At 69.3% G+C, this 54,748-nt stretch carries 61 protein-coding genes and 1 pseudogene (1 of these 62 cut by a window edge); 34 read left to right on the top strand and 28 right to left on the bottom strand.

Going from position 1 to position 54,748, the window contains the following annotated elements; all coding sequences use genetic code 11:
- Positions 1-148: the final stretch of a tRNA (guanosine(37)-N1)-methyltransferase TrmD gene (gene trmD, locus A5697_RS06335; RefSeq protein ID WP_068008900.1), read on the top strand. Its footprint begins 548 nt before the window's first position; 148 of the gene's 696 nt are visible here — the last part of the coding sequence; the start codon falls outside the window, past its left edge; its stop codon occupies positions 146-148.
- Here the strand turns inward: trmD and A5697_RS06330 are convergent.
- Positions 145-1,113, bottom strand: coding sequence for a hypothetical protein (locus tag A5697_RS06330; RefSeq protein WP_068008897.1), 969 nt, complete (start codon positions 1,111-1,113; stop codon positions 145-147). The genes trmD and A5697_RS06330 overlap by 4 nt on opposite strands.
- A 352-nt stretch (positions 1,114-1,465) precedes the next feature.
- Here A5697_RS06330 and rplS point away from each other — a divergent pair, with 352 nt between their 5' ends.
- From rplS to A5697_RS06310, 4 genes are all read left to right on the top strand, one after another.
- The gene (rplS, locus tag A5697_RS06325) at positions 1,466-1,807 is read left to right on the top strand and encodes a 50S ribosomal protein L19 (protein ID WP_007171386.1); all 342 of its coding nucleotides are present in this window, start codon (positions 1,466-1,468) and stop codon (positions 1,805-1,807) included.
- Between the two features lie 69 nt (positions 1,808-1,876).
- On the top strand, positions 1,877-2,755 hold the full coding sequence (gene lepB / locus A5697_RS06320; RefSeq protein WP_068008894.1) for a signal peptidase I: 879 nt from the start codon (positions 1,877-1,879) through the stop codon (positions 2,753-2,755).
- Between the two features lie 2 nt (positions 2,756-2,757).
- Positions 2,758-3,561 (top strand): ribonuclease HII, encoded by an 804-nt coding sequence (locus A5697_RS06315; RefSeq protein ID WP_068008891.1) that lies wholly within the window; start codon positions 2,758-2,760, stop codon positions 3,559-3,561.
- On the top strand, positions 3,558-3,863 hold the full coding sequence (locus A5697_RS06310; protein WP_046184425.1) for a DUF2469 domain-containing protein: 306 nt from the start codon (positions 3,558-3,560) through the stop codon (positions 3,861-3,863). The genes A5697_RS06315 and A5697_RS06310 overlap by 4 nt, the downstream gene beginning before the upstream one ends.
- 6 nt (positions 3,864-3,869) lie before the next feature.
- On the opposite strand, the gene A5697_RS06305 is transcribed toward A5697_RS06310, so the two are convergent.
- The gene (locus tag A5697_RS06305) at positions 3,870-4,622 is read right to left on the bottom strand and encodes a GAF and ANTAR domain-containing protein (protein WP_156673175.1); all 753 of its coding nucleotides are present in this window, start codon (positions 4,620-4,622) and stop codon (positions 3,870-3,872) included.
- A 259-nt stretch (positions 4,623-4,881) separates the two neighbouring features.
- Here A5697_RS06305 and A5697_RS06300 point away from each other — a divergent pair, with 259 nt between their 5' ends.
- The 4 genes from A5697_RS06300 to A5697_RS06285 all read left to right on the top strand — a co-directional run bounded on the left by A5697_RS06300 (position 4,882) and on the right by A5697_RS06285 (position 8,760).
- On the top strand, positions 4,882-5,862 hold the full coding sequence (locus A5697_RS06300) for an SDR family oxidoreductase (protein ID WP_068008885.1): 981 nt from the start codon (positions 4,882-4,884) through the stop codon (positions 5,860-5,862).
- A gap of 74 nt (positions 5,863-5,936) precedes the next feature.
- Entirely contained in the window at positions 5,937-6,755 is an 819-nt protein-coding gene (gene fdhD, locus A5697_RS06295; RefSeq protein WP_068008883.1) for a formate dehydrogenase accessory sulfurtransferase FdhD, read from the top strand.
- Positions 6,756-6,871: 116 nt separating this feature from the next.
- The gene (locus A5697_RS06290) at positions 6,872-7,249 is read left to right on the top strand and encodes a YraN family protein (RefSeq protein WP_067944818.1); all 378 of its coding nucleotides are present in this window, start codon (positions 6,872-6,874) and stop codon (positions 7,247-7,249) included.
- Positions 7,249-8,760, top strand: a complete 1,512-nt coding sequence (locus tag A5697_RS06285) for a YifB family Mg chelatase-like AAA ATPase (protein WP_068008881.1) — start codon at positions 7,249-7,251, stop codon at positions 8,758-8,760. The genes A5697_RS06290 and A5697_RS06285 overlap by 1 nt, the downstream gene beginning before the upstream one ends.
- 14 nt (positions 8,761-8,774) lie before the next feature.
- Here the strand turns inward: A5697_RS06285 and A5697_RS06280 are convergent, their stop codons facing one another.
- On the bottom strand, positions 8,775-9,050 hold the full coding sequence (locus A5697_RS06280; RefSeq protein WP_068008878.1) for a DUF4190 domain-containing protein: 276 nt from the start codon (positions 9,048-9,050) through the stop codon (positions 8,775-8,777).
- A 110-nt stretch (positions 9,051-9,160) separates the two neighbouring features.
- Between A5697_RS06280 and dprA the strand changes: the two genes are divergently transcribed.
- From dprA to A5697_RS06260, 4 genes are read left to right on the top strand one after another with little or no spacing between them, the layout of a single operon-like run.
- Positions 9,161-10,327: a DNA-processing protein DprA gene (dprA, locus tag A5697_RS06275; protein ID WP_068008876.1), complete on the top strand. Its 1,167-nt coding sequence runs from the start codon at positions 9,161-9,163 to the stop codon at positions 10,325-10,327.
- Between the two features lie 32 nt (positions 10,328-10,359).
- Complete coding sequence (locus tag A5697_RS06270) at positions 10,360-11,211, top strand: siderophore-interacting protein (RefSeq protein ID WP_067944822.1); 852 nt, start codon at positions 10,360-10,362, stop codon at positions 11,209-11,211.
- A gap of 42 nt (positions 11,212-11,253) precedes the next feature.
- Positions 11,254-12,417 (top strand): lactate 2-monooxygenase, encoded by a 1,164-nt coding sequence (locus A5697_RS06265; RefSeq protein ID WP_068008874.1) that lies wholly within the window; start codon positions 11,254-11,256, stop codon positions 12,415-12,417.
- A 33-nt stretch (positions 12,418-12,450) separates the two neighbouring features.
- Positions 12,451-13,356 carry a tyrosine recombinase XerC gene (locus tag A5697_RS06260; RefSeq protein ID WP_067944824.1) on the top strand — a complete coding sequence of 302 codons (906 nt, stop codon included), beginning with the start codon at positions 12,451-12,453 and terminating at the stop codon, positions 13,354-13,356.
- A gap of 80 nt (positions 13,357-13,436) precedes the next feature.
- Here the strand turns inward: A5697_RS06260 and A5697_RS06255 are convergent.
- Positions 13,437-13,922: pseudogene (locus A5697_RS06255) on the bottom strand (M23 family metallopeptidase); the annotation flags it as partial.
- Between the two features lie 261 nt (positions 13,923-14,183).
- On the opposite strand from A5697_RS06255, the gene rpsB reads away from it, so the two are divergent.
- Genes rpsB through A5697_RS06240 form a run of 3 tightly spaced genes read left to right on the top strand, consistent with a single transcriptional unit; the run spans position 14,184 to position 17,279 of the window.
- Positions 14,184-15,020 carry a 30S ribosomal protein S2 gene (rpsB, locus tag A5697_RS06250; RefSeq protein ID WP_067944826.1) on the top strand — a complete coding sequence of 279 codons (837 nt, stop codon included), beginning with the start codon at positions 14,184-14,186 and terminating at the stop codon, positions 15,018-15,020.
- 13 nt (positions 15,021-15,033) lie between these two features.
- Positions 15,034-15,849: a translation elongation factor Ts gene (gene tsf / locus A5697_RS06245; RefSeq protein WP_067944827.1), complete on the top strand. Its 816-nt coding sequence runs from the start codon at positions 15,034-15,036 to the stop codon at positions 15,847-15,849.
- 32 nt (positions 15,850-15,881) lie between these two features.
- Positions 15,882-17,279, top strand: coding sequence for an amidase (locus tag A5697_RS06240; RefSeq protein WP_067944828.1), 1,398 nt, complete (start codon positions 15,882-15,884; stop codon positions 17,277-17,279).
- Between the two features lie 5 nt (positions 17,280-17,284).
- On the opposite strand, the gene A5697_RS06235 is transcribed toward A5697_RS06240, so the two are convergent.
- Positions 17,285-17,704 carry a MarR family winged helix-turn-helix transcriptional regulator gene (locus tag A5697_RS06235; RefSeq protein ID WP_066952628.1) on the bottom strand — a complete coding sequence of 140 codons (420 nt, stop codon included), beginning with the start codon at positions 17,702-17,704 and terminating at the stop codon, positions 17,285-17,287.
- 120 nt (positions 17,705-17,824) lie between these two features.
- Here A5697_RS06235 and A5697_RS06230 point away from each other — a divergent pair, with 120 nt between their 5' ends.
- Together A5697_RS06230 and A5697_RS06225 are read left to right on the top strand one after the other, a co-directional pair.
- On the top strand, positions 17,825-18,238 hold the full coding sequence (locus A5697_RS06230; RefSeq protein ID WP_067944829.1) for a ChaB family protein: 414 nt from the start codon (positions 17,825-17,827) through the stop codon (positions 18,236-18,238).
- 88 nt (positions 18,239-18,326) lie between these two features.
- Positions 18,327-18,656: a DUF2795 domain-containing protein gene (locus A5697_RS06225; RefSeq protein WP_068008869.1), complete on the top strand. Its 330-nt coding sequence runs from the start codon at positions 18,327-18,329 to the stop codon at positions 18,654-18,656.
- Positions 18,657-18,686: 30 nt separating this feature from the next.
- Here the strand turns inward: A5697_RS06225 and A5697_RS06220 are convergent, their stop codons facing one another.
- Both A5697_RS06220 and A5697_RS28000 read right to left on the bottom strand, forming a co-directional pair.
- Positions 18,687-19,526, bottom strand: a complete 840-nt coding sequence (locus A5697_RS06220) for a glucose 1-dehydrogenase (protein ID WP_068008866.1) — start codon at positions 19,524-19,526, stop codon at positions 18,687-18,689.
- Between the two features lie 32 nt (positions 19,527-19,558).
- A complete protein-coding gene (locus A5697_RS28000; protein WP_197500934.1) occupies positions 19,559-19,735 on the bottom strand; it encodes a hypothetical protein in 177 nt (58 codons plus the stop codon).
- Positions 19,736-20,032: 297 nt separating this feature from the next.
- On the opposite strand from A5697_RS28000, the gene A5697_RS06215 reads away from it, so the two are divergent.
- Positions 20,033-20,587 (top strand): MPT63 family protein, encoded by a 555-nt coding sequence (locus A5697_RS06215; protein ID WP_067944832.1) that lies wholly within the window; start codon positions 20,033-20,035, stop codon positions 20,585-20,587.
- 72 nt (positions 20,588-20,659) lie between these two features.
- Entirely contained in the window at positions 20,660-21,625 is a 966-nt protein-coding gene (locus A5697_RS06210) for a lysophospholipid acyltransferase family protein (RefSeq protein WP_068008864.1), read from the top strand.
- A gap of 47 nt (positions 21,626-21,672) precedes the next feature.
- Here A5697_RS06210 and A5697_RS06205 read toward each other — a convergent pair whose 3' ends face one another.
- Positions 21,673-22,410, bottom strand: a complete 738-nt coding sequence (locus tag A5697_RS06205; protein WP_067944834.1) for a response regulator transcription factor — start codon at positions 22,408-22,410, stop codon at positions 21,673-21,675.
- A gap of 221 nt (positions 22,411-22,631) precedes the next feature.
- Positions 22,632-22,868: a CsbD family protein gene (locus A5697_RS06200; protein ID WP_067212426.1), complete on the bottom strand. Its 237-nt coding sequence runs from the start codon at positions 22,866-22,868 to the stop codon at positions 22,632-22,634.
- 354 nt (positions 22,869-23,222) lie between these two features.
- Between A5697_RS06200 and pyrH the strand changes: the two genes are divergently transcribed.
- From pyrH to rlmN, 4 genes are all read left to right on the top strand, one after another.
- Positions 23,223-24,014: a UMP kinase gene (pyrH, locus tag A5697_RS06195; RefSeq protein ID WP_067944835.1), complete on the top strand. Its 792-nt coding sequence runs from the start codon at positions 23,223-23,225 to the stop codon at positions 24,012-24,014.
- 15 nt (positions 24,015-24,029) lie between these two features.
- Positions 24,030-24,587: a ribosome recycling factor gene (frr, locus tag A5697_RS06190; protein ID WP_046186785.1), complete on the top strand. Its 558-nt coding sequence runs from the start codon at positions 24,030-24,032 to the stop codon at positions 24,585-24,587.
- A gap of 92 nt (positions 24,588-24,679) precedes the next feature.
- Positions 24,680-25,543: a phosphatidate cytidylyltransferase gene (locus A5697_RS06185; protein ID WP_068008919.1), complete on the top strand. Its 864-nt coding sequence runs from the start codon at positions 24,680-24,682 to the stop codon at positions 25,541-25,543.
- A gap of 23 nt (positions 25,544-25,566) precedes the next feature.
- Complete coding sequence (rlmN, locus tag A5697_RS06180; RefSeq protein ID WP_068008861.1) at positions 25,567-26,661, top strand: 23S rRNA (adenine(2503)-C(2))-methyltransferase RlmN; 1,095 nt, start codon at positions 25,567-25,569, stop codon at positions 26,659-26,661.
- A gap of 61 nt (positions 26,662-26,722) precedes the next feature.
- Here the strand turns inward: rlmN and A5697_RS06175 are convergent, their stop codons facing one another.
- Positions 26,723-26,977 (bottom strand): DUF2631 domain-containing protein, encoded by a 255-nt coding sequence (locus tag A5697_RS06175; protein ID WP_067943185.1) that lies wholly within the window; start codon positions 26,975-26,977, stop codon positions 26,723-26,725.
- A 96-nt stretch (positions 26,978-27,073) separates the two neighbouring features.
- Here A5697_RS06175 and dxr point away from each other — a divergent pair, with 96 nt between their 5' ends.
- From dxr to A5697_RS06125, 10 genes are all read left to right on the top strand, one after another.
- The gene (dxr, locus tag A5697_RS06170; protein ID WP_068008860.1) at positions 27,074-28,270 is read left to right on the top strand and encodes a 1-deoxy-D-xylulose-5-phosphate reductoisomerase; all 1,197 of its coding nucleotides are present in this window, start codon (positions 27,074-27,076) and stop codon (positions 28,268-28,270) included.
- 19 nt (positions 28,271-28,289) lie between these two features.
- Positions 28,290-29,504 carry an RIP metalloprotease gene (locus A5697_RS06165; protein ID WP_067943174.1) on the top strand — a complete coding sequence of 405 codons (1,215 nt, stop codon included), beginning with the start codon at positions 28,290-28,292 and terminating at the stop codon, positions 29,502-29,504.
- A 22-nt stretch (positions 29,505-29,526) separates the two neighbouring features.
- Entirely contained in the window at positions 29,527-30,693 is a 1,167-nt protein-coding gene (gene ispG / locus A5697_RS06160) for a flavodoxin-dependent (E)-4-hydroxy-3-methylbut-2-enyl-diphosphate synthase (RefSeq protein WP_068008858.1), read from the top strand.
- 56 nt (positions 30,694-30,749) lie between these two features.
- A complete protein-coding gene (locus A5697_RS06155; protein WP_067943170.1) occupies positions 30,750-31,604 on the top strand; it encodes a GNAT family N-acetyltransferase in 855 nt (284 codons plus the stop codon).
- Positions 31,605-31,721: 117 nt separating this feature from the next.
- Positions 31,722-33,536: a penicillin-binding transpeptidase domain-containing protein gene (locus A5697_RS06150; RefSeq protein ID WP_067943168.1), complete on the top strand. Its 1,815-nt coding sequence runs from the start codon at positions 31,722-31,724 to the stop codon at positions 33,534-33,536.
- A gap of 66 nt (positions 33,537-33,602) precedes the next feature.
- The gene (locus A5697_RS06145; RefSeq protein ID WP_067943165.1) at positions 33,603-34,211 is read left to right on the top strand and encodes a DUF1707 domain-containing protein; all 609 of its coding nucleotides are present in this window, start codon (positions 33,603-33,605) and stop codon (positions 34,209-34,211) included.
- A gap of 10 nt (positions 34,212-34,221) precedes the next feature.
- Positions 34,222-35,079, top strand: coding sequence for a type I methionyl aminopeptidase (gene map, locus A5697_RS06140; protein WP_068008916.1), 858 nt, complete (start codon positions 34,222-34,224; stop codon positions 35,077-35,079).
- Positions 35,080-35,091: 12 nt separating this feature from the next.
- Positions 35,092-36,603, top strand: coding sequence for a cobyric acid synthase (locus tag A5697_RS06135; RefSeq protein WP_068008855.1), 1,512 nt, complete (start codon positions 35,092-35,094; stop codon positions 36,601-36,603).
- A 144-nt stretch (positions 36,604-36,747) separates the two neighbouring features.
- A complete protein-coding gene (locus tag A5697_RS06130) occupies positions 36,748-37,308 on the top strand; it encodes an alpha/beta hydrolase (protein WP_197500933.1) in 561 nt (186 codons plus the stop codon).
- Positions 37,309-37,366: 58 nt separating this feature from the next.
- A complete protein-coding gene (locus A5697_RS06125; RefSeq protein WP_231971986.1) occupies positions 37,367-38,134 on the top strand; it encodes a gamma-glutamyl-gamma-aminobutyrate hydrolase family protein in 768 nt (255 codons plus the stop codon).
- 8 nt (positions 38,135-38,142) lie between these two features.
- On the opposite strand, the gene A5697_RS06120 is transcribed toward A5697_RS06125, so the two are convergent.
- From A5697_RS06120 to A5697_RS06030, 18 genes are all read right to left on the bottom strand, one after another.
- The gene (locus A5697_RS06120; protein ID WP_231971985.1) at positions 38,143-39,021 is read right to left on the bottom strand and encodes a PPE family protein; all 879 of its coding nucleotides are present in this window, start codon (positions 39,019-39,021) and stop codon (positions 38,143-38,145) included.
- Positions 39,022-39,592: 571 nt separating this feature from the next.
- Positions 39,593-40,492, bottom strand: a complete 900-nt coding sequence (locus tag A5697_RS06110) for a PPE family protein (RefSeq protein ID WP_231971984.1) — start codon at positions 40,490-40,492, stop codon at positions 39,593-39,595.
- A gap of 188 nt (positions 40,493-40,680) precedes the next feature.
- Entirely contained in the window at positions 40,681-41,064 is a 384-nt protein-coding gene (locus tag A5697_RS06105) for a hypothetical protein (protein WP_156673173.1), read from the bottom strand.
- A gap of 185 nt (positions 41,065-41,249) precedes the next feature.
- Entirely contained in the window at positions 41,250-42,389 is a 1,140-nt protein-coding gene (locus A5697_RS06100; protein WP_068008844.1) for an alkaline phosphatase family protein, read from the bottom strand.
- Between the two features lie 83 nt (positions 42,390-42,472).
- Positions 42,473-43,258: a DUF6390 family protein gene (locus tag A5697_RS06095; RefSeq protein ID WP_255394672.1), complete on the bottom strand. Its 786-nt coding sequence runs from the start codon at positions 43,256-43,258 to the stop codon at positions 42,473-42,475.
- On the bottom strand, positions 43,255-44,385 hold the full coding sequence (gene hypD, locus A5697_RS06090; protein WP_067943143.1) for a hydrogenase formation protein HypD: 1,131 nt from the start codon (positions 44,383-44,385) through the stop codon (positions 43,255-43,257). The genes A5697_RS06095 and hypD overlap by 4 nt, the downstream gene beginning before the upstream one ends.
- Before the next feature lie 12 nt (positions 44,386-44,397).
- Positions 44,398-44,670, bottom strand: a complete 273-nt coding sequence (locus A5697_RS06085; RefSeq protein ID WP_067943180.1) for a HypC/HybG/HupF family hydrogenase formation chaperone — start codon at positions 44,668-44,670, stop codon at positions 44,398-44,400.
- 11 nt (positions 44,671-44,681) lie between these two features.
- Positions 44,682-45,794, bottom strand: coding sequence for a hydrogenase expression/formation protein HypE (gene hypE / locus A5697_RS06080; RefSeq protein ID WP_068008843.1), 1,113 nt, complete (start codon positions 45,792-45,794; stop codon positions 44,682-44,684).
- On the bottom strand, positions 45,791-46,459 hold the full coding sequence (locus A5697_RS06075) for an SIS domain-containing protein (RefSeq protein WP_067943139.1): 669 nt from the start codon (positions 46,457-46,459) through the stop codon (positions 45,791-45,793). Before A5697_RS06075 ends, hypE begins: the two co-directional genes overlap by 4 nt.
- On the bottom strand, positions 46,452-47,174 hold the full coding sequence (locus A5697_RS06070; protein ID WP_067943137.1) for a HypC/HybG/HupF family hydrogenase formation chaperone: 723 nt from the start codon (positions 47,172-47,174) through the stop codon (positions 46,452-46,454). The genes A5697_RS06075 and A5697_RS06070 overlap by 8 nt, the downstream gene beginning before the upstream one ends.
- A gap of 3 nt (positions 47,175-47,177) precedes the next feature.
- Entirely contained in the window at positions 47,178-49,532 is a 2,355-nt protein-coding gene (gene hypF, locus A5697_RS06065; RefSeq protein ID WP_068008841.1) for a carbamoyltransferase HypF, read from the bottom strand.
- A 1-nt stretch (position 49,533) separates the two neighbouring features.
- A complete protein-coding gene (locus tag A5697_RS06060; RefSeq protein WP_067943133.1) occupies positions 49,534-49,791 on the bottom strand; it encodes a HypC/HybG/HupF family hydrogenase formation chaperone in 258 nt (85 codons plus the stop codon).
- Positions 49,782-50,291, bottom strand: a complete 510-nt coding sequence (locus tag A5697_RS06055; protein WP_068008837.1) for a hydrogenase maturation protease — start codon at positions 50,289-50,291, stop codon at positions 49,782-49,784. Before A5697_RS06055 ends, A5697_RS06060 begins: the two co-directional genes overlap by 10 nt.
- A 144-nt stretch (positions 50,292-50,435) precedes the next feature.
- Entirely contained in the window at positions 50,436-51,761 is a 1,326-nt protein-coding gene (locus A5697_RS06050) for a hypothetical protein (protein WP_067943129.1), read from the bottom strand.
- Positions 51,758-52,405, bottom strand: a complete 648-nt coding sequence (locus A5697_RS06045) for a DUF6084 family protein (RefSeq protein WP_068008835.1) — start codon at positions 52,403-52,405, stop codon at positions 51,758-51,760. Before A5697_RS06045 ends, A5697_RS06050 begins: the two co-directional genes overlap by 4 nt.
- A complete protein-coding gene (locus A5697_RS06040) occupies positions 52,402-53,028 on the bottom strand; it encodes a DUF5947 family protein (protein WP_068008832.1) in 627 nt (208 codons plus the stop codon). The genes A5697_RS06045 and A5697_RS06040 overlap by 4 nt, the downstream gene beginning before the upstream one ends.
- Positions 53,025-53,927: a NifU family protein gene (locus A5697_RS06035; RefSeq protein WP_068008830.1), complete on the bottom strand. Its 903-nt coding sequence runs from the start codon at positions 53,925-53,927 to the stop codon at positions 53,025-53,027. Before A5697_RS06035 ends, A5697_RS06040 begins: the two co-directional genes overlap by 4 nt.
- Before the next feature lie 4 nt (positions 53,928-53,931).
- Positions 53,932-54,748, bottom strand: an 817-nt coding sequence (locus A5697_RS06030; RefSeq protein ID WP_197500932.1) for a nickel-dependent hydrogenase large subunit, incomplete at its 5' end; no start/stop codon positions are given.

The raw sequence follows: 54,748 nt of genomic DNA, 5'->3' as shown, positions 1-54,748 counted from the left end.
CTACACCCGGCCGCCGAGCTGGCGCGGGCTCGACGTTCCCGAGGTGTTGCTATCCGGCGACCACGCGCGCGTCGCCGCCTGGCGCCGGGAGGTCTCGCTGCAACGCACCCGCGAGCGCCGGCCCGAGCTGCTGGACCCGCGAGATTAGAGCCCGCGCCCCAGCGGGTCGATCCGGCCCTCGGGAAATATCGTCCTCACCGCCCGGGTGATGGTCTCGCGGGCGGTGGCGTCGTCGGAGGGCTGCAGGGACTGCACCACCATGATGTAGCGACGATCCGCGCCGATCACCCCGGTCGACAGGTGCATCCAGTCGGCGCCGATGCAGCACATCCAGCCCTGCTTGACCGCCACGGGCTCGGCGTACAGCCCATCCGGGATGCCGAAGCGCTGGGGGTAGCCGTCGAGCCCGTTCGGGGTGGACTGGGCCAGGTCGTCCACGATGACCTTCGCCTTGTCGGCGGGCAGCCCGCCCGACCCGTCCAGCAGCATCTCGTAGTAGCGGATCAGGTCGGTCGTGGTGCTCATCGTGTTCCACCAGCGCCCGTCGCTGGGCGGGGTGGTCGACGTGAGCCCGTAGCGGGCCGCGACCGCTGTGATGATGGCGTTCTCGCCGTCCTGGCCCCAGAACTTCTCGGCCGCGCCGTCGTCGGATGACTGCAACATGATGTCCAACGCCTGGCGGTCGTCCGCGCTCAGCGCGGCCTTGCCCTCCGATGCGTGCAGCAGCAGGTCGTCGGCGATGAACAGCTTGGCCACCGACGCGGTGCCGATGACCTGGCTGTTGCCGGTGGTGACCAGCTGGTGGGTCTTGCGATCGAGGATCGCCACCGAGAGGGCGGCTCCGCCGGCGGCGGCTTCGTCGGTCGCCTGCTGCACCCGCGCCTGCAGGCCGACGGGCCCCGGGCTCGTCAGCTGCCGTTCGGGCTGGGGTGGCTTGACCGCCTCGAGCATGAGCTCGGCCGATTGTGGGGGCGGCTGGCGCAGACCTCGGTCGGGTGTGACGTAGACCGGAAGGCTGTAGACCTTGGCCTGTACCTTCGCCTCGCATCCGGCGGCCACGATCAACGCCACCGCCGCTGTGGCGGTGAACAGAATCAGCGGCCGAACGCGCATTCCTCTCCTCCGACGTGCTCCGGCGCACCCAAGTGCACGGGTGCCGGGCCGGATCGCGCCACCTGCCCCGGCCTACGCAAGGTCCGGTAGCGCCTTCTGGCCCCAGTCATATGTACCATTCACCAGCGTTTTCGGCTCGTTGCGAACCGCCTCCGGAGCTGTGATTTTCGTGGCAAGCCTCCTGTCTGGCACAATTGACCAGTTGTCTCCAGCGGTGGCCGGCCGGCCGGGCCGCTTCGTGCCTGCTGCGAGATACGCCCAAGTTGCCCCAGACCATCGGCTTGGCGACTGCCTCACACCCAGGTGAGCGCTGTTGCCGCAGGCCGCGAGCGCAAGGAAGTGTCTTCTTACGATGAACCGCCTGGACTTCGTCGACCAAGCGTCGCTGCGCGACGACATCCCGGTTTTCGGCCCGGGCGACACCATCAACGTGCACGTCAAGGTCATCGAGGGCGCCAAGGAGCGTATCCAGGTGTTCAAGGGCGCGGTGATCCGTCGGCAGGGCGGTGGCATCCGCGAGACCTTCACCGTCCGCAAGGAGAGCTACGGCGTCGGCGTCGAGCGGACCTTTCCCGTGCATTCGCCGAACATCGACCACATCGAGGTGGTGACCCGTGGCGATGTCCGCCGCGCCAAGCTGTACTACCTGCGTGAGCTTCGCGGCAAGAAGGCCAAGATCAAGGAAAAGCGCTGAGCCGGGACGGCCGGGCGGCGGTCGCGGTCGGTTTAGCGCGCCACAATCTGCGCTGGCTACTCTGATCTCGTGACCGATCCCACGGACTCATCTGAGCCCCAGTCCGCCCAGTCAGAGCCGAAGGTCTCCACCCGCATCCCGGACACGCCCGAAGGCGAGTCGCCGGAGGTTCCCGAACCGGGAGAGGCGCCCGACGAGGGCGCGCCGGAGCGCACCAAGCGATCCGCGCTGAGGGAATTCGCGCTGCTGGCGGTGATCGCGGTGGCCCTCTATTACGTCATGTTGACGTTCGTGGCACGGCCCTACCTCATTCCGTCGGAATCGATGGAGCCGACGCTGCACGGGTGCACCGGGTGTGTCGGCGACCGGATCATGGTCGACAAGGTCAGCTATCGCTTCGAGTCGCCCCGTCCCGGGGACGTCATCGTCTTCAAGGGACCGCCCTCCTGGAACCTGGGGTACAAGTCGATCCGGTCGAACAACACCGTGCTGCGGTGGGCGCAGGATGCGCTGTCCTTCATCGGCTTCGTGCCTCCCGACGAAAACGACTTGGTCAAGCGGGTCATCGCGGTTGGGGGGCAGACCGTGCAGTGCCGGGCCGACACCGGTCTGACGGTCGACGGCAAGCCGCTCAAGGAGCCCTACCTGGATACGAACACCATGATGGCCGACCCGGCGAAGTACCCGTGCCTGGGCAGCGAGTTCGGGCCGGTCACGGTTCCGCAGGGGCGGCTGTGGGTGATGGGCGACAACCGGACGCACTCGGCGGATTCCCGCGCCCACTGCAACAGTGTCCCGACCGAGGCGCTCAAGGGAGTGTTGTGCACCGGCGATCCCGCGTCGGGGACCGTGCCGGTGTCCAACGTGATCGGCAAGGCGAGGTTCATCGTGTGGCCGCCCGGGCGATGGGGTGGCGTCTCTTCGGTGAACCCGCAGCAGCATCAGTAGCCATGGCCACGACGTGGCCGCCGCGGACGGTGATCCGCAAGTCGTCGGGGTTGCGGACCCTGGAGTCTGCGCTGTACCGCAGCGGCCTGGGGCCGGTGGCCGGCGTGGACGAAGTCGGCCGCGGCGCCTGCGCGGGCCCACTGGTGGTGGCGGCCTGCGTGCTTGGCCCGGGACGCCTGGAAAGCCTTGCCACGCTTGACGATTCGAAAAAGCTCACCGAGAGTGCCCGGGAAAGGCTGTTCCCGCTGATCCGCCGTTACGCGCTGGCTTATCACGTGGTGTTCATCCCGCCGGCCGAAGTGGACCGGCGCGGCGTGCATGTCGCCAACATCGAAGGAATGCGCCGCGCCGTGGCGGGCCTGGCGCTGCGGCCCGGTTACGTGCTCAGCGACGGATTCCGGGTGCCCGGCCTGGCGGTGCCGTCCCTTCCGGTCATCGGCGGCGACGCGGTGGCGGCGTGCATCGCCGCCGCCAGCGTGCTGGCGAAGGTAAGCCGGGACCGGCTGATGGTCGCCATGGACGCCGACCACCCGGGTTATGGCTTCGCCGAGCACAAGGGCTACAGCACACCGGCGCACAGCAGGGCGCTGACGCGGCTGGGTCCCTGCCCCGAACACCGCCGTTCGTTCATCAACGTCCGGCGCGTGGCCATAGGGTCGGCAGGGTCGGGCGGCCGCGTCGTGGCCGAATGCCGACCGGACCCTCGCCCGCGCGCGGCGGATATCGGTGAGGAAAGATGGGGCCAGGATTCCCCGGGCGGAACGCCGGGGGAAGTGTTTCTCCGAGAAGGACGTCTGAACAGATGAGTGCCGAGGATCTCGAAAAGTACGAAACCGAGATGGAGCTCTCGCTGTACCGCGAATATAAGGACATCGTCGGCCAGTTCAGCTTCGTCGTGGAAACCGAGCGGCGCTTCTACCTGGCCAACAGCGTGGAGATGGTGCCCCGCAACGCCGACGGCGAGGTGTACTTCGAGCTGCGACTGTCCGACGCCTGGGTGTGGGACATGTACCGCCCGGCGCGGTTCGTCAAGCAGGTGCGGGTGGTGACGTTCAAGGACGTCAACATCGAAGAGGTGGAAAAGCCCGAGCTGCGGCTGCCGGAGTAGCCGAGGCTAGCCGTTCTCCTTGTCTTCCGCGGATGGCAGCTCTCCCCGTCTGTCGATGACCTCCCGCGCCACATCGGCCAGCTTGATGTTCAGCGCCTGGGAATGGCGTCGCAGTAGGTCGAACGCCTGCGTCTCGGTCATGTCGTGGAGCAGCATCAACATGCCGACCGCCTTGCCGATCTCGCGGTTGCTCAACAATCCCCGCCGCAGGCTGGTGGCGTCCTCGCCCTTGGCGACCGCGTTGATGGCCACGCTGGCGAACGCGGCCAGCACCGCCGCGCGCCCGGCCGACTCGGCGTCGAACACGTTGGGAGTGTCGCTGAACAGGTTGAGCGCGGCGGCTTTGCGTTTGTCCACCAGCAGCCGAAAGCCCATCGCCCCGCGCACCGGCGTTTCCGCCACCAGGACCTTCGCCAGCTGCGGCCACAGCGACGGCGTCGTCAGGTCCGGGTCGATCTGCGGGGTCTCCTCCTCGATGGCGTCGATGCAGGGGCCGTCGCCCGATCGCCGCTCCAGCTCGTCGATATCGCGCGCCAGCTGGTCACTCGCGCCCACGGTGACGTAGCGGTCTCCGTCACGCAACAACAGGCTGGCGTGGTCGCATCCGCGGACGACCAGGGTGGCGGCGATGCAGATGGCGGCATACATCTGGCCTGCGTCCGAGCCCTGGTAGATGATCTCGGCCAGCGCGGCGAACACCGTCCCGGGGTCGGCCTTCTCCCCGCCCGGTGTCGGACCGGCCGTCGATTCGTCCCCCATGTTGTGCCTCATTCCCTGCGCTCGGGCAGTCTGACCCCGCGTTTCAATCGCCGTAGATTATCGGCCCTGGGACCGGCCCCCACACGCTGTTCGGTGCGATTGCGACGAAACCCACGCACCTCGACCGCGGGCGAAGGCCCGCTGACACTACGGGTACCCGCGCGTCCGGCGCTCACGAATCGGCGCACCCGCGGTTGCGGGCGTGGTGACATTTGCCACCTGTGGTTTCGGCGGGCGCCCGGCGGGAAAAAGCCTTCAAGTGGGAATTACCGTCGCGGTGACCGGGCCAACCGGCGAGATCGGTATGTCCGCGGTGACGGCGCTGGAGCGTGAACCCGCCGTGGACGCCATCGTCGGCATGGCGCGCCGGCCGTTCGACCCGTCTTCGCGCGGCTGGCAGAAGACCACCTACCAGCAGGGCGACATCCTGGACCGCGAGGCCGTCGACGCCCTGGTGGCGCAGGCCGACGTGGTCATCCACCTGGCTTTCATCATCATGGGGTCGCGGGAAGAGAGCGCCCGCATCAACCTGCAGGGCACCCGCAACGTGTTCGAGGCGACCGTCGCCAGCGAGCGGACACGTCGCCTGGTCTACACCTCGTCGGTGGCGGCCTACGGGTATCACGGCGACAACCCCGACCCGCTGACCGAGGACGTTCCGGCACGAGGGTCCGACGAGCACTACTACTCGGCACAGAAGGCGGCGTGCGAGGCGCTGCTCGGCGAGATCACCAAGGACTCGCCCCTCGAGGTGTTCGTACTGCGGCCATGCATCGTCGCCGGGCCCAACGCCAAAGTTCTGGCCGATGCCATGCCGTGGAACCAACTACCCGGCCCGATGCGGGCCGTGGTCAAGGCGGTGCCGATACTCAAGCCCGTCGTTCCGGATCCGGGCATCCCGCTGCAGCTGGTACACCACGACGACGTCGCGAGCGCGATCGCGCTGGCGGCGACCACCCCGGCACCGCCCGGGGCGTACAACATCGCCGGCGACGGCGTCGTGACGGTGGGCGACGTGGCCAGGGCCCTGGGCGGCCGCCCCGTGCGGGTGCCGGCCGCTGCGGCCTCGGCGGCGTCGGCCGCGCTTTCGCGGGTGCCGCTCGTCCCGTCCATGCTCGAATGGCTGCACACCGCGCGCACGACGATGGTCATGGACACCACCAAAGCGCGCACCCAACTCGGCTGGCGGCCGGTGCACTCCTCGGCGGAAACCCTGAGGGCGCTGGCTTCGGCGGTGTGACGCCGACCAGGGTAGTTTGGCTGCGTGAGGTCCCAGCGTTTCGCCGCGATCCCGGCTGACGGTGAATTCGCCTAGTGCGGCACGTAACTGCGCGCCGGCGGGTGAAGCATCTCACCGCCGGGAAAGTCGTCAGCCGGCCGGAGACGCTGGTCGTCGAAGAGCCGCTGGAGATCCGGGTGAACGGCGCGGCGGTCACCGTGACGATGCGCACCCCGGGTGCGGATTTCGAACTCGCGCAAGGCTTTCTGCTCACCGAGGGGATCATCACCGGCCGCGACGACGTGCTGACGATCCGGTATTGCGGCGGCGCCGTCGAGGGCGCGAACACCTATAACGTGCTCGACGTGACACTCGCCGACGGCGTCACGGTGCCGGCCCTCGACGTGACCCGCAACTTCTACACCACCTCGTCGTGCGGGGTCTGCGGCAAGGCGTCACTGGACGCAGTGCGGCTGATCGGCCGCTTCTCACCCGGCGCGGACCCCGCCACCGTCACGGCGGCCGCGCTCGAGGCGATGCCCGCCCAACTGCGTTCGGCGCAAAAGGTTTTCGATAGCACCGGTGGTCTGCACGCCGCGGCGCTGTTCGCCGCCGACGGCACCATGCTGGCGGTCCGGGAGGACGTCGGCAGGCACAACGCGGTCGACAAGGTCATCGGCTGGGCGCTGGAACAGCGGCGGGTGCCGCTGGTCGGCTCGGTGCTGTTGGTCAGTGGGCGGGCCTCCTTCGAGTTGACGCAAAAAGCGGTGCTGGCCGGGATTCCGGTGCTGGCCGCCGTGTCCGCGCCGTCGTCACTGGCGGTCTCGTTGGCCGAGGAGTCGGGCATCACGCTGGTGGCGTTCCTGCGGGAGGACTCGATGAACATCTACACCAGGGCGGACCGAATCGGCTAGTCGGTTGCGGCCCGGTTGTGGATGTAGACGGCACTGGGGATAACCGGTCGACGCGGACGGGTCGCGGGCGTCGCTGCGGGCCCGCCGCGTCAGGGTCGTCGGACACATTGGCTCCCATGACGACCGAAACGACTTTGACTCGGGTCCAACTCGGGGCGCTGGGTGAGGCGCTCGCCGTGGACCACCTGACGAGGATGGGATTGCGTATCCTGCAACGTAATTGGCGCTGCCGCTACGGCGAACTCGACGTGATCGCCTGCGACGAGGCCACCCGCACGGTGGTGTTCGTCGAGGTGAAGGCCCGTACCGGGGACGGCTACGGCGGGCTGGCATACGCGGTCACCGAGCGCAAGGTTCGCCGGCTGCGCCGACTCGCCGGCCTGTGGCTGGCCGGCCAGGACAAGGGCTGGGCGGCGCTGCGGATCGACGTGATCCGGGTGCGGATCGGGCGCCGGCGCACACCCGAAATCACTCACCTGCAAGGGATCGGCTGATGGCGCTGGGTCGCGCGTTCTCGGTCGCCGTCCGCGGGGTGGACGGCCAAATCGTGGAGATCGAAGCCGACATCACCTCCGGACTGCCGGGCGTGCATCTGGTCGGTCTGCCCGACGCCGCCCTGCAGGAGTCCCGTGACCGGGTCAGGGCGGCGGTCGCCAACACCGGCAACAGCTGGCCGATGGCGCGGCTCACGCTCGCGCTGTCCCCGGCGACGCTGCCCAAGATGGGCTCCGTCTACGACATCGCCCTGGCCGCGGCCGTCCTGTCGGCGCAACGGAAGAACCCGTGGGACCGCCTGGAGAAGACGGTGCTGCTGGGTGAGCTGTCGCTGGACGGCCGGGTCCGTCCGGTGCGCGGCGTACTGCCGGCGGTGCTGGCCGCCAAACGCGACGGCTGGCCGACCGTCGTGGTCCCGGTGGACAACCTGGCCGAGGCCAGCCTGGTCGACGGGATCGACGTCTGGGGCGTGCGCACGTTGGGGCAGCTGCAGAAGTGGCTCAGCGGGTCCGCCGCCCTGGACCACAGGATCACCGCGACGGCCACCGCACCCGAGGCCTCGGCGGATCTCTCCGATGTGGTGGGGCAGACCCAGGCGCGCTTCGCGGTGGAGGTCGCCGCGGCCGGGTCACATCACCTCATGCTCACCGGGCCGCCGGGCGTCGGCAAAACGATGCTGGCGCAACGGCTTCCGGGCCTGTTGCCGCCGCTGTCGGAGAGCGAGTCGCTGGAAGTCACCGCGATCCATTCCGTGGCCGGGCTGCTCTCGGGGGACACGCCGCTGATCACCACGCCGCCGTTCGTGGCGCCACACCACAGCTCCAGCGTGGCGGCGCTCGTCGGCGGCGGTTCGGGCATGGCTCGCCCGGGGGCGGTCAGCCGCGCGCACCGCGGGGTGCTCTTCCTCGACGAATGCGCCGAAATCAGCGTCAGGGCACTGGAGGCATTGCGAACCCCCTTGGAGGACGGGGAGATTCGGCTCGCTCGACGCGATGGGGTGGCCTGTTACCCGGCCCGGTTCCAGCTGGTGTTGGCCGCCAACCTGTGCCCGTGCGCGCCCGCCGATCCGCAGGACTGCATTTGCGCGGCGGCGGTCAAGCGTCGCTACCTGGGCAAGCTGTCCGGGCCCCTGCTCGACCGGGTGGACCTGCGGGTGGAAATGCATTCGGTGCGCGCGGGTGCCTTCTCGGGCGCCGAAGCCGAATCGACGGCACAGGTTCGCCAACGGGTGGCGCAGGCCCGCGCGGCCGCGGCCGAGCGGTGGCTGCCGCACGGATTCCGCACCAACGCCGAGGTCAGCGGGGTCCTGTTGCGCCGCAAGTTCCGGCCCGGCAACGCCGCGATGTCGCCGCTACAGCAAGCCCTCGACCGGGGGCTGCTCAGCATCCGGGGGCTGGACCGCACCCTGCGGGTCGCGTGGAGCCTGACCGACCTGGCCGGCGGCGTATCGCCCGGGCCCGCGGAGGTCGCGGCCGCGCTCAGCTTCCGCCAACCGGGTGCCCAGCGATGAGCACCGGACCCGGGTCACCAGTACGCCCTCGTCAGCAAGTCGTTGTGCCCGCCCCGAACCACGATCGCGACGGTCACCAGGATGGCGAACGCCCTGGCGAACTGCGCCATCGCGCGGCCGCCTTCACCGCGTTGTTCCAAGTCGCGCAGTGCTACGGAAGCGAGGGCGCCGCTCAGGATCGGAATGGGCAAGCCGCACCAGCTGACCAGGCTCAGGGCGAACGCCGCGATAGCCCACGGGTTCACGGGACGGGCGGGCGCGGCGAGCCGGGTCGGCAGGCAGATGGTCATTGTTGGGTCCTTTTCTTGCCGGCTAGATGGCGAATGAGGGGCCACGACAACACATTCGCGTACGGGTCTATACGGATCCTTGGCGAACTCTTGGAGCCGGGAGCGCGGCGATGCTGACCGCGGTCGACGATCCCGCGCTGCGCGCCTGGGCGTACCTGTCCCGGGTGGCCGAGCCGCCCTGCGCCGAGCTCGCCACCCTCGTGCGATGTGTTGGTCCGGTCGAGGCCGCCGACCGGGTCCGTCGCGGATTGGTGGACGACGGCCTGGCGCGACACACCGAAGCGCGACGCGAAATCGACTGCGCCGCCGCCGACCTCGAGCTACTCGCCCGCCGGGGCGGACGGTTGATCACCCCCGATGACGACGAGTGGCCGCTGCTGGCGTTCGCCGCGTTCGGGAATGCCCCGGCGAAAGCTCGCGGCGGGGCGCCGATGGTGTTGTGGGCGCAGGGCCCGATCCGGCTCGACGAGGTGACGCACCGCGCGGCCGCCGTGGTGGGCACTCGGGCGGCGACGGCGTATGGCGAGCAGGTGGCCGAGGACCTGGCGGCGGGGCTGGCGCAACGTGAGGTCGCGGTCGTCTCCGGCGGCGCCTACGGCATCGACGGCGCGGCGCACCGGGCTGTGTTGAATGCGGACGGAATCACCGTGGCCGTTCTCGCCGGCGGGCTCGACATTCCCTATCCGAGCGGCCACACGGCTTTGCTGCATCGCGTGGGGCAACACGGGCTGCTCTTCACCGAGTACCCGCCCGGTGTCCGGCCGGCCCGCCACCGATTCCTGACCCGCAATCGCCTGGTGGCCGCCGCCGCGGGGGCCGCGGTGGTGGTGGAAGCCGGCCTGCGCAGCGGCGCCGCGAACACCGCCGCCTGGGCGAGGGCGCTGGGCCGGGTGGTGGCCGCCGTGCCGGGGCCGGTGACGTCGTCCGCGTCGGCCGGGTGCCATGCGTTGCTGCGCAACGGCGCCGAGCTGGTGACCCGGGCCGACCACGTCGTCGAGCTGATCGGCCGCATCGGGGAGCTGGCAGCCGAGGAGCCGCGCCCGGCGACGGCGCTCGACGGGCTCAGCGACGACGAGCGCCGGGTGTACGAGGCGCTGCCCGGCCGCGGCGCCGCCACCGTCGAGCAACTCGCCGTCGCGTCGGGGCTGGCGCCCGAGCGGGTGTTGGGGCCGCTGGCGATCCTCGAGCTGGCCGGGTTGGTGCAGCGTCAAGACGGGCGGTGGCGACTTCTCCGGGCCGCGAGCGGCCAAGCTGCATCGACGACGCGGCTCGTATAGTCGACGGGGGTCGGGCGGGGACAGGAGGACAAGTGGCGGGTCGACCTCTGCAACGCTTCGAGGTTGTCGATACCAAGGAACTCACACCGCACATGGTCGGCGTGGTGTTGAGGAGCAAGGACTTCGACGCCTTCGTACCAAGCAAATTCACCGACTCCTATGTGAAGTTGGCGTTCGTCGCGGACGACGTCGACGTCGCGGACCTGCCCCAGCCGCTGACCCTGGACAGCTTCGCCGGCCTGCCCCCCGAGAAGAGGCCGTCGGTCCGGACCATGACCGTCCGGCACGTGGATGCGGCGGCCGGCGAGATCACGCTGAACATCGTCGTGCACGGCGAGCACGGGGTCGCGGGCCAATGGGCCGCGGCGGCCCAGCCCGGCCAGCGCATCTTCCTGATGGGGCCCGGTGGTGCCTACACCCCCGACCCGGCGGCCGACTGGCATCTGCTGGCCGGCGACGAGTCGGCGCTTCCGGCCATCGCCGCGGCGCTGGAGGCGCTGCCCCCCAACGCCGTTGGCAAGGCGTTCATCGAGGTGGCGGGCCAGGAAGACGAGATTCCGCTGACCGCGCCGGAAGGCGTCGAGGTGCATTGGGTCTATCGCGGCGGGCGGGCCGATTTGGTCCCCGAGGACCGCGCGGGCGACCACGCCCCGCTCATCGAGGCGGTCACCACCACGCCGTGGCTGCCCGGTCAGGTGCACGTCTTCATTCACGGCGAGGCGCAAAGCGTGATGCACAATCTGCGGCCCTACATCCGCAAGGAGCGCGGCGTGGACGCCAAGTGGGCGTCGTCCATCTCGGGTTATTGGCGCCGCGGCCGCACCGAAGAGACGTTCCGGCAATGGAAGAAGGAATTGGCCGAGGCGGAGGCCGGGGCTTCCTAGCGGATTCGTCGGCCTGACCGCCGGCTGGCATCCTCTACTCCCATGGCGCATTACGGCGATTACCAGAACGAGATCTACTTCAAGGGTCTGGGCGGGATCGCGCCCGCGCTGCCGATGTCCTTCGCGGAGCTGGAGGCCCGGGCCGAGCGGGCGATGTCGCCGTCGGTGTGGTCCTACGTCACCGGTGGCGCCGGGGACGAGCGCACCCAACGGGCCAATCGCGAGGCGTTCGACCGCTGGGGCCTGATGCCCCGCATGTTCGTCGGCGCCGCCGAGCGGGACCTGTCGGTTGAGGTGTTCGGTCTCACGCTGCCGTCACCGTTGTTCATGGCCCCGATCGGCGTCATCGGCATCTGCGCCCAAGACGGCCACGGCGACCTGGCCACCGCGCGCGCCGCCGCGGCCACCGGTGTCCCAATGGTCGTTTCCACGCTGACCGCCGATCCGCTGGAAGACGTCGCCGCCCAGTTCGGCGACACCCCCGGCTTTTTCCAGCTGTACACGCCGAAGAATCGCGAACTCGCCGCCAGCCTCGTGCAACGCGCCGAGGCCGCCGGCTACAGGGGCATCATCGTCACCCTGGACACCTGGATTCCCGGATGGCGTCCGCGGGACCTCAGCACGGCGAACTTTCCGCAATTGCGGGGCCTGTGCCTGAGCAACTACACCAGCGACCCGGTCTTTCGCGCCGGCCTGCCGCGCCCGCCCGAGGAGGACCCGCAGGCCACTGTGCTGCAGTGGATCACGACGTTCGGCAATCCGTTGACGTGGGACGACCTTCCGTGGTTGCGATCGCTGACCGAGCTACCGCTCATCATCAAGGGCGTCTGCCATCCCGACGACGCCCGGCGCGCCAAGGACGGCGGCGTCGACGGCATCTACTGCTCGACGCACGGCGGCCGCCAGGCCAACGGCGGCCTGCCCGCGCTGGACTGCCTGCCGGGTGTGGTCGAGGCGGCCGACGGCCTGCCGGTGCTGTTCGATTCGGGCATCCGCAACGGGGCCGACATCGTCAAAGCGCTGGCGCTGGGCGCGACCGCGGTGGGCGTCGGCCGGCCGTACGCGTACGGCCTGGCGCTCGGTGGGGTCGACGGCATCGTGCACGTGCTGCGTTCGCTGCTGGCCGAAGCGGACCTGATCATGGCCGTCGACGGCTATCCGACACTGAAAGATCTCACCCCGGACACGCTTCGGCGCGTCGACTGACAACGGCTCGCCCATGTCTGCGAGCGTGGGGGAGTGCCGCACAGCGAACCGATCCTCGAGGAGTTCGACGAATACCTGTCGCTGCAATGCGGCCGGTCGGCCCACACCCGTCGAGCCTATCTCGGCGACGTGCGCTCGCTGCTGACCTTTCTCGACGACCGCGGCGCCGGACTGGACGGACTGAACCTGCCCCTCTTGCGGTCCTGGTTGTCGGCCTCGGGGGCCGCCGGTGCCGCCCGCACCACGCTGGCCCGTCGCACCTCGGCGGTCAAGGCGTTCACCGCGTGGGCCGTCCGGCGCGGGCTGCTGGCCGCGGACCCGGCGGCCCGGCTTCAGGTGCCCAAGGCGCACCGCACCCTGCCGGCGGTGCTGCGCCAAGACCAGGCCCTCGACGCGATGGCCGCCGCGAAATCCGGTGCCCAACAAGGGGATCCGATGGCATTGCGGGACCGGTTGATCGTCGAGATGCTGTATGCCACCGGGATCCGGGTGAGCGAATTGTGCGGCCTGGACGTCGACGATGTGGACGCCGGGCACCGGCTGATCCGGGTGCTCGGTAAGGGCAACAAGCAGCGCACCGTGCCGTTCGGGACGCCGGCCGCCGAGGCGCTGCGCGCCTGGCTGGACGAGGGGCGTCCCGCGCTGGTGACCGCCGAGTCGGGGCCGGCGCTGCTGCTGGGTGCGCGTGGTCGGCGGCTCGATGTGCGCCAGGCCCGCACCGTCGTGCACGAGACGGTGTCCGCGGTGGACGGCGCGCCCGACATGGGGCCGCACGGCCTGCGGCACAGCGCGGCCACGCATCTGCTGGAAGGCGGGGCCGACCTGCGTGTCGTGCAGGAACTGCTCGGCCATTCGAGCCTGGCGACCACGCAGCTCTACACCCATGTCGCCGTCTCGCGGTTGCGGGCGGTGCACGATCAGGCCCATCCGCGGGCGTGAGCGTGCGCTCAGGGCGTTGAGTGTGCGGCCTGGGCGGCGACACGCCGCGCGGGACCGCCATAGGCGCACACTCAACCCCGCAGCGGCTTGAGCCGGATCGGCGTCGACTTCACCAAACCCAGCGGATCGACATAGTGCGCGCCCGAGGCCGGACCCCACATCGCGCCCCAGTGCAGGCACGCGGCGGCCCGGCAGCCGGGATGCCCGGCCTCCAACGAGCCGATCACGGTCTGGGCGGTAACCGGCTGACCCACCCGCACCGCCGCCCGGACCGGCTCGTAGCTGGTGCGCAGCCCGCCCGGGTGGGCCAGCGACACCACCGGCCGCCCCGCCAGCCGCCCGGCGAACACCACGGTGGCGGTGCCCGCCGCGTACACCGGCTGACCTGCGGCCCCGGCCAGGTCCACGCCCCGATGCCCGGGCTTCCAGTCCGGTGACGGGGCGTCGAATCCGCGGGTGACAGCCGGCGGCGGGCGCAACGGCCAATCCAGGCGGGCGTCGTCCGCAACCGCCGGCCCCGCGCCGAGCACCGCCAGGCACAGCATCAGCGGCAAAACCCGTCGCATCGGCTCAGTTCATCGCCCCGCCTGCGCCGGCACCACTCAGGCCGGGGCGGTGCTGTGCAAAACCACCAGCTGAGTCGGTGTAAACTCCTGGTCGCAGCTCGTTCGCGGGCTGACTTCGCGCGTCCGCCCCGCGTCTCCCGTTTTATTAGGAGTTCGCACCGCATGCCGGGCGGTCCCTTAACAGGGTCCGGCATCGCAGCAGGCGCCAGGGCCCGGCTTCACCCGATGCCGGGCGACAACCGACACAAGTAAGGCACGAGCATGGCCGTCGTAACCATGAAACAGCTGCTGGACAGCGGCACTCACTTCGGGCACCAGACCCGTCGTTGGAATCCCAAGATGAAGCGGTTCATCTTCACCGACCGCAACGGCATCTACATCATCGACCTGCAGCAGACGCTGACCTACATCGACAAGGCATACGAGTTCGTCAAGGAGACCGTCGCCCACGGCGGCAGCATCATGTTCGTCGGCACCAAGAAGCAGGCGCAGGAATCCGTCGCGGCCGAGGCGACCCGCGTCGGCATGCCCTACGTGAACCAGCGCTGGCTGGGCGGCATGCTGACCAACTTCTCCACGGTGCACAAGCGGCTGCAGCGCCTCAAGGAGCTCGAGGCGATGGAGCAGACCGGCGGCTTCGAGGGTCGCACCAAGAAAGAGATCCTGATGCTGACCCGGGAGAAGAACAAGCTGGAGCGCAGCCTGGGCGGTATCCGCGACATGGCCAAGGTGCCGTCGGCGATCTGGGTGGTCGACACCAACAAAGAGCACATCGCCGTCGGCGAGGCCCGCAAGCTGGGCATCCCGGTCATCGCGATCCTGGACACCAACTGCGACCCCGACGAGGTCGACTACCCGATTCCCGGGAACGACGACGCGATCCGCTCGGCGGCCCTGCTGACCAAGGTGATCGCCTCCGCGGTTGCCGAGGGCCTGCAGGCCCGCGCCGGGGTCGGCCGCACCGACGGCAAGCCCGAGGCCGAAGCCGCCGAGCCGCTGCCCGAGTGGGAGCAGGAACTGCTGGCCTCCGCCGCTGCAACCGCCGCCCCCACCGAAGCCGCTGCGGGCGCGACCGAATCAACCACCGAACCCTCCTAAGGAAGGCTGAGCATTGGCCAACTTCACCGCCGCCGACGTCAAGAAGCTGCGGGAGCTCACCGGCGCCGGGATGCTCGACTGCAAGAACGCGCTGGCCGAGAGTGACGGCGACTTCGACAAGGCCGTCGAGGCGTTGCGCATCAAGGGCGCCAAGGACGTAGGCAAGCGCGCCGAGCGTGCCACGGCCGAAGGCCTGGTCGCGGCCAAGGGCGGCGCGCTGATCGAGCTGAACTCCGAGACCGACTTCGTCGCCAAGAACGCCGAGTTCCAGAAGCTCGCCGACGACATCGTCGCCGCGGCGGCCGAATCCAAGGCCACCGACGTCGAGGCGCTCAAGGCTGCCACCACGGGCGGTAAGACGGTCGAGCAGGCCATCGCCGACCTGTCGGCCAAGATCGGCGAGAAGCTCGAGCTGCGCCGTGTGGCGTACTTCGACGGCACCGTCGAGGCCTACCTGCACAAGCGGGCCGCGGACCTGCCGCCCGCCGTCGGTGTCTTGGTGGAATACAGCGGCTCCGACGTCGAGGCCGCGCACTCCGTCGCGCTGCAGATCGCGGCGCTCAAGGCGCGCTTCCTGTCCCGCGACGACGTCCCCGAGGACGTCGTGGCCAGCGAGCGCCGCATCGCCGAGGAAACGGCGAAGGCCGAGGGCAAGCCGGAGCAGGCGCTGCCCAAGATCGTCGAAGGCCGGCTGAACGGTTTCTTCAAGGACTCCGTGCTGCTGGAGCAGCCCTCGGTGTCCGACAGCAAGAAGACGGTCAAGGCCCTGCTCGACGAGGCCGGCGTGACGGTTACGCGGTTCGTGCGCTTCGAGGTGGGCCAGGCCTAAGCCCCGCGCGGGCGCGGGCTAGCGTCGGTTACATGCGACACGTGCATGCGTTCGGCGACGACGCCCTCGGTGATCTGGACGCGGTCGGCCTCGCCCACGCGCTACAGGCCGGCTGGGTCAGTAGGGCGGAGGTGGTCGAGGCCGCCATCGCCCGCACCGAGGCCGTCGACCCGGTCCTCAACGGCCTGGCCTATGCGGCTTTTCAGCAGGCGCGAACCGCCCCGGCGGCGAACGGCTTCTTTGACGGCGTCCCGACGTTCCTCAAGGACAACGTGGACATCGCCGGCCAGCCGACGATGCACGGCACCGACGCGTGGACGCCGTGGAACGCCACCTCCGACGGCGAATTCACCCGGCTGTTCCTTGGCACCGGGCTGGCTCCCGTCGGCAAGACGCAGTTGTCGGAATTCGGTTTCAGCGCGTCGGCCGAACATCCACGGCTGGGGCCGGTCCGCAACCCGTGGAACACCGACTACAGCGCCGGCGCATCCTCGTCGGGCTCGGGTGCGTTCGTTGCCGCAGGCGTGGTGCCGATCGCCCACGCCAACGACGGCGGCGGCTCCATCCGCATCCCTGCCGCCTGCAACGGGCTCGTCGGGCTGAAGCCGTCGCGCGGGCGGCTGCCGCTGGACGCCCACCTGCGCCGGATGCCGGTGGGCATCGTCGCCAACGGTGTGGTGACCCGTTCGGTGCGTGACACCGCGGCGTTCTACCGGGAGGCCGAACGCATCTGGCGTAACCCGAAACTGGCGCCGGTCGGGGACGTCATCGGGCCCGGCAGGCAGCGGCTGCGGATCGCCGTGCTGACCCGTTCCGTGCAACGCGACTGCAGCCCCCAGGTGCGCGAGCTGACGCTGAAGTCCGCCGGTCTTCTCGAGGAGCTCGGGCACCGCGTCGAATACCTCGACGAGCCCCCGGTGCCGGCCAGTTTCGTCGACGATTTCGTCCTTTACTGGGGATTCCTCGCGCTGGCCCAGGTGCGCAGCGGGCGGCACATGTTCGGCAAGACGTTCGACCGCAGCCGGCTGGACAGTCTGACGCTCGGGCTGGAGCGACACACCACCCGCAACATCCACCGCCTGCCCCTGGCGATCATGCGCCTGCGCCGAATCCGTAGGCGGACCGCACAATTCTTCGGCACCTACGACGTCGTGCTGACCCCGACGCTCGCCGACGAGACGCCCCGCATCGGCTATCTGGCACCCACCGACTACCACCAGGTCATCGAGCGACTGATCGACTGGGTCTCGTTCACCCCGCTGCAGAACGTCACCGGCGAGCCGGCGATCTCACTTCCGTTGGCGCAGTCCGACGAAGGCATGCCGGTGGGCATGATGTTCTCGACCAACCTCGGGCAGGAGGCGCTACTGCTCGAGCTGGCCTACGAACTCGAAGAGGCCCGACCATGGGCCCGGATCCAAGCCGCGTAGGCGGCTCAGTCGGACCCGAGCTTGTCGAGCATGCGCTTGAAGTCGCGCTGCTGAGTTTCGGTCAGCTTGGCCAGGATGCGCGCATCGGCGGTCCGCACCGCGCCCTCTGCGCGCTTCAGCAGGGCGCGGCCCTGACCGGTCAGCGTGGCGGGCAGCGCGCGGCCGCTGGACACCGACGTCGGACGGGCCACGGCGCCAATGTCTTCCAGCTTGCGCAGCACCGTGTTCATCGCCTGCGGTGTGACGCCGGCCTGCCGGGACAGCTCGGCGCTCGACATCCCCGGAACCAGGGAAAGCATGCGCAGGCAGACGAATTCGGGCAGCGTCAGTCCGAGCGGGCCCAACACCGCGGAAACCTCGGGTCGCAGCAGGCTGGCCACCCGGTACAGCAGGTAACCAAGCGGGGCGTCTTCGGCCTGAACCATGTCAATGATATTGACATATTTTCGGGCGCTGGACGTGGGCTTCGCGGCGCGACGTGGTGATTGCCCGCCCGTCAATGGGGTAACCGAAATGTCACCCGCACCGCGCATCAGGAGGTTTTCATGCCGAAGACGACCAAAGGCGGCAAGCCGAAGAAGGACGAACTGCCGAGCACTTTGCGGCGTTCCAACGCCAAAGCGCAACGCACGTTCGCCAAAACGCATGACGCGGCGGCCGACGAATACGGCAGCGAAGAGCGCGCCCACCGGGTCGCGTATTCCGCGCTCAAGCACAGCTTCGAAAAGGTCGGCGATCATTGGGAGCCAAAAGAAGAGAAGGGGCCGTCCGACGAGCGCGCCAAGAGCGGCGGACCGCGTGCCTCCGGCCCGACCGCCGAAGGCGTGGACGCCAACGCGAGCAAGAAGCACCTGCTCGACGTGGCCCGGCGGCTCGACGTGCACGGCCGGTCGACGATGAGCAAGTCGGAGTTGGTCGACGCGATCAAGAAGCACAACCGCCGGGTCCGCGGTCGCTGAGACGGGCGCCCCACGGCCGCACCGATGTGACCGAGACGTCACCCGGGGGCCGGGTTTAGCGCCATGGCCACCGGGCACCCGGAAAGCCATGGTTGCGTCCACTACTCCCAGTCAACTGCGTCAGTGCTTCACCGATGTGGACTTTCCGGCGAACAAGCAGGACCTGCTTGACGCCGCCGGCCGCAATGGCTGCGACGATGACACGATCCGCGCCCTGCGGAGCATTGCGCCCGAGACCTACAACAACGCCGCCCAGGTGGCCGCGTCGGTCAGCATCGTCGACGATCGCGACGTCAGCCACGCCGACAAGGCGGCGGCTCGTCGCTCCCACACCAAGCCCGGGCTGGCCGAAAACGCAAAAGACATCCCCGCTCCGAGCCCGATCGTCGACGAGCTGGGCGAAAACCGGGGCTCCTGAACCGCCGGCAAGAGCAAACGTCCTGTGGCGTTAGAGAATTGGCCGGCCCCCGGTGACGGCCACCCGTGCGCCGGAGATGTAACTCGCGTCGTCGGAGGCCAACAGCACGTAGATGGGTGCGAGTTCGGCGGGCTGGCCCGCACGCCCGAGCGGCGTGTTGTCGCCGAATGACTCCACGCTGTCCGGGGGCATGGTCGAGGGGATCAGCGGCGTCCAGATCGGGCCGGGCGCGACGCTGTTCACCCGAATCCCCTTCTCTCCCAGCAACTGAGCAAGGCTGGCCGAGAAATTGGCGATCGCGGCTTTGGTGGCGGCGTAGGGCGCCAGCGTCGGATTGGGCGTGTCGGAGTTGACCGACGAACTGCCGATGATCGACGACCCCGCGTTCATGTGCGGCACGGCCGCCTTGGTCAGATAAAAGTAAGCGCCGACATTGAGCCTGAACGTGTAATCCCATTCCTCGTCGCTGATTTCGTCGAGGCTCTTGTGCATCATCTGGTATGCGGCATTGTTGACGAGGATGTCGATGCCGCCGAATTCCTCGACGGCGCGGTCGACGACGGCGCGGCAATGGGCAGCGTCGGAAAGGTCGCCGGATACCAGCACGCATTTGCGCCCGGCGTCTTCCACGTAGCGTGCGACGCCTCGGGCGTCGTCGTCCTCATTGAGGTAGGAGATCAGCACGTCGGCGCCTTCGCGGGCGAAAGCGATAGCGACCGCGCGGCCGATGCCGCTATCACCCCCGGTGACGATCGCCCTTTTCCCGGTGAGCTTTCCCGAGCCCTGGTAAGTGTTTTCGCCGCAGTCGGGCGCCGGGTCCATCCGGCCCTGGACGCCCGGGGCGGTTTGTTGCTGAGGCGCAAAGCCCATGAGATTCCTCAATTCGTGGTCGAAAGGCCGACTTATGGTTCGCGTGTCTCCGGACGGGCCGTGGGGACGTCGGGGTCGTCGTCGGCCGGCGGTTCGGGATCGCGCCATTCCTCGGCGCGACTGGACCGGTTACCGCGCAGCGTGCCGTCCAATTCGTGCTTGAGTTCGTCGTCCTCGCGCGGGCTGTGCTTAGAGCTTCCGCGTTCCATCGACGGCCCCTCTCGTATCGTCGGATTCTCCCGCTCCGACTACCCGCCACGGCCGGGGCTAATCCGGCCTCCCACAGCGTCGGCGTCCGAGTCATTCGACGTGAATAGCGATACGGATGTTAAGAAGTGTTGCGAAAGTTGCTGTCCGGCAAAACAACAACGTTTCGCCAGGTAGTGGATTGAAAATTGCGAATAAAACGGGCGCACATGTTTAAAGCGGACAGCGAGGGGCTATTTGCGGCCTATGTGCGTATTGCCCTTCCGGGGGGCGATTGTTCGACACGAAAGGAATGAGCAATGAAGGTCACCAGGACCGCCATAAAGACAGCTGCGGCTGCCGGGGGGATTGCGGCGAGCATTTTCGCGGCGGCGCCCGCTTTCGCCTCGCCGCCGCCCAACATTCAGGGCTTCGGCACCAGCGAAAAACTGGTCGATGGGCCGCTGGTCACCGATTACACGGTGAGCAACCTGCAGCCGAGTAACGTCACGATCCCCGGCTACACGCCCAAGGGAACGCTCTATCAGGCGGACGTCACCGCCCGCTCGGACGGCGGGGTCGTGACCCCGATGGTCAACGACTTCATCGCGCGTGGGCCCAACGGCCAGAACTACCGGGTGATCGACAAGGTGGGGGCCCCCAATGGCCTCAACCCCGCGCCGATCCCGCAGGGTAGCGAGTCGACCGGAACGCTGTACTTCGACGTGACGGGCGCGCCGCCCAACGGCGTGGTCTACAACGACGGAATGCAAGACGTCCTGATGTGGACGTCGAACGTGCCGAGCAGCGCGGCGCCGGGCGCGCCGAGCCCGAGCCCGGCACCGGGTGCACCGCCGGCCCCGGCCCACACCTAATCCGGCTTGCGGGTATCTCCCCGTGTCGCATGCGACGCGGGGAGTTCCGCTTTTGCGGCCGGGTGTTGCGTCATGCGGGAACGAATCGGGTACACCGTACCCATGAGTAACCCGGATCACAGGCCAGCCGAAGTACGCGAACAGGCGCAACGGAACGCCGAGCGGGCGCGGGCGGCGATGGAGGATAGGCGCAGCGGCCAGGGCGGCGGATTGAGCGGCTGGGTCGCCGAGCGCGCCGGCAGGTGGGACCTCAGCGGCCAGGACGAGACCACCCTACAGCGGCAGAAGTATCTGTGGAATGTGCTGGTGGACTACTGGTTTCGCATGGAGATCGATGGCTGGGAAAACATTCCGGAGCCGCCGGTTCTGCTGGTGGGGATCCACTCCGGCGCTCCCTTCGTCTGGGATGCCTGGACGGTCGGTCTGCAATGGTGGCGGCGTTTCGGGCAGGAACGTCCACTGCACGGCACGGCCCATGACGCGTTGATGGCGATTCCGGTGATCGGCCGGTACTTCCGGTCGATGGGTGTGCTTCCGGCCGCCCCGGACGCCATCGCCACCGCGCTGGCCGAAGGGCGCGACGTCGCGCTGTGGCCGGGTGGGGAAGTGGACTCCCTGCGCCCGTGGATCGAGCGCGACCAGGCCAACCTGGCGGGCCGAAAGGGCTTCGTGAAGATGGCGATTCGGGCCGGCGTGCCCGTCGTGCCGATGGCGACGGTGGGCGGTGCCGACGCCATGCCCGTACTGATCCGGGGTGACAAGCTGTCGAAGGCCTTGCGGCTGGACCGCGTGCTGCGGCTCAAAGTGTTCCCCTTGGCGATCTCGCTGCCGTGGGGGATCGCACCGGCGGCGCTTCCGCAGCTGCCGCTACCGGCCAAGATCAGAACCCGGTTCATGCCCGCCGTGGAGCTTGACCACGATCCGGCCCGGGCGGAGGACGAAGCGTACGTCGACCGCAAGTACAGCGAGATCCAGGACGCCATCCAGGACGGCATGGACGCGCTCGCGCGCAAGCGCGCCTTCCCGCTCTTCGGCTGACCTATCCCTGAAGTCCTTCTCGGACAGGGCGATTCGGGCTCACTGTCTCACTGCGCGACCGGATCCCAGGCGGAGTCCGTCGGCGCGAGTGTCAGCGTCGGCTCGCTGACGATCCATTCCGGCTGGGGTGGGGTCTTGGCCATATAGCCGACGCCTCGGACGGTGTTCACCATCGATTGATGTCGGGGCCCGAGCTTGGCGCGCAGCCGGCGGACGTGGACGTCCACCGAACGGACCCGGCCGTTGCTGTCATAGCCCCACGCCTCGTGCATCAGGCGGGTCCGGGTGAATGGCCGACCGGCGTGCTGCACAAGGAAACTCAGCAGTTTGAACTCGGTCAGCGTCAGACCCAGGTCCTTGCCTTCCAGCGACCCGGTGAGACTGGTCGGATGTAAGAGCAGGGCGCCGAACCGCAAACAGCCGTTGATTGCGCTGCGCCGCAACGCAATCGCCCGCCGCAGCCGCTCCTGCAGCTCGTCGGGGTCGGTTCCCGGGGGCATGACATCGTCGACGTTCCAGTCCACGTCTGGCGGTACATCGTCGGCCGGCGCCGCGAGCGCCACCACCGCGGTGGCGGGGGCATCAGCGGTCAGGCGCCGGCAGGCCGCCGCCGCCGCCGCGAGGTTGCCGCGAGCGTCGACGATGGCGACGTCGCCGACATCGGCCGGCCCTTGGCCGTCACTCGTAAGGGGCGCGCGCCGCATGATTCGCGCGAACGAAGTCAGGGGTGGCAGGGCGCGCTCGAAGTCGTCCGCGTCGGTGAGCAGTAAAACGTCCAACGACATCTCCCGAAAAGGTGGGTCCGCTGTTATCCCCGGCCCGTCGGCATCTCCTGGCGAGATGTCAGCCAGCGCAGCGGTGAGTACCCACTCGCGGCAAAACTATGCAACCGATTGTGTGGCGCCCGCGGGCCGCGTCGGCCCGGCTAGCCGGGCGCGAGCGCCTGACCCAGAAAAGTCGATGGGCCCGGTCCGTTTTCACAGACCGGACCCATCCTCCCAGCGAGCTACTGATTGGCCTTTTGGCGCTGCTCAGCGGCCTCGGCGCCGCCGCGGGCCGCCTCGGCCTCGGCTTCCTTCTTCGCCGCGTCGCGCTGTGCCTCCGCCTTGTCCTGCTGGGCCTGGCCCTCGCGGGTGAGGTCGTCTTGACCCGTCACCGCACCAACGGCCTCCTTCGCCTTGCCCTTGACGTCCTCGACGACGCCCTTGACGGCTTCAGCAGGTCCCGAGTTGTTGTCCGCCATGGATCAGTTCCTCCTTGTAGGCGTACCTGAGCGATTCGCGCTCAACACCGATCGCCGACGCGATCGGTCCGGTCATACGGCGAGGTGAGTCCTTGTTTCTCAAGACCGTGAATTCCCGCCGCGATGGTCCGGATTCCCCACGACGGTCATCGCTCAAACATCCGTGGCGATAACCCGCCGACGCGCGGCGCCGCCCGCGCGTCACCTGGGCCGATCGCGGCGAAATGTCGTCCGCTTCGCCAACTCTGCGCATAACGCACCCCACCGGGGCCGGCTTGTGCTGCGATGAGGCAGGATGTGAAATGCCGTTCCGGAGGAGTTAACCCGGGATGGCACTCTCATGCGAGGAGCCTGATGACGGAGTCCAGGGAGCCCCAAGCCGCCGGCGCGGCGGCCCCGAAGCCGGAAAATGGATCAGCTGCCGGGCAGCCGCGGACGCGGCCCAAGTACTCCAGGGTGTTGCTCAAGCTTGGCGGCGAGATGTTCGGCGGTGGCCAGGTCGGGCTGGACCCCGATGTCGTGGCGCGGGTCGCCCGCCAGATCGCCGAGGTGGTTCGCGACGGTGTCCAAGTCGCGGTCGTGATCGGTGGCGGCAACTTCTTCCGCGGCGCGCAATTGCAGCAGCGCGGCATGGAACGCACCCGCTCGGACTACATGGGCATGCTCGGCACGGTGATGAACAGCCTGGCGCTGCAAGACTTCCTGGAAAAGGAAGGCATCGTCACGCGCGTCCAAACGGCGATCACCATGGGGCAGGTCGCCGAGCCGTATCTGCCGTTGCGCGCCGTCCGTCACCTCGAGAAGGGCCGGGTGGTGATCTTCGGGGCCGGCATGGGGTTGCCCTACTTCTCCACTGACACCACGGCCGCGCAGCGGGCACTGGAGATCGGGGCGGAAGTGGTCTTGATGGCCAAGGCGGTCGACGGGGTGTTCTCAGCGGACCCGCGGCAGAATCCGCACGCCGAGCTGATCGCCGCGATCAGCCATCGCGAGGTCATCGACCGGGGGCTTCGAGTGGCCGACGCCACGGCGTTCAGCCTGTGCATGGACAATGGCATGCCGATCCTGGTGTTCAACCTGCTGACCAATGGGAATATCGCCCGCGCGGTCGCCGGTGAGAAAATCGGGACACTGGTCACCACCTGAGGGGAAGAGCGAACGATGATTGACGAGGCTCTCTTCGACGCCGAAGAGAAAATGGAGAAGGCCGTAGCGGTGGCCCGCGACGACTTGTCAACCATCCGGACCGGCCGCGCCAACCCCGGCATGTTCTCCCGGATTGTCATCGACTACTACGGCGCCACCACCCCGATCACGCAATTGGCCAGCATCAACGTGCCCGAGGCGCGGCTCGTCGTGATCAAGCCGTACGAGACCGGTCAGCTCGGCGCGATCGAGACGGCGATCCGCAACTCCGATCTGGGCGTCAACCCGACCAACGACGGCACCCTCATCCGGGTGGCGGTGCCGCAACTCACCGAGGAGCGGCGTCGGGAGCTGGTCAAACAGGCCAAGGGCAAAGGGGAAGACGCCAAGGTGTCGGTGCGCAACATCCGCCGCAAGGCGATGGAAGAGCTACACCGCATCCGCAAGGACGGCGAGGCCGGTGAGGACGAGGTCGGGCGGGCGGAAAAAGACCTCGACAAGACCACGCACCAGTACATCACCCAGATCGAAGACCTGGTCAAGCACAAAGAAGGCGAGCTGCTGGAGGTCTAGCGGCCGCTCAGCAGCTAAGTTCACCCAGGTCCGTGGCAACCACCGGCGCAGCCAGCCCGCCCGACGAGCCGGGGCATGAGGGCAAGAAGGTCATGCCGCAGCCGGCCAAGAAGACGTCCCGCGCGGGACGCGACCTGCGCGCCGCCATCGCGGTGGGCGCCGGCATCGGCGGCGTGCTCATCGTGACGCTGATCTTCGCGCCCCGCTTCTGGGTCCCCATCGTCGCGCTGGCGATCATGGTCGCGACCCATGAGGTGGTGCGACGGCTGCGCGAGGCCGGGTACGTCATCCCGCTCATCCCGCTGCTGATCGGCGGTCAGGTGACGGTCTGGCTGACGTGGCCGTTTCACGCCGCCGGCGCCCTGGCCGGCTTCGGCGGCACCGTGGTGGTGTGCAACGTCTGGCGGCTGTTCATGCAGGACAACAGCAAGCGGCCCGAGCCGTTCGCCGGGTCTCCGTCGGCCAACTACCTGCGTGACGCGTCGGCGACGGTGTTCCTGGCCGCTTGGGTGCCCCTGTTCGCGTCCTTCGGCGCCCTGCTGGTGTACCCGAAGGACGGCGCGGGCCGGGTGTTCTGCCTGATGGTCACCGTGGTCGCCTCCGACGTGGGCGGCTACGCGGTCGGCGTGCTGCTCGGCAAGCACCCGATGGTTCCGGCCATCAGCCCGAAGAAGTCGTGGGAGGGGTTCGCCGGTTCGCTCTTCTTCGGGATCACCGCGGCCGTCCTGACGGCGACGTTCCTGGCCGGCAAACCGCCCTGGATCGGGGCGCTGCTGGGGGTGATCCTGGTGCTCACGTGCACGCTCGGCGATCTGGTCGAGTCTCAGATCAAGCGCGACCTCGGCATCAAAGACATGGGCCGGTTGCTGCCGGGCCACGGCGGTCTGATGGACCGGCTCGACGGCGTGTTGCCGTCGGCGGTCGCCGCGTGGACGGTGCTGACGCTCGTCCCCTGAGAAGGGCCGATACTGGACTGGTCATGGTCCAAGAACTGGTTTTCACCGAGCCCCGCCCGAGCAAGCCGCCGCGGCACCTGGCCGACCTCGACGCGGAAGCCCGCGCCGCGGCCGTCGCGGAGCTGGGTCTGCCGGCGTTCCGGGCCAAGCAACTCGCCCAGCAGTACTACGGCCGCCTGATCGCCGATCCGCGCGAGATGACCGACCTGCCGGCCGCAGTGCGGGACCGGATCGCCGAGGCCTTGTTCCCGCACCTGCTCACCGCGGCCGCCGAAGTCACCTGCGACTCCGGGCAGACCCGAAAGACGTTGTGGCGCGGCACCGATGGGACGACCTTCGAGTCGGTGCTGATGCGCTACCCACAGCGCAACACCGTGTGCATCTCGTCGCAGGCCGGTTGCGGCATGGCCTGCCCCTTCTGTGCGACCGGGCAGGGCGGTCTCACCCGAAACCTGTCGACCGCGGAGATCACAGAACAAGTCCGGTCCGCCGCCGTCGCCCTGCGCGACGATTTCGGCGATCGGCTCTCCAACGTCGTGTTCATGGGCATGGGGGAGCCGCTGGCCAACTACGCCAGGGTCGTGGCCGCGGTGCGGCGCATCACCGAGCCGCCCCCGCACGGCTTCGGCATATCGGCCCGCTCGGTGACGGTCTCGACGGTCGGCCTGGCTCCCGCAATCCGCAAACTCGCCGACGAACGGCTCGGGGTGACGCTGGCGCTGTCTTTGCACGCGCCCGACGACGAACTGCGCGACACGCTGGTGCCGGTCAATAACCGCTGGAAGATCGCCGAGGCGCTGGACGCCGCCCGCTACTACGCCGACGTCACCGGACGGCGGGTATCGGTGGAGTACGCGTTGATCCGCGACGTCAACGACCAGCCGTGGCGGGCGGATCTGTTGGGCAAACGCCTGCACCGGGCGCTCGGCCCGCTGGTGCACGTGAACCTCATCCCGCTCAACCCGACGCCGGGCAGCGAATGGGATGCCAGCCCGAAGGCGGTGGAGCGGGAGTTCGTCCGGCGGGTCCGGGCGCAGGGGGTTTCCTGCACGGTCCGGGACACCCGCGGCCGGGAGATCAGTGCCGCCTGCGGACAGCTGGCCGCCGAGGGCGGGTAGCTGGAGCGCGGGCGAATCGCCAGGAGCCTGCGGGCAGCTGGCCTTCGAAAAGAAGTAGCGGCTACCTGATCCAGCCGCGCCGGCGGCCCCACAGGTCGCGGACCAGCGCGAAGAGCACCAGGGCGGCGAACCCGATCAGGAACCAGTTCTCGATGTGGCCGACGTGATTGCCGCGCAGCATCGCCAGCAGGAACACGATGATGACCAGGCCGGTGATGTGCCAGGTGCGGTGATTGATCCTGCTCCAACCCCAGGCCGCGGACGGCACCTCAACGGTGTCGACGCCGCTGAAGTGTTCCACCTCGGTACTGGCCACGGTGAATCCCTTTCGTCGGTCCTGCAGCGATTCTGGCATACCCGCGGCGAGGTCCCGCAGCCCTCGCGTCGTCACCGGGCGGGGCACAATGAGTGAGTGACGATCGCGACACCCGAGGGCCGCCTGCGCGTGCTGGTGCTGGGCAGCACCGGCTCGATCGGCACCCAAGCCCTGGAGGTGATCGCGGCCCATCCGGACCGCTTCGAGGTGGTCGGCCTGGCCGCGGGCGGCGCCAACTTGGACACCCTGCTGCGTCAGCGTGCCGAGACCGGCGTCACCAACATCGCCGTCGCCGACGAACGCGCGGCGCAGGCCGCCGACGTGCCCTACCGCGGCCCCGACGCAGTGACCCGCCTGGTCGAGGACACCGAAGCCGACGTCGTCCTCAACGCGCTGGTGGGGGCGCTGGGCCTGCGCCCGACGCTGGCCGCCCTGGAGTCGGGCGCCCGGCTGGCGCTGGCCAACAAGGAGTCCCTGGTCGCCGGCGGTCCGTTGGTCTTGCGGGCGGCGCGGCCGGGTCAGATCGTGCCCGTCGACTCCGAACACTCCGCGCTGGCCCAGTGCCTGCGCGGGGGCTCCCCCGAGGAAGTCGCCAAGCTGGTGCTGACCGCCTCCGGCGGGCCGTTTCGCGGCTGGACCGCCGCCCAGCTCGAGGGCGTCACCCCGGAACAGGCCGGCGCCCATCCGACCTGGTCGATGGGCCCGATGAACACACTGAACTCGGCGTCGCTGGTCAACAAGGGCCTCGAACTCATCGAGACACACCTGCTGTTCGGCGTCCCGTACGACCGCATCGAGGTCGTCGTGCACCCGCAGTCGATTGTTCATTCGATGGTCACGTTCGTGGACGGCTCGACCATCGCCCAGGCGAGCCCCCCGGACATGAAGCTGCCGATTTCCTTGGCGCTGGGCTGGCCGGACCGGGTTCCCGGGGTGGCCGCGCCCTGCGACTTCAGCACCGCCTCTAGCTGGGATTTCGAACCGCTGGACGGCGAGGTTTTCCCCGCCGTGGAACTGGCCCGGTATGCCGGGCAGACCGGCGGTTGCATGACGGCGGTCTACAACGCGGTCAACGAAGAAGCCGCGGCGGCGTTCCTGGCGGGCAGGGTGGGATTCCCCGTCATCGTGAAAACCATCGCCGACGTGCTGCACGCCGCAGACCAATGGACGGTTTCACCCGCTAACGTGGATGAGGTACTAGACGCGCAGCGCTGGGCGCGGGAGCGAGCGCGACGCGCCGTCGCACACGCACGGCCCAACGAGGCCTCCGTCAACGCCTCCGGAATGGTGTGAGAAAGGTCCTGCAGCGGAGATGATGTTCGTTATCGGCATTGTGCTGTTCGCCTTTGCCATCCTGATCTCGGTGGCCTTGCACGAGTGCGGCCACATGTGGGTAGCCCGCGCCACCGGCATGAAGGTCCGTCGCTACTTCGTCGGGTTCGGTCCGACGCTGTGGTCGACGCGGCGCGGCGAGACCGAGTACGGCCTCAAGGCGGTGCCGCTGGGCGGCTTCTGCGACATCGCCGGAATGACCTCGGTCGAGGAGCTGGCCCCCGACGAAACCGACCGGGCGATGTTCAAGCAGGCGGCCTGGAAACGGGTGGCCGTGCTGTTCGCGGGTCCCGGCATGAATTTCGTCATCTGCCTGGTGCTGATCTATGGCATCGCGCTGGTCTCGGGTCTGCCGAATCTGCACCCGGACACCCGGGCCGTCGTCGGCGAAACCGCTTGCGTCGCACCGGAAGTGGCCCCCGGAAAGATCGCGGACTGCACCGGGCCGGGCCCGGCCGCGATGGCGGGCATCCACGCCGGGGACGTCGTCGTCAAGGTGGGGGACACCAAGGTGTCCACCTTCGAGGAGATGGCCGCCGCGGTGCGCAAGCTGCACGGCACCGTCCCGGTGGTGGTCGAGCGCAACGGCACGCCGGTCACCGCCTACGTCGACGTCACGCCCACGCAGCGTTACCTGTCCAAGGGCCAGGGCGGCAAGCCCGAGGCGGCCACCGTCGGTGCGATGGGCGTTGGCGCTCAGCGGTTCCCGCCCACGCACTACAACGTGCTGACCGCGGTGCCGGCGACGTTCGCGTTCACCGGGGACCTCACCGTCGAGGTGGGCAAGGCCCTGGTCACGATCCCGACGAAGGTCGGCGCGCTGGTGCACGCCATCGGCGGCGGTCAGCGCGACCCGCAGACGCCGATGAGCGTGGTCGGCGCCAGCATCATCGGCGGTGAAACCGTTGACCACGGGCTGTGGGTGGCGTTCTGGTTCTTCCTCGCCCAGCTCAACCTGATCCTGGGCGCGATCAACCTGGTGCCGCTCTTGCCGTTCGACGGCGGCCACATCGCCGTCGCGGTCTACGAGAAGATCCGCAACACGATCCGGTCGGCCCGCGGCAAGGTCGCGGCCGCACCGGTGAATTACCTCAAGCTGATGCCCGCCACCTACGTGGTGCTCGTCTTCGTGGTCGGCTACATGCTGCTGACCGTGACCGCGGATCTGGTCAACCCCATCAGCCTTTTCCAGTAAACCGACCGAAGGAACCAGAACAGTGACCATTGGCCTGGGCATGCCGGACGCTCCGGCGCCCACGCTCGCCCCCCGGCGCACGACGCGCCAACTGATGGTCCGCGACGTCGGGGTGGGTAGCGAGCATCCGATTTCGGTGCAGTCGATGTGCACCACCAAGACCCACGACGTGAACACGACGTTGCAGCAGATCGCGGAACTGACCGCGGCGGGGTGCGACATCGTGCGGGTGGCCTGCCCGCGTCAGGAGGATGCCGACGCGCTGGCCGAGATCGCCCGGCACAGCCAGATCCCGGTGATCGCCGACATCCACTTCCAGCCGAAGTACATCTTCGCCGCCATCGACGCCGGATGCGCCGCGGTGCGGGTAAACCCCGGCAACATCAAGGAATTCGACGGCCGCGTCGGCGAGGTGGCCAAGGCGGCCGCCGCGGCGGGCATCCCCATCCGCATCGGCGTCAACGCCGGCTCGCTGGACAAGCGCTTCATGGAGAAGTACGGCAAGGCCACCCCCGAGGCGCTGGTCGAGTCCGCGCTGTGGGAGGCGTCGCTGTTCGAGGAGCACGGCTTCGGCGACATCAAGATCAGCGTCAAGCACAACGACCCCGTCGTGATGGTCGCGGCCTACGAGCAGCTGGCCGCCCAATGCGACTACCCGCTGCACCTCGGCGTCACCGAGGCCGGTCCGGCCTTCCAGGGCACCATCAAGTCCGCGGTGGCCTTCGGCGCGCTGCTGTCGCGGGGGATCGGCGACACCATTCGGGTGTCGCTGTCGGCGCCGCCGGTCGAAGAGGTCAAGGTCGGCATCCAAATTCTCGAGTCGCTGAACCTGCGGCCGCGCGGGCTGGAGATCGTGTCCTGCCCCTCCTGCGGCCGCGCGCAGGTCGACGTCTACACCCTGGCCAACGAGGTCACCGCCGGCTTGGACGGCCTGGACGTCCCGCTGCGGGTCGCCGTGATGGGGTGCGTGGTGAACGGTCCGGGTGAGGCGCGCGAGGCCGACCTGGGCGTCGCGTCGGGAAACGGCAAGGGGCAGATCTTCGTTCGGGGCGAAGTGATCAAGACCGTGCCGGAAGCCCAGATCGTCGAGACGCTCATCGAGGAGGCCATGCGCCTCGCCTCGGAGATGGGCACCGATCACGGTCCTGACACAACATCAAGCGGTTCGCCGATCGTGACCGTAAGCTGATGGGGGCCGTTTCCCTCGCGCAAGTCCGTTAATTCGCATCACAGAGAGTTCGCCACATGTCGGCTCCGCCCCTCTTCCGCCTTGTCGGTGAGCGACGGGTGTCCGTGGTGCGCGACGCCGCCGCCGTCTGGCGGGTTTTCGACGAGGATCCGGTCGGATCGTGCATGGTCGCGGCCCGGGTGGCCGACCACGGCATCGACCCCAATTCCATCGGCGGGGAACTGTGGACGCTGCGCGGCGCGGACCAGTCGCTGTGCTTCGCCGGTGCGAACCTGATTCCGCTGCGGGGCGCACCGGAGGACATGGACGCCTTCGCCGACGAGGCGATGAGTGGGACGCGCCGCTGTTCGTCGCTGGTCGGCCGGTCCGACCTGGTGATGCGGATGTGGGAACGGCTCGAGTCGGCGTGGGGCCCGGCCCGGGACGTGCGCGACCACCAGCCGCTGCTGGCGCTGTCCAGGCACCCCAACTGCGACATCGACCCCGGGGTGCGCCAGGTGCGTCCGGACGAGCTGGACGCCTACCTGGTAGCCGCCGTGGACATGTTCATCGGCGAGGTGGGCGTCGACCCGCGGGTCGGCGACGGCGGTCGGGGTTACCGGCGGCGGGTGGCCAGCCTCATCGCGGCCGGTCGCGCCTGGGCCCGGTTCGAGCACGGCCAGGTGGTCTTCAAGGCCGAGGTCGGCTCGCAATCGCCGGGCGTCGGCCAGATCCAAGGAGTGTGGGTGCATCCGGAGTGGCGTGGGCTGGGCCTCGGCACCGCCGGCACCGCGACCGTGGCCGCCGTCATCGTCGGCAGCGGGCGCACCGCCAGCCTGTACGTGAACAGCTTCAACACCGTCGCGCGCGCCGCATACGCCCGAGTCGGCTTCGCCGAGGTGGGCAACTTCGCGACGGTCTTGCTGGACTAGCGGTCCGCCGCCGCACGCCCGGCTGGCCGGGCGCCGGGCGATTGCCGCGTTACATCACGATCCGATCTCGGTGTGTCGGCGCCGGTGTTGTAGCCCGGCTTCATAACATCTGTACCAATGGTCACAAAATCCCCACTGGTAATCGTGGCGGCCGGATTGCTGCTTGCGGCCGCCGCGATGTCCGGGTGCACACCGCGGCCCGCCGGCCCCGGCCCCGCGGCCGAAAAGTTCTTCGGCGCCCTGGCGATCGGCGACACCGCCACGGCCGCCCAGCTCAGCGACAGCCCCAACGAGGCCCGCGAAGCGCTGAACGCGGCGTGGGCGGGCCTGCAGGCGACCCACCTCGACACGCAGATCCTCAACGCCAAGTACGCCGAGGACACCGGCACGGTCGGCTATCGCTTCACCTGGCATCTGCCCAAGAACCGGACCTGGACCTACGACGGCCAGCTGAAGATGGCGCGCGACGAGGGGCGCTGGGAGGTCCGGTGGACCCCGACCGACCTGCATCCCAAGCTGGGCGAGCACCAGACGTTCGCGTTGCGGGCCGACCGGCCGCGGCGCGCCTCGGTGAACGAACTCGGCGGCACCGACGTGCTGGTGCCGGGCTACCTGTACCACTACACGCTGGACGCCACCCAGGCCGGATCCGGATCCGCCCTGGCCGCGACGGCGCACGCGATCGTGGACGTCCTGCACCCCTTCAACGGCGGGCTGAACGACCCGCAGCTGCTCGCCGAGCAGGCCAGCTCGGCGACCCAGCCGGTGGACCTGGTGACGCTGCATCCCGACGACAACGACAAGGTCTACCCGGCGATCGGCCGGCTGCCCGGCGTCGTGGTCACGCCGCAGCCGGAGATCCTGCCGACGGATCCGCATTTCGCCCCGGCGGTCATGGCCGAGGTGAAGAAGGCGGTGGTCGACCAACTCGACGGCGAGGCGGGCTGGCGCGTGGTCAGCGTCAACCAGAACGGTGTCGAAGTCGAAGTCCTGCAGGAGGTGCAGGGGTCACCGGCGCCGTCGATCTCGATCACGCTCGACCGGGTCGTGCAGAACGCCGCCCAGCGCGCGGTCGACAACAAGGGCGGCAAGGCGATGATCGTTGTGATCAAGCCGTCGACCGGGGAGATCCTGGCGATCGCGCAGAACGCGGGCGCCGACGCCGACGGCCTGCTGGCCACCACCGGACTGTTCCCCCCGGGGTCGACGTTCAAGATGGTGACCGCAGGCGCGGCCGTCGACCGCGACATGGCCACCCCAAACTCGATGCTGGGCTGCCCGGGCCATCTGGACATCGGGCACCGCACGATCCCCAACTACGGTGGCTTCGATCTTGGCGTGGTCTCGATGTCGCGGGCGTTCGCCAGTTCCTGCAACACGACGTTCGCGGAGTTGAGCAGCCGGATGCCGCCGCGCGGCCTGACCCAGACGGCCGCCCAATACGGGATCGGGGTCGACTACGCGGTGGACGGGATCACCACCGTGACCGGCTCGGTGCCGCCGACCGTGGATCTGGCCGAGCGCACCGAGGACGGCTTCGGCCAGGGCAAGGTGCTGGCCAGCCCGTTCGGCATGGCCCTGGTCGCCGCCACGGTCGCCGCAGGCAGGACCCCGGTGCCGCAGCTCATCGCGGGCCGGCCGACCGCGGTGCAGGGCGACACGACGCCGATCAGCCCGAAGATGATCGACGCGCTGCGGCCCATGATGCGGCTGGTGGTGACCAACGGGACCGCCAAGGAGATCGCCGGCTGCGGCGCGGTCTACGGGAAGACGGGTGAGGCCGAATTCCCTGGCGGATCGCACTCCTGGTTCGCCGGATACCGCGGTGATCTGGCGTTCGCCTCGCTGATCGTCGGGGGCGGCAGCTCCGAGTGGGCGGTTCGGATGACGAAATTCATGTTCGAATCGCTGCCGCCGGACTTCCTGGCCTGACACCGGCGGCCCGCCCCAGCGGTAAGTTGCGAGGGTAGGCCGAGGGTTCAAGCGTCAGGAAAGGCCATGACTGAGACCGGTGGAGAGATGGTGGCGTTACGGGTCTCGGACGCCGACCGCAACGGCACGATGCGGAGACTGCACAACGCCGTCGCGCTCGGGCTGATCGATATCGACGAGTTCGAACAGCGTTCGTCGCAGGTGTCCTACGCGCGCACCCGGGGAGAGCTGGACGGGCTGGTCGGCGACCTGCCCGGTCCGGGCGCGATCGTCACGTCCGCCGCCGACCGGGTCGAGCTGCGCGGCTGGGCCGGCTCGCTCAAGCGCCAGGGCGAATGGACGGTGCCCACGCGGCTGGCGTTGGTCCGCCGGCTGGGCTCCATCGAGCTCGACCTCACCAAGGCCCGGTTTGCGGGCCCGGTGGTGGTCGTCGAACTCGACATGCGGTTCGGCTCGGTGGAGATCCGGTTGCCGGACGGCGCCAGCGCGTCGATCGACGACGTGGAGGTCTACGTGGGCAGCGCCAGCGACCGCCGCAAGGACGCACCGGGCGAAGGGCGCCCGCATGTCGTGTTGACGGGCCGGGTGGTGTGCGGCTCGGTGATCATCCGCGGGCCGCGGCGCTCGTTGATCCGCGGCCGCTTCGGCGGGGCCGCCCCCGCGCGGCGTGATTAAGCTGGTCGGCATGCCCGCTCGCACTGCGCTTGCCCCCGGAGAGGTGTCGCCGACTCTGCCGGTGCCCGCCCGCATCCCCCGTCCGGAGTATGCCTGGCAGCCCACCGTGCGGGAGGGCAGCGAGCCGTGGGTGCAGACCCCGGAGGTGATCGAGAAGATGCGGGTCGCCGGCCGGATCGCGGCGGGCGCGCTGCAGGAGGCGGGCAAAGCGGTGGCGCCGGGGGTGACGACCGACGAACTGGACCGGATCGCCCACGAGTACATGATCGACCACGGTGCCTACCCGTCGACCCTGGGCTACAAGGGCTTCCCGAAGTCGTGCTGCACGTCGCTCAACGAGGTCATCTGCCACGGAATCCCGGATTCGACGGTCGTCGAGGACGGCGACATCGTCAACATCGACGTCACGGCGTACATCGACGGGGTGCACGGCGACACCAACGCGACTTTCCTGGCCGGCGACGTCGCCGAGGAGCACCGGCTGCTCGTGGAGCGCACCCACGAGGCGACGATGCGCGCGATCAACGCCGTCAAGCCGGGGCGGGCGCTGTCGGTCGTCGGCCGCGTCATCGAGGCGTATGCGAATCGGTTCGGGTACAACGTGGTTCGTGACTTCACCGGTCACGGCATCGGCACCACGTTTCACAATGGCCTGGTCGTGCTGCACTACGACCAGCCCTCCGTGACGACGATCATGCAGCCGGGCATGACGTTCACCATCGAACCGATGATCAATCTCGGCGGCCTGGACTACGAGATCTGGGACGACGGCTGGACGGTGGTCACCAAGGACCGCAAGTGGACCGCGCAATTCGAGCACACGTTGCTCGTGACCGACACCGGCGTCGAAATCCTCACCTCGATCTAGAGCATTGAATCCGTGAGCGGGGCGCTGCTGGTCGCCGGCACCAGCTCCGACGCCGGGAAATCGGTGGTGGTCGCGGGCCTGTGCCGGTTGCTGGCGCGCCGCGGCGTCCGGGTGGCGCCGTTCAAGGCGCAGAACATGTCCAACAATTCCGTGGTCACCGTGGAAGGCGGTGAGATCGGCCGGGCCCAGGCGCTCCAGGCGCGGGCGGCGGGGCTTCAGCCCAGCGTGCGGTTCAATCCGATCCTGCTCAAACCGGGCAGTGACCGGACGTCGCAATTGGTGATTCGCGGCCAGGTCGCGGATTCGGTCACGGCGGCAAGCTATGTGCGGCATCGCGACCGCCTCGCCGGGATCGTCGCGGACGAATTGTCTTGCCTGCGCGATGATTTCGACGCTGTCATCTGCGAGGGGGCGGGCTCGCCGGCCGAAATCAACCTGCGTGCCACGGATTTGGCGAACATGGGCCTGGCCCGGGCGGCGAACCTGCCGGTGATCCTGGTCGGAGACATCGACCGCGGCGGTCTGCTCGCCCATCTGTTCGGAACGGTCGCGGTGCTCGAGCCCGACGACCAAGCACTGATCGCCGGCTTCGTCGTCAACAAATTCCGTGGCGACCCCGCACTGCTGGAGCCCGGATTGCGGCAATTGCACGCGATGACCGGCCGCCCGACCTACGGGGTACTGCCCTATGCCGACGAACTCTGGCTGGACGCCGAGGACTCGCTGTCGGTGGTCGCCGGCCGCGTCGTCGGCACCCCGCAACCGCCGCGCGGGAGCGAGTGGCTGCGGGTGGCCGCGATCCGGCTGCCCCGGACCTCCAACTCCACCGACGTGGAGGCGCTGGCGTGTGAGCCGGGCGTCACGGTGCGCTGGAGCGCCGACGCCGCCGACCTGGCCGACACCGACCTGATCGTGATTCCCGGCAGCAAATCCACCGTCGCCGACCTGACCTGGCTGCGCGATCACGGCCTGGCCGAGGCGATCACCGCCCACGCCGCGGCCGGAAAGCCGCTGCTCGGGATCTGCGGCGGCTTTCAGATGCTGTGCCGGCGCATCGACGACCCGGTGGAATCGGGGCTCGGCGAAGTGGCCGGACTGGGGCTGTTCGACGCCGACATCGCCTTCGGCGAGACCAAGGTCCTGCGCCGCTGGCCGCCGCCGCTCGCCGGATACGAGATCCATCACGGCCGGGTGTCGCGCTGCGCGGAGGACGTCTGGTTCGGCGTCGAGGGCGGGCGCGACTGCCAACCGCACGGCCTGGTGCGCGGCGCGGTGTTCGGCACCCACTGGCACGGCCTGCTCGACAACGACGACTTCCGCCGCGCGTGGCTCACCGGCGTCGCGGCCGCGGCGGGCCGCGACGGGTTCCTCGTCGCCGACACCAACGTCGCCGCGCGGCGTGATGCCCAGATCGACGTGATCGCCGATCTGCTCGCCGCGCACCTCGACACCGACGCCGTCCTCGGCCTGCTCGACCGTCCGCCGCCCCACCGACCACGCATCGCAACTCGGTTGTGGCCGTAGGGGATTCACGATTTTGTCCAAGTGCGGATGTCGAAATTGACGGCGACGCAAAACGCGTGGCGTACGCCCGCGGGGATGGCCGCTGAACGCAGGGATGTGGAGAAATCGTCGCGCGTGCGGGCCGGTCGGTTGTAGCGTGCGTAGATGCCCTCAATGATGACGACGCTCGACGGGTTCCCCGTCCCGGTAGCCGTGGCTGGTCCGGAACAGGGCGTCGTGGTCGTCATCCTGGGTGACGAGGAGCGCATCCCCGCCGCGTACGACGCGGTCTGCGAACGGCTGCACACCGCGTCGCTTCGGACGGTCGTCATCGGTCTCGACCCCCGCCTGACCCCCAAGTCGGTGGTCGGCATCCTCGACGCACTGGGTATCGGGTGGGCCGTGGTGGTGGGCGACCGCGCCGGCGGCGACCTGGCCTGGGAGCTCGCCGCGACGAAGCTGGGCCGGTTCGTCGGCCTGGTGGTGATCGATCGCGGCCATCCCCGCGCGGCCGACCGCGACGGCGCGGTTCGAGACGGGCACTGCCCGCCGGTGGAGATCGGCACCACGGTTCTGGTCAGTTCCCCGGCCGCGCGGGCGGTGGCGCGCGCCAGCCAGCAGTATGTCTACGCCGAGTACCGCGTGGTGCATTTGGGCCGGCGGACGGTGCAGGAGTCGACGGCACAGTTGGCCGCCGAGATCGTGTTGCGCACCAGTACCTGGTAGTCCGGGTGGCTTCGCCGAACAGCAACTCGCGCAAGCGGTTTGCGGCGGCTCGTGGCCGCTGGCGGCACCGCGGGGGATAGGATGCGTGGTGGTGAACGTCTCTGGGCGCCCGGTGGTGGGCCTGACCTCGTACCTGGAGCGGGTGCAGACCGGCATCTGGGACGTGCCGGCGGGTTATCTGCCCGCCGATTACTTCCAGGGTGTCGTGATGGCCGGCGGGGCCGCGGTGTTGCTGCCGCCGCAACCGGCGGAACCGGAGACGGTCGGCCCGGTGCTCGACGGTCTGCACGCGCTGGTGATCACGGGCGGCTACGACGTGGATCCCGCCACCTATGGCCAACAACCGCATCCGGCCACCGATCAGCCGCGCGCCGCCCGCGACGCCTGGGAATTCGCGTTGTTGCGCGGCGCGCTGGACCGGGGACTGCCGGTGCTGGGCATCTGCCGCGGTGCGCAGGTGCTCAACGTGGCGCTGGGCGGCACCCTGCATCAGCACCTGCCGGAGGTTCTCGGGCACGACGGTCATCGGGCGGGCAACGCGGTGTTCAACAGGATGGCGGTGCGCACCGCCGCGGGCAGCCGGCTGGCCGCGCTGGTGGGGGAGACCACCGATGCTCCGTGCTACCACCATCAGGCGATCGACGAAGTCGGTGAGGGGCTGATGGTCAGCGCCTGGGATGCCGACGGCGTCGTCGAGGCGCTGGAGTTGCCCGGGGACCGTTTTGTGCTTGCGGTGCAATGGCATCCGGAACAGTCCCTGGACGACTTGCGCCTCTTCACCGCGATCGTGGACGCCGCGCGGTCGTATGCCGGGCGCGCGGACTGACCCGAGCGCTACGCGACCGTTCCGCGGTAGACGGCCATCGGCGCCGCGGCGGTCGCCCAGACCCGCGGTACCGACAACGCCCCGACCGACGTCGCGCCGCCGGCCCGCGCGGTGATCGTCCCGCCGCGAACGCCACGATGGTCGGGCGCCAGGCAGCGCAACGCCGCCGCCTTGTTGAGCGAATTCAGATAGCCGATCGCGACGCCCGACGGCGCGGTGAGTGAGCTCAGTTTCGACAGCGGGCAGGTCGCCGACGCGAGGGAGACGTCGAACGTGGCCAGCGGCGACCGGGACAGCGCCCGCAGCGCGCCGGGCGCGGCTGCGATCAGCTGCCGCCCCGCCGATACGACCTCCGGCCCCGAGTCCAGCGCCCACGTGCCGTGGCTCGCGCTGCCGGGCGGCAACGTGAACGGCACGATGGCCGCGGCGTCGGCCGATGCCGCGGCGTAGGCATACATGGCGGCGGCGTCCTGTGCCCACATCCGTTCGTAGTCGGCCTCGGCGGCGGCGATCGCCGGGGTCACCAGACCCAGGGAGTTCGCCATGATCAGCGATGTGCGCCGCGCCCGGTTGGCGTCGATCGACGACGGCGGCACCGTTGCCGCTAACGCCCTTTCGTGTGCGCCGGCCGCAGCGGCGGCCTGGGCGGCCGCCTGCTCGGCGCGTATCGCGGTGGCGTTGAGCCAGTCGAGGTAGGACGCGGCGGCTTCGGGCGCGCCGGCCGGGCCCTCCCAGCTGGCCAGCAGCTTCGAGGTAACCGCCCGGTAGTCCGCGACCGCGGTGTGCAGCCGGGTGGCCAGGCGGGCCCAGGCCGTCGCGGCTTCGGCCATCGGTCCCGAGCCGGGGCCGGCATGCAGTTGTCCGGAAATGATTTCGGGCGGGAGCATCGTGACGATCATCGCTATCTCTGCCTAACGACGGCGGTGGGGCCGCGGTTCGAAGGGGACTCTTCTGTTGGGACGTAGGCCCGGGGGTTACAGGCCTGCCTGCCAAGGAGCCCTCAGCGACGAGCGACGCAGAGCAGCGTCAACAGATTTCGGTCGGTCGGAACCGCCCCGGGCGCACGCGATGGTGCGCGGGGCAGCCGAAATACCGCGGCCGCAAACGAAGTCGGTAACGGCGACCCGATCGACGGCGGCGACGAGCGGGCCCAGGTCGGCGGCCGATCCCGCGTCATCCACGCGGTCTTGGTGGTCTTGTGATGTGTCGGCGAGGAGCCCGGGGCGGCGGGGCCCGGATCGTGCGCTTGCACGTGCGCGGCACTCACCCGGGCGAGTCCGGAGACCGCGCTCCCACGCGATGCCCAACCCACGGTCACCGCGCAGAACACACCGAGCACCGCGACGACTGCGATGATTGACCGCAATCGTCGAGTTCCACGGGTGTCGCCGACTGTCACAGTGGCCCGAACCTACAACACGAGCCTTGGGCGACAAGCCCAGCGAGCTGTGAAAACGATCAAAGTCCGGTGTGGGTTCGAGGCTGCCCGCCCATGCGGCGCAGGGGTTCAGCCGGTCGCTTGTCCACCGCATGCGGTTCCGCGGCGGGCAGCCAGGCCTGCGGCGCCGACAACCCGCCGATCGAGGTCGCGCGTCCGAAACACACCAGCACCGCCGCGCGATTGGTCTTGCGCGCCTTCGCCGCCGCAACACCGATGGCCACCGCGAGTGGGATGCTGGTTTCCCGGGCGAACCCGGTGCGCAGGGAACTCAGCTTGGACAACGGCGATGACATCGACAGCACAGCCGTGCGGAATCGCCGGCAAGATGCCGAGGACAGCCCGTCGAGCGCCGCAGGCAGCATCGAAACCAGTTCCGCGCCAGCCGATATCACCTCGTCACCGTCGGCGCCAGGCGGCGACATAAAGGGCGTCACGGTCGTGGCGGCCGCAGCGGCAGTGGCGTAGGCGTACATGGCGGCGGCGTTCTGCGCCCACAGCTGGTCGTAGTGTGCCTCCGCCAACGCGATCGCCGGGGTGTTCTGGCGCAGGTGGTTGGTCATCACCAGCGACCTTCGCAATGCCCGGTTGGCGACGAGGGTCTGCGGCGGCACCGTCGCGGCCAACGCCCACTCATACGCATCGGCTGCCGCACCGGCGCGGGCGGCGGTTTGCTCCGCCAATGCGGCGGTGGCCTGCAGCCACGCCACGTACGGTGCCGTCGTGTCGCCCATCTGCATCGCGGCGGGGCCGCGCAGGCCGTCCAGCAGCCCCGCGGAAACGAGGTACTTCGTCGCGGCATCGCGGAGCTGGGCGGCCAGCCGCCGCCACGTCGTGGCCGCGCTCAGCAGTGACGCGGCGCCGGGGCCGGAATACATTCGTGCTGTGTTGATCTCCGGGGGTAGCGCGCCGAAGTCCACCGCTATCTGCCCCCGGCAGGGGCGCGGCGGGTGGGCGCTAATCCAGTGGGCGTGGGGGAGTTTGCTGCAAACATGACTTCCTTGGGTAGGTAGCGACCGGCGTTCCTCGTCGGGTCGGGAGTTGCGCGCATGCCGACGGGCGTTGGCCGCGTCGGCCAGACATGGCTACGAGGGGCTCAGATTGCCGATCAGCGCCGGGACACGCAAAACTTGGTCAAGAGGTCTTGACCTGCAAGGAAAGTCGAGGGTGCGCGCGACGGGCATGCGTCGAGGGGCCGTTGCGCCCCGGCGGCCGACGCGAGTGACGACAGCGTCCACGACCAGCGCGGCACCGACAGCGAGAAGGTCGTCGGCCGATCACGCTTCAATCCCGCGCTCTTGAACGCCTTGTCGTCGTTGAGGGTGGAGCCGAAGTCGGGATGGCTGTGCGGTGCGAAGGCGTCCCGGATTTGTGGCCCGGTGTCGGTGGCCGCAATCGAGACCGCCACGTGCTGCGGTGGGCCGGCCGTCGCCGCAACCTGCAACGCCCAGAATCCGAAGGCAGCGGCGAAAAGGGACAGTGCAGCAATCACGGCCACAGCCGACCGGCGTGGCCTGTGCGAAGGTCTGCCTGCACCACGGAAACTCACAGTGCTGCCACCGTAGCAGCGCGGGGTGGGTGGTGGGCCGGCGAGTTCCCTTTGAAAGGGCTTAAAGATAGCGCAATTTCGGCTGTGAGCGTCTCCCGGGAAACGGCCGCGCGGCGGCACGGCGGCGACTAGTGAGCCGCGGCAGGGGATTTGAAGACGATCAGCGGGATGGCCGTTTCGGCGGGCGTCGCCGCACCGTGAAAGCCTATGAGGCGAGCCGTTTCCGGCGGCTCGTGCCCGGTCGCCAGCACGGCGGCATCGCCGGTGCAGACCACGACGACATCACCGATGCGCGCCAGGTGCGCCGGGCTGACCGGTCCGAACATCCCGGAGGCCACCGCCTGCTCGCGGCTGTACACGTGCGCCCGGCCGTCGAGCAGCTCGCTCCAGGCCGCCTGCACATCCGCCGCGGCGCCGGGCTCGGTGTGCAGGTAGCGAACCCTCGGCTCGCCCGCGACCACGCGGACTCCCGCGGCCAGCCGCGGGTCGGTGTCGAGGTCGACCCGCGCGTCCGGTGGAACGTTGAAACCGCCGTGGTCGGCGGTCACCAGCAGCGCCGCGTTCGGTGGCAGCGCCTCGACCAGGCGGGTGAGCAGCGTGTCCACCTGGGCCGCCGCTTCGTGCCACTGGGACGATCCGACGCCGAACACGTGGGCCGCGGTGTCCAGGGCCGCGGTGTAGCCGTAGACCAGGCCCGGCGCCGCGCGCAACTCGTCGGCCACCGCCCGCGCGTTGTCGTCGGTCGGCTGGATCGGGCGGAACTCGGCGCCGCGGTACGCCGCCTCGGTCAGCCCGCTGCCCATGAACGCGGCCGGCAGGACGGCGCGCGCGCTCACGCCGGCCTTGTTGAGCCGCCCGAACCAGGTGGGTAGGGGCTGCCACTCGGCGTGCGGTGGGTCGTCACGCCACAGGATGTGGTTGAGCACCCGATCGGTGCCCGGCACGTTCAACGTGAAGCCCAGGATCCCGTGCTCGCCGGGCTGCGCCCCCGTGCCCATCGACACCAGGCTGGTCGGGGTGGTCGACGGAAAGGTGCAGGTGAGCTCCGTGAGGTGGCCAATCTGCCCGGCGAACACGGAGGCGAGCAGCGGGGCGCTGCCGGCCAGCTCGCCGAGGAGGTGCCAGCCCAGGCCGTCGACCAGCACCACCGCGACGCGATCAACCTTATCGGCGCCGACCCAATCGGTCAGGCCCAACTTGTCGACGGCGCCCGGCGCGCCGAGCAGCGCACCGGCGGCGGGCAGCACATCGCAAAGGGAACCGGGCACGGGGGCCAGTCTGGCACGAGCAGGTCCCCAATGGCGGCGACCCACTTCGCCCAGTATGGCCGCGCTCGTGATCGCCGCCGACCCTAACGGCGGCGACCCACTTCGCCCGGCATGGCCGCGCTCGTGATCGCCGCGACGCGCGCCAGTCGCTCGCTCGTCACCCGCAGCTGGCGATCGGTTGCGTCGGCGAGGGCGCGGACCTGCCGCGGTGACAGACGGCCACACAGCCGCCCCCAGTGCAGCGCGACCTCGTCGCCCGCACCGACATCCGGCACCGCGCTGTACCCGTCGACCCAGACGTCGAACACAGCGGACGACGGTTCGGACAGGGCCATCCCGTCGCCGTCGAGCACCAGAGTTCGGCGCAGCACCTCGATCCGGTCGCGGTCGCGGGAAAGCACGGTTCCCCAGGTAATGCGGCAGTTGTCGAGCACGTTCAGGGGATGTTCGTCCATACCCCGGCCCAGGAACCGCGTCCACGGGTACACGCCGAACACGTGAAAACAGTGGTTGGCGGCGGCCTCACCGGCCAGGTCCGGCGTCAGGTGGGACCAGTAGCGGCCCGCCTGCGGGCCGATGATCGCCAGCAACGCGGTGAAGAAGTCCCGGGGGTCCAGGTCGGCGCCGACGCCGCCGCCCAGCCAGTACGACTCGACGAGCCGGTAATCCAGCGGGTCGGCGATCCCGGTCAGGTTCGACAGCACCCGCAGGTACGGCCAGGCCCCGGAGAACTTCGTCGCGGCCCGGCGCACCTCGTCGACCGAACCGTCGCGCAGGGTGGCTCCCAGCGGGGGACCGCAATAGCCCAGCGCGTTGGGCGCGTACGCGTAGCGCGCGAACATTTCTGGGCCGTCGGTGTCACCGGTCAAGCGCGCCCCACCAGCTTGACCGCGTCCCGATGCATGCGCCCGAAGTTGTAGTAGGCCGCGCACGCGCCCTCGGGCGACACCATGCAGGTGCCGATCGGGGTCTCCGGGGTGCACGCCGTGCCGAAAACCTTGCACTCCCAGGGCTTGAGCACCCCCTTGAGCACCTCGCCGCACTGGCACGCCTTGGGATCGGCGACCCGCACGCCCGGCATCGCGAACCGCAGTTCGGCATCGAATCCCGAAAAGTCGTCGTGCAACCGCAGCGCGCTTTGTGAGATGAAGCCCAGCCCGCGCCACTCGAAGTGGGGCCGCAGCGCAAAAACCTTGCCCATCAACGCCAAAGCGGCGGGATTGCCCCGCTCGGGCACCACGCGCGTGTACTGATTCTCCACTTCGCAGCGGCCCTCGCGGATCTGAGTCAACAGCATCGCGACCGCGGCCAGAATGTCCAGAGGTTCAAACCCGGCCACCACCAACGGCTTTCGGTACACCTCCGGCACGAACCGGTAGGGTCGGTTGCCGACCACCGTGGACACGTGCCCGGGGCCGATGAACCCCGACAGGCGCAGGTCCGGCGACTCGAGGATGGCCTTGATCGGCGGGACGATCATCACGTGGTTGCAGAACACGCTGAAATTGCTCAGTTTCAGGTCGCGCGCCCGGACCAGGGTGACGGCCGTCGACGGTGCGGTGGTTTCGAAACCGATGGCGAAGAACACCACGTGCTTGTCGGGATTGTCGAGCGCGATCTTGAGCGCGTCCAGCGGGGAGTAGACGAACCGCACGTCGGCGCCGCGCGCCTTGGCGTCCAGCAGGCTGCCGTGCGATCCGGGCACGCGCATCATGTCGCCGAAGCAGGTGAAGATCACGTCGGGCTGGCCGGCCAGCCACATGGCATCGTCGATGCGGCCCATCGGGATCACGCAGACCGGGCAGCCGGGGCCGTGCACAAGCTCGACGTTCTCGGGCAGCAGGTGCTCGATGCCGTGCCGGTAGATCGTGTGCGTGTGCCCGCCACACACTTCCATGAACTTGAACTGCTCGCCGTCGGCACCGGCCAAGCGCTCGATGGCGCCCAAAAGCTTGCGGGCCGCGGCCGGATCACGGAACTCGTCAACGAATTTCATGACGGTCCTTTCTCAGACGATCGATGAGGAGTCGAAGGCTTGGATCTCGGTGTCGTAGGCGTCGCCGAGCTTCTTGACGGCGGCCAGCGTGAGCAACGCCTCGGTCTCGTCGATCTTGGCCATCGCGAACCCGACGTGAACCAGGACCCAGTCGTCGGGTTCCGGCATGTCGTCGGAGAGCAGCCGCACACTGATGGTGCGCTGCACGCCGCTGACGTCGACCTTCGCCAAATAGTCACCGGGATCGGTGATCTCGACGATCCGCCCCGGAATTCCCAAACACATGGTCAGCTCCTTCAGCAAATCCTCGGCAGGGGGTCGCCGACGAGCATGTCGACGATCCGTGTTCCGCCGAATCCGGTTCGCAGCACCACGCTTTCGGCCGGTTCGGTGACGATTTCCCCGACCTCGGCCGCGTCGGCGCCCAAGGGATGCGACCGCAGGGCCTCGAGCCCGGCCGCCGCCTCCTCCGGCGCGACGACCGCGACGAACTTGCCCTCGTTGGCGACGTAGAGCGGGTCGATGCCGAGCAGCTCGCAGGCGCCGTTCACCATGGGCGCCACCGGAAGTCGTTCCTCTTCGAGCAGCACCCCGAGGCCGCAGGCCTGGGCCAGTTCGTTGCAGACCGTGCCCACCCCGCCCCTCGTCGCATCACGCAGCCAGCGGGTGGACGGCGCGGCCGCCATCAACAGCTCCACCAGCGGGCTGACCGACGCGGTGTCGGAACCGATGTCGGCCTCGATGGCCAGGTCGCCCCGCGCCAGCATGACCGCCATGCCGTGGTCGCCCATCGAGCCCGACAGCAGCAGCTTGTCACCGGGCCGCACCGACGCCGCGGACAGCGTGCGTCCCGCGGGAATGACACCGGCCCCCGCGGTGGTCACGAACAGGCCGTCGGCGGCGCCCTTGGGCACCACCTTGGTGTCACCGGTGACGATTTGCACCCCCGCCTTCGCCGCCGCCGCCGCCATGTCGGCGACGATCTCCTTCAATTCGGTGATGGGGAAACCCTCTTCGAGGACGAACGCCGCCGAGATCCACGACGGCACGGCACCGGCCATCGCGAGGTCGTTGCACGTGCCGTGCACGGCGAGGGCGCCGATGGAGCCGCCCGGGAAGCGCCTGGGCTGCACCACAAACGAATCCGTCGACATCGCAAGGCGTTCACCGCTCGGCAGCGTCAGGACCGCGCTGTCACCGAGTGACTCCAGCAGCGGGTTGCGGAACGCCTCCACGAACACCGCGTCCACCAGCGCCGCCGACGCCTTGCCGCCAGCGCCGTGCGCCAGCGTCACGTGGTCGTCGAGCAACCGGGGCCGGCGCCTGCGGAAGGACTCGATGCGCTCGATCACCTCGCCCTCGGCGAATCGTGGCCCCGACGAAAGGTATTCACCCGCCGACTTGTTCATGCCGCCCCCATGCCTTGCTTGCCGCCCAACTGTTGGTGCACGCTCAGCCACAGCTGATAGCCCAGCAGCGCTTGCGATTCCTGGATCCGGTGCACGCTCTGCGAACGAACGACGAAGCAGGCATCCACATTCGGATTGTTCGCGAACGCGCCGCCGTCGTAGCCGGCGAATCCGATGGTGTACAGGCCACGTTGACGCGCCTCGGCCAGCGCGGCGAGCAGGTTGGGCGAACCGCCGCTGGTCGACATGGCGATCGCGATGTCACCGGCCCTGGCGCGGGCGATCAACTGCCGGGCGAACACCAACTCGAATCCGACGTCGTTGCCCAGCGCGGTGAGGATTGCCTGATCGGTGGTCAAGGGCCACGCGGGCAACGGCATGCCGACCGGCGGCCGGGCGAACAGCCTCGCCAGGGTGGTGGAATCGGTGCAGCTGCCGCCGTTTCCGAAGGTGAACATGCGCCCGCCCGCCGCGAAACGGCGCGCGATCTCGGTGGCGGCCCGATCGAGCACCGCGGCGTTCGCGTCCAGCGTCGAGCGCCGCAGCGCCAGACTTTCGGCCGCCTTCGCCTGCGCCGACGCGGCCAGGTCAGCCAGCAGCGAGGCGGGATCGTCTTCCTGAGCGTCGATGAACGGATACAGGAAGTTGGTGGGCTCGTCACTCATGAATGCCCTCCTCCTCTATGCGGGCGATCGCCATGCCGGCGTGCACCAGCATCAAGTCCCCGGCGGCGACGGGGTCGATCAGGGTGGTCAGCACGTTCTCGATGCCGCGCGCGGTGCGCACCGTGGCGTGCCCGTCGACCGACGCCGTCACCGCCTCGCCGGGACGCCCCTCGTCGCTGCAGGTGACGCAAACCGATTCGGCGCACTCGGGTTTGAGCAGGCCGGGGTGCTCGAAGCACACGTGGGTCAGTTCCCACAGCAGGTGATAGAACAGCACAAAGCCACCCGTCGCGGGCACCCGCGGATCGGGGTCGTCGAGCCACAGCACGTGGTCGGCCATGCCCGCGCCGGGGCGTTCGCCGCTGCCGATCCAGATCGTGGTGGCGCCCCACGCCGGCGAGCGCCGCATGACCGAGCGGACCTGCGCGTCGTCGGCTCCCGAAACCGCGACCACGATGTCGCCCGGCCGCACGGACACTCGCACCAGGTCCACCAGGTCGGGTCCGGTCAGCGCCACCGCGGGCAGCGCCCGTTTGCCCATGATCACCGGGTGCACGAACTCGACCGCGATGTGCAGCGCGTGCGGCTCCCACGACGGCGCGATGGACCACATGGTGGCGCCCGCCGCGAAGCGCTTGGCGAGCGTGAAGGCGGTGGCGGCGAGGTCGTCGGCCAATTCGGCGCCCAGCCCGCGATCGATGGCTGTGGTGGTCATTTGTCAGCCCTCCTCCCGCGCCGTCAGCATGGCGATCACGGCCTGCCCGAGGGCGAGCCCGCCGTCGTTGGGCGGAACGATGTGGTGGGTCAGCACCTCGAATCCCGCCAGCTGCAACCGCTGACGACACGCTCTTCGCAACAACACGTTCTGGAATACCCCACCGGTGAGGCCGACCAACCGGGTGGCGCCGGCCACCTGACCGACCACCTTGACGACGGCGTCCGCGACGGCGTCGTGAAAAGCAGCGGCCAGCAGCGCGGGTCGCGTGCCGCTGTACAGCGCCGACACCAACGTCTGCACCATGGGGGCGGGGTCTATCACCCCGTCGGCGCCGACCGCGAGCGGCAGCGACGGCCTGGTCTGGGTACCCGCCGATTCCGCCAGCGCCTCCAGCTCGATGGCGGCCTGGCCTTCGTAGTCGATGCGGTGCCGCACGCCCAGCAGCGAGGCGACCGCGTCGAACAGGCGGCCCATGCTCGAACAGGGCACACATCCGGTTCCCGTCTCCAATTGCGAACGGGTCAGGCGCAATTCGTCCGGCGTCGCGGCCAGGACGGGGGCCAGGTCGGGTGTCCAGTCGATGCCTGCCGACCACAACTGCGACAGCGCCATCCGCCACGGGTTGCGGACGGCCGCATCACCGCCGGGCAGTGGTACCGCCGAGAGGTGGCCGGCCCGGACGAATCGCTGGCTGTCGCGGCCGAGCTGGAGAATCTCCCCGCCCCAGATGGTCTGGTCGCACCCGTAACCCGTGCCGTCGAAGCAGACCCCGACGACGGGTTCGCCGATGCGCCCGTGCTCGGCCAGCAGCGACACCACGTGCGCGTGGTGGTGCTGGACGAGGTCCAGCGGTCGACCGTCCGCCCGGCGCTCCGCCCAGCTTCGGGTGTGATACCCGGGGTGCAGGTCGGCGGCCAAACGCGCCGGCTCACCACGTATCTCGCTGAGTTGGTGCACCGCCCGCTCGAACGCGCGCAGCGTCTCCCAGGTGCCCATGTCGCCGATGTGCCCGGACAGGTAGGCGCGCGAGCCGTCGGTGAGGCAGAAGGTGTTCTTCAATTCCCCGCCGACGGCCAGCACCGCCGGGCACTCGACATTCAAGTCGACCGGCAGCGGTGCATACCCGCGGGACCGCCGGATCGGCAGTTCGCACCCGACGCCCTCGTCCTTCAACACCCGCACCACCGAGTCGTCGCACGGCACGTGGATCGGGCGGTCGTGGTCGAGGACCGCATCACAGAGTGCCGGAAGTCGTTGTCTGGCATCGTCATCGGTGAAACAGATGGGTTCGTCGGATCGGTTGGCGCTGGTGAGCACCAGCGCGGCGGGGGGCGGGTCGGCGGCGCGGGGCACGCGCGCCAGCAGCAGGTGATGGATGGGGGAGTACGGCAGCATCAGTCCCAGCAGCGGGCTGCCCGGAGCCACGGCGTCGGCGATCGGCGCGATGTCGTTCGGGGATCGGCGCCTCAACAGCACGATCGGACGGGCGGGACCCAGCAGCACGGCGGCCTCGTCGTCGTCGACGTGGGCGTAGCGGCGAGCGATCTCCAGATCACGGACCAGCATGGCAAACGGCTTGGCGCCGCGCGCCTTTCGCGCCCGCAGCGCGGTGACCGCCGCCTCATCGCTGACGGCGCAGGCCAAGTGGTAGCCGCCGACGCCCTTGATGGCCACCACCGCACCGGCGGCCAGCGCGCGTTGGGCGGCCGCCAGCGCCGCGTCCGACCCGTCGACGCGTCCGCCCGCCGACCGGAACGACAGGGACGGCCCGCATTCGGGGCAGGCGATCGGCTGCGCGTGGAAGCGGCGGTCCGCCGGGTCGTGGTATTCGGCGGCGCAGCGCGCACACATGGTGAACCCGGACATGGTGGTGGCCGGGCGGTCGTAGGGCAGCTCGCGAACGATGGTGAACCGCGGCCCGCAGTTGGTGCAGGTGATGAAGGGGTGGCGGTAGCGCCGGTCACGGTGGTCGAAGAGTTCGGCGACGCAGTCGCCGCACGTGGCGATGTCGGGCGGAATCGGCGTCGCCTCGCCGGGGACGTCCCGGCTGGCCACGATCCGGAACCCGCGGCCGGCGCCGGCGTCGGCGGCGAGCTCGCTCACCGTGACGTCGCTGATCCGGGCCAGCGGTGGCGCCTCGGCACGGAGGCGGCGGCCGAATTCAGCCAGGCGTGCAGGCTCGCCCTGCACCTCGAGGAACACCGCGCCCGAATCGTTGCCGACGAAGCCGGACAGGCCGAGTTCGGTCGCGATGCGGTGGACGAAGGGCCGGAAGCCCACCCCCTGCACGACACCGGTCACGGTGAAGCGCTGCCGAACGTCGCGGTGCCGCAGCAGCAGGGGGGACGAGGTCATCTCAGCCGACCTCCGGAAAGTCCGTGCGGCCCCGGCCCATCAGCTCCAGACCCGCCAGCGCCTGCTCGGCGCCCGCGCGGTCCGTCTTCTCGACGGCGAACCCCATGTGGATGATTATCCAGTCGCCGGGCGCGAACGTCTCCTCCGGCAGCATGCCGACGTTGACCCTGCGCTGTTCGCCGGTGACGTCGACCAGGGCGAGCTGCCCTTCGAAGCCGTCCAGCATCCGGATCACTTGGCCGGGGATCCCTAAACACATGGCTCAGTGCTTTCTCGGCTGGTTGCGGCCGAGTGCGCCCGCAACGCCGCGACAATCTCCTCGACGGCCCGCGCGGCGCGCGGAACCGCCTGGGCCACCGGCTCGGTGAGGCCGATGCCCTCCTCGACGCTGCCGGCCTCGCACCCGACGACGACCGTGTAGGGCGGATCGCCGCCCAGCGCCCGCAGGCTGGCGAACACCGCGGCCGGATCCATGCTGTGGCCGTCGAAACCCATTGCGGTGGAATCTGCTTCATGATCGGCCTGGAAGACGTGCAACGTGCCGGGGTTGCCGCGGCTGGGGACCGCGTCGACGAGCACCAGGGTGTCCCAGTCCTCGAGCAGGTCGTAGGCAAGGTGCATCCCGCGGATGCCGTAGTCGGTGACGCGGACGGTCGCACCGTCCTGCGGGATCTCGGCGGTGCGGATCACTTCTGATCCGAATCCGTCGTCGCCCAGGAAGATGTTGCCGATGCCCGCTACCAGGATGCGCGCTGTCATTTCAGCAGCCGGTTACATCCGCCTCAGTTTCAGGTAGCGGCGGGCATCGGGCAGGGATGTCACCCCAAGCACCACTCCGATCGCCACCACCAACGCGATGATCGCGATGAATATCCAACCCAGGATCTCCATCTCGGACTCCTTTCACGAGTTTGCCGGGCTGCGTTGAGCTTCCAGAGGCTCGATCTCGTCGGGGGAGAAGTACAGGTAGCGGCCGTACCAGTCATGCAGGTCGGCGGCCGGGTCGTCCTCGACGACGACCGCGACGTGCTTGGTGCCGTCGACGTCCTCGTGCACCGAGGTGACGCGGGCGGTCTTGCCCGCGACGAAAATGTCCTGCGCGTCGGCGTTGCGCCTCGGCCGCAATCGGACCCGGCTGCCGCGCGCTACGCGGACCCCGTTCACCAGCACCGCATCGATTTCCGGGCGTACGGCGTTATCGGCCAGCGGATCCCACCAATCGACCCCGTCAGGGATCTCCGGGACCAGCCCCGAGATCGCGTGCGGATCACGCAGCACGCCGTGCAGGCGAGCCATCGCGTCGGGAGACATGGCGTCACATTGGTCGATGATCCGCGCCGCCCGTGGATCGGTGGCCCGGGCCTGCGCCTTCTCCTCGTCCGTCATGGTCATCACGCGCAGGGTCAGGATCTCGTCGATCTCGGTGCAGTCATACAGGGCGGTATCGCTCTGCTCGGCGACCTCCGGGTGGTCGTAGAGGATGATCGGCGAGATCAACAGCAGGTCGCGGCCGCCGGGCGGGCCGGCCAGCACCGGAAAGCAGCGGTGCTGGCTGCACCGGGATGCCGCATCGACGGCCGCGGGCGGCGGCTCGAGCAGCGAAACGAACTGCCCGCCTGCGAGTTCGGCGATGACGTGTGTTCCGATCATGGACCGCGCGATCGCGTCGTTCTTGTCCGCTGCACCGTCGCCGATGTTGCTGACCCGCACCGACACCCGGCACAGGTCGCCGTCCGCCTCGCTGGCGACCGTGAGCACGCCACGTACCTCCCGTCGTTGCCGCACCAGGCGCCCGCCATCGAGAAATTCGATGTCGGTGCCCGCGTCCGCCGTCACCGACAGTGTCCATGGCCCGCCGTCGAGGGCGACAGGGCCGAAGGACCTTTCGCATTCGACCGCTTCGTCCCAGGTCAGCCACGACCCGCCCGGGGTGGCGAGCTCGTCGACGGGCTCGTATTCCCCGGGGGAGACTTCGCGCTCGGCCCGGCGGTGCTGCAACTGCAGGAACCGCACCATCAGGGTCAGCTCCCCGGCGCCGTCGGCCAGAAACTGTGCTGCCAGGGTGTCGTCCTCGCCCAGTCCGGCCTGCGCGGCCCCCGGCGGGCCCAGAACGCCGAACTGCCAGCGTGATTGGTTCTTGGTCGAGGTGCCGCGGTACGGGTAGAGCAGATAGCCCTCGTAAAGCACCGCGTCGGCGACGGCGCGGGCCCGGTCCCAGTCGGCCGTCATTGCGCCGTCTCCCGGTCCGCGTCCAGCAGTGAGGTGATCGCGTGGTCGAGGTCGAGCAGCCCGTGCGCCGACTTGTAGGTGGCCAGGGCGGTGATGGTTTCGTGGCTCAGCCGCAGCCAGCCGGCGTTGGGGTAGTGCTGGGCCATCAGCTGCCGCCACACCGTGACCGGCATGTCGTAGCGGCATTCACAGTCCCACGGAACTTGCTGGACGGAAAATCCGCGTTCGGATTTGACGAAAATCGTTCCGCTGAAGAGGAATTGGAGCGGTAGCGCACCGTCGCGCAACGCATGCAGATATTTGGCGGCGGCAACTTCGAAATCGTAGGTGCAATCCAACGGCAGCGCCACGGTCGTGTTGCCGGCGAAACCCTGCACCATCGCGGTGCAGTGCTGCCAGAGGAAGGTGCGCTGGGTGCTCGCCCACCGTTCGCGCGGCCCGAACAGGTCCAGCAACCCGTCGGCTTCGGCGTCGGAGTACGAGCGTCGCAGCGGCTCGATGCGGACCTGGCAGCGCAGGGCGATCGCGTGCACCGGGTCGACCGCGCCACCACCGGTGTCCACGGCGACCCGCGCCGTCAGCACCGGGCTGACGGTGTACGGCTCCGGCGCCACGTCCAGGACCGAGAAGTCGACGTCCATCATGGCGGTGTTCTCACAGCGCGCGCTTCGAGGTGGGAGAAGAAGCCGTCGATGAACTCGCGCGCCTCCTGCCCTCCGTCGAACCCACGCCACAGCATGCGCAGCCGCCCGACGAATTCGTAGCAGGCGTCGATGGGGACGAGATAGCTTTGCGGCGCGCCGGATTCGGGGACCCGGACCAACAGCGCCTCGACGTCGTCGGCCAGCAGGCGCACCCGGGCGTCGGCGCCGCTGAGCGTGTCCCAAACATTTAGCGCGAGTTCGGATTCGCAAGCGCCGGCCGGTCCGGGATAGAAGGCGACGGTGCGCCCGAGTGCGGAGTTCCTGAAGAAGAAGGCGACACCCACCGGGATCTGCAGCGCCTCCCAGGCGCGGCGATCCAGCGCGAAGCCCGGGAATGACAGATACCGGTCGGGCACCGCGCGGTAGCGGAGTTCCGCCCGGGAGTCGGTGAACAGCAGATAGCAGGCGCGGCATACGCACATGAGCTGGCGGTCGGCCACGTTCACCACGTGCTGGTGTGCGTCGGCGATCGATTCCGAGCACATCTCACAGCGCTCCCCGGCCGGTTCGGGGGCCGCGCGATTGCTGCGGATGCGAGTCAGGACCTCGTACGGGGTCGTCATGCCGGGGCGCCCATCGGTTCGGCCAGCGCTACCGATGGCACTCCATCGCGACGCAGCAGGGGGAGCGGCTCGAGGTGAGCGCCATCGGGACCGGCGCCCGCATGCACGACGTCGAACTGTGTGCCGCAGCGCGGGCAGCCCAGCAGCGTCTCGCGCAGTCGTGCACCCGCCAACGAGCCGTCACACACCGGACAGTGGTCGTGGTAGGCCAGCGGCAGGTCGCCGACCCTGCACACCAACAGCGGGGTGTCCGACACCAGGAATCCCGCTACCTCGCCGGGCTGCAGCTCGGCCAGTTCGGGTACCGGGTACCAGGTCGAGCCGGTCGAATGCAGATGGGCCAGCAGCGATTCGGCGGGTATCACGGCCGGGCCGGGCGCGGATTCGGCGGTCAGCACCTCGATCGACGAGACCTCGGGCGCGGCGGCGCGCACCGCGTCCTGGACCGCCAATTCCAGCGTCACCGCCGATGACGGACAGCTCTTGCAGCTGCCGGTGAATGCGAGGCGCACGGTATCGCCGTCGACTCCGATCAGGTCGACGTCACCGCCGTGCGAGCCCAGGTACGGCCGCACCCGGTCGAGCGCGTCGGCCACCCTGCGGTGCACGTCGTGGGGGTGCAGGCCGTGGACCAGGAGCAGGCTGGCCACCAGGTCGTCGGTGGCCAGCCGCTCGGCCAGGCCGGGGCCTGGTCCGTCCCGAGGGCCCTCTTGGGCCAGCAGCATGATCCGTTCCAGCCCGGCCCCGTAGAGTCCGACCACTTCACGGACCAACTCCCTCGCGCGTTCCTGCGCAGCCGGCCCACCCGCCGCGCAGGAATCCAGCAGGGTCTGGATCCGATCGCCCGCCGTGCGCCAACGCGCCGCACTGTCGTCAAGGGTTTCCGGGCGATCCACCATCTCCTCACTCCCCGACGGGTGACTGAGTTGGCGTGTGCAGTCTCTCCAGCGTCTTGCCCTTGCCCAGATACATGTGCACGCCACAGGGCAGGCACGGATCGAAGCTGCGCACCGTGCGCATGACGTCGATGCCCTTGAAGTTCTCCCGGCTGTTCTCCTCGAAGATCGGTTGACCCTGCACCGCGTCCTCGTACGGCCCGGGCGTGCCGTAGCTGTCGCGCGGGTTGGCGTTCCACGGGGTGGGCGGGTAGGGGTGGTAGTTGGCGATCTTGCCGTCCCGGATCACCAGGTGGTGGCTGAGCACGCCGCGCACCGCCTCGGTGAACCCGCACCCGATGGCTTCGTCGGGCACCTCGAAGCGCTCCCACGTCTTGGTGCGGCCGGCGCGGATCTCGGTCAACGCCTTCTCGGCGAAGTAGAGCGCGCACGCCGCCGCGTAGGCCTGGAAGTAGGTGCGCGCCCGATCCCGCTCGATGGTGTTGCTGCCGTATTTGGGCACCTTCCACTCGAACTCGACCGGGCCCTTGAGCGCGGTCTTGGGCAGGTTGATCTTGACGCTGTTGCCGGTCGCCTTGACGTAGCCGATGTCGACCAGGCCGGCCAGCGCGGTCGACCACAATCGGGCCAGCGGGCCGCCGCCGGTGTCCAGCGCCAGGTGGTCCATGCCGTCGAACCAGCGCGGCGACATCACCCAGCTGTACTTGCCGCCGTCCATGTCCCGCTTCTGCGGGTGCGGGTTGGTGTGCTGGTTCCACGGGTGGCGCCGGTCCACCGCGTTGCCCAGGGGATCGGTCTTGACGAACATCTCCTGCTCGGTCCAG

Origin of the sequence: Mycobacterium sp. E3251 (assembly GCF_001666835.1) — a bacterium.
In the GTDB taxonomy this organism is placed as follows: Bacteria; Actinomycetota; Actinomycetes; order Mycobacteriales; family Mycobacteriaceae; genus Mycobacterium.
The sequence above is the reverse complement of the archived record's forward strand: the minus strand, read 5'-3'. Positions and strand labels throughout refer to the sequence as shown.

Bases quoted from the DNA above. Each gene is read 5' to 3' on its own strand.
- A5697_RS06210 (WP_068008864.1), top strand. From the start codon at position 20,660: ATGCGGGAACGAATCGGGTACACCGTACCCATGAGTAACCCGGATCAC.
- A5697_RS06145 (WP_067943165.1), top strand. From the start codon at position 33,603: ATGACTGAGACCGGTGGAGAGATGGTGGCGTTACGGGTCTCGGACGCC.
- hypF (WP_068008841.1), bottom strand. From the start codon at position 49,532: ATGACCTCGTCCCCCCTGCTGCTGCGGCACCGCGACGTTCGGCAGCGC.
- A5697_RS06070 (WP_067943137.1), bottom strand. From the start codon at position 47,174: ATGACCACCACAGCCATCGATCGCGGGCTGGGCGCCGAATTGGCCGAC.
- A5697_RS06215 (WP_067944832.1), top strand. From the start codon at position 20,033: ATGAAGGTCACCAGGACCGCCATAAAGACAGCTGCGGCTGCCGGGGGG.
- A5697_RS06185 (WP_068008919.1), top strand. From the start codon at position 24,680: ATGCCGCAGCCGGCCAAGAAGACGTCCCGCGCGGGACGCGACCTGCGC.
- map (WP_068008916.1), top strand. From the start codon at position 34,222: ATGCCCGCTCGCACTGCGCTTGCCCCCGGAGAGGTGTCGCCGACTCTG.
- A5697_RS06120 (WP_231971985.1), bottom strand. From the start codon at position 39,021: ATGCTCCCGCCCGAAATCATTTCCGGACAACTGCATGCCGGCCCCGGC.
- frr (WP_046186785.1), top strand. From the start codon at position 24,030: ATGATTGACGAGGCTCTCTTCGACGCCGAAGAGAAAATGGAGAAGGCC.
- A5697_RS06085 (WP_067943180.1), bottom strand. From the start codon at position 44,670: ATGTGTTTGGGAATTCCGGGGCGGATCGTCGAGATCACCGATCCCGGT.
- A5697_RS06205 (WP_067944834.1), bottom strand. From the start codon at position 22,410: ATGTCGTTGGACGTTTTACTGCTCACCGACGCGGACGACTTCGAGCGC.
- A5697_RS06230 (WP_067944829.1), top strand. From the start codon at position 17,825: ATGCCGAAGACGACCAAAGGCGGCAAGCCGAAGAAGGACGAACTGCCG.
- A5697_RS06130 (WP_197500933.1), top strand. From the start codon at position 36,748: ATGCCCTCAATGATGACGACGCTCGACGGGTTCCCCGTCCCGGTAGCC.
- A5697_RS06235 (WP_066952628.1), bottom strand. From the start codon at position 17,704: ATGGTTCAGGCCGAAGACGCCCCGCTTGGTTACCTGCTGTACCGGGTG.
- A5697_RS06050 (WP_067943129.1), bottom strand. From the start codon at position 51,761: ATGACGGCCGACTGGGACCGGGCCCGCGCCGTCGCCGACGCGGTGCTT.
- A5697_RS06240 (WP_067944828.1), top strand. From the start codon at position 15,882: ATGCGACACGTGCATGCGTTCGGCGACGACGCCCTCGGTGATCTGGAC.
- A5697_RS06280 (WP_068008878.1), bottom strand. From the start codon at position 9,050: ATGACCATCTGCCTGCCGACCCGGCTCGCCGCGCCCGCCCGTCCCGTG.
- A5697_RS06225 (WP_068008869.1), top strand. From the start codon at position 18,327: ATGGTTGCGTCCACTACTCCCAGTCAACTGCGTCAGTGCTTCACCGAT.
- hypE (WP_068008843.1), bottom strand. From the start codon at position 45,794: ATGAACAAGTCGGCGGGTGAATACCTTTCGTCGGGGCCACGATTCGCC.
- A5697_RS06220 (WP_068008866.1), bottom strand. From the start codon at position 19,526: ATGGGCTTTGCGCCTCAGCAACAAACCGCCCCGGGCGTCCAGGGCCGG.
- A5697_RS06315 (WP_068008891.1), top strand. From the start codon at position 2,758: ATGGCCACGACGTGGCCGCCGCGGACGGTGATCCGCAAGTCGTCGGGG.
- A5697_RS06310 (WP_046184425.1), top strand. From the start codon at position 3,558: ATGAGTGCCGAGGATCTCGAAAAGTACGAAACCGAGATGGAGCTCTCG.
- A5697_RS06290 (WP_067944818.1), top strand. From the start codon at position 6,872: ATGACGACCGAAACGACTTTGACTCGGGTCCAACTCGGGGCGCTGGGT.
- A5697_RS06035 (WP_068008830.1), bottom strand. From the start codon at position 53,927: ATGGTGGATCGCCCGGAAACCCTTGACGACAGTGCGGCGCGTTGGCGC.
- hypD (WP_067943143.1), bottom strand. From the start codon at position 44,385: ATGAAATTCGTTGACGAGTTCCGTGATCCGGCCGCGGCCCGCAAGCTT.
- A5697_RS06150 (WP_067943168.1), top strand. From the start codon at position 31,722: ATGGTCACAAAATCCCCACTGGTAATCGTGGCGGCCGGATTGCTGCTT.
- A5697_RS06265 (WP_068008874.1), top strand. From the start codon at position 11,254: ATGGCGCATTACGGCGATTACCAGAACGAGATCTACTTCAAGGGTCTG.
- pyrH (WP_067944835.1), top strand. From the start codon at position 23,223: ATGACGGAGTCCAGGGAGCCCCAAGCCGCCGGCGCGGCGGCCCCGAAG.
- dprA (WP_068008876.1), top strand. From the start codon at position 9,161: ATGCTGACCGCGGTCGACGATCCCGCGCTGCGCGCCTGGGCGTACCTG.
- A5697_RS06075 (WP_067943139.1), bottom strand. From the start codon at position 46,459: ATGAGTGACGAGCCCACCAACTTCCTGTATCCGTTCATCGACGCTCAG.
- A5697_RS06330 (WP_068008897.1), bottom strand. From the start codon at position 1,113: ATGCGCGTTCGGCCGCTGATTCTGTTCACCGCCACAGCGGCGGTGGCG.
- rlmN (WP_068008861.1), top strand. From the start codon at position 25,567: ATGGTCCAAGAACTGGTTTTCACCGAGCCCCGCCCGAGCAAGCCGCCG.
- A5697_RS06060 (WP_067943133.1), bottom strand. From the start codon at position 49,791: ATGTGTTTAGGGATCCCCGGCCAAGTGATCCGGATGCTGGACGGCTTC.
- A5697_RS28000 (WP_197500934.1), bottom strand. From the start codon at position 19,735: ATGGAACGCGGAAGCTCTAAGCACAGCCCGCGCGAGGACGACGAACTC.
- rpsB (WP_067944826.1), top strand. From the start codon at position 14,184: ATGGCCGTCGTAACCATGAAACAGCTGCTGGACAGCGGCACTCACTTC.
- A5697_RS06200 (WP_067212426.1), bottom strand. From the start codon at position 22,868: ATGGCGGACAACAACTCGGGACCTGCTGAAGCCGTCAAGGGCGTCGTC.
- rplS (WP_007171386.1), top strand. From the start codon at position 1,466: ATGAACCGCCTGGACTTCGTCGACCAAGCGTCGCTGCGCGACGACATC.
- A5697_RS06165 (WP_067943174.1), top strand. From the start codon at position 28,290: ATGATGTTCGTTATCGGCATTGTGCTGTTCGCCTTTGCCATCCTGATC.
- A5697_RS06155 (WP_067943170.1), top strand. From the start codon at position 30,750: ATGTCGGCTCCGCCCCTCTTCCGCCTTGTCGGTGAGCGACGGGTGTCC.
- A5697_RS06045 (WP_068008835.1), bottom strand. From the start codon at position 52,405: ATGATGGACGTCGACTTCTCGGTCCTGGACGTGGCGCCGGAGCCGTAC.
- A5697_RS06285 (WP_068008881.1), top strand. From the start codon at position 7,249: ATGGCGCTGGGTCGCGCGTTCTCGGTCGCCGTCCGCGGGGTGGACGGC.
- A5697_RS06040 (WP_068008832.1), bottom strand. From the start codon at position 53,028: ATGACGACCCCGTACGAGGTCCTGACTCGCATCCGCAGCAATCGCGCG.
- A5697_RS06055 (WP_068008837.1), bottom strand. From the start codon at position 50,291: ATGACAGCGCGCATCCTGGTAGCGGGCATCGGCAACATCTTCCTGGGC.
- A5697_RS06305 (WP_156673175.1), bottom strand. From the start codon at position 4,622: ATGGGGGACGAATCGACGGCCGGTCCGACACCGGGCGGGGAGAAGGCC.